This window comes from Providencia sp. PROV209 (assembly GCF_028479485.1).
In the GTDB taxonomy this organism is placed as follows: domain Bacteria; phylum Pseudomonadota; class Gammaproteobacteria; order Enterobacterales; family Enterobacteriaceae; genus Providencia; species Providencia alcalifaciens.
The window spans coordinates 1-46,217 of record NZ_JAMPNR010000019.1; the positions used below are offsets into that span (position 1 = coordinate 1).

A 46,217-nucleotide genomic window follows, 5' to 3' on the forward strand; every position below is an offset into this window, starting at 1 on the left:
AAAATTAGCGCTCTTCGTGCTTGAGCCCCCCACTGAGGACACACAGGACACCCATCAGATCCGCATGCTTGATCCCAACCTTTGCCCTTGCATAGACTTTTGGCTTCGCATGATATGCAATGCCTAACCCTGCTTTTCTGAGCATTTTCAGGTCGTTTGCACCATCGCCGATAGCAACTGTTTGTTCTATAGGAATGTTTAGCTTTTCCGCTAATTTGACGAGGGTTTGCGCTTTATATTTTGCATCAACAATTGCCCCTTTCACTTTACCTGTCAGTTTGCCATTTTTGACTTCGAGTTGGTTGGCAACCGCAGCAACTAGCTTTAATCGCTGACGCAGGTTATCGGCAAAGAAAGTAAATCCACCGGAGGCAATTGCAATATGCCAGTCCATCGCTTGCAACTTGCGCACTAAGCTAGTGAGACCCGGCATTAGCGGTAAATTTTCGAGGACTTGGTCAAGAATGGCTGCATCGGCACCTTCTAGCAGTGCCACACGAGCCCGCAGACTTTCGGTGAAATCGAGCTCCCCTTGCATGGCGCGCTCGGTCACATCTGCAACTTGATCGCCAACACCGGCAAGACGGGCAATTTCATCGATACATTCGATTTGAATCGCAGTTGAGTCCATGTCCATGAGTAAGATCCCTGGGGAACGTAGACGCGGAATTTTCCCTAATGGCACAACATCAAGCTGGCTTTCATCTGCCAATTTTTTGATCCGCGGCGTGATGCTACCGGCAATGCGTACAACTTGGTAATCATCGATGCGCCAAGAGGAAACGATCACTATCGCAATCCCTAAACGCTGTTGGAAATCACTAATTCGCGCTTTATCTAAACCGCGACCATATAACAGCCACCCAGTGTCCCCTGCACGATAATCTAATGGCATCACTTCTTCACCACTTAATGACAGTGGTAAACCCGGCCATTTTTGAATTTCATCAGGCAGATAACAATAGGTCAAACTCGTTGGCATGAAAATTAGCTCCTGTAGTGGACACAACTTTTTTTTATAATGTATACCCTGTATAAAATTACTATACTTAAATTTTCCAGCAAGTTAACGCTTCATGACTGGGCTTATTGCTATAAAACAGACAAAGAGCACGATGATTTCTATGAAACTCCCTTTTAGACTGCACAAAACCGTTATTGTCATTGTTTGTATTGCATTAATCACCTTCTTAATGCATGGGGTTTCATATTTAGGTTATAGCCAAAGCCAAAGCCGGTTAGAACAATTTAAGCAATTAACTCAAGTACTCGCTGAGCAAGTGGCTTTCAGCTTATCTGATTATATGGTTCCCGGCAGCAAAGATTTTAATTTAGAGCGAATTAATGCCAATTTAAATCATCTCGCGAAAGACCAATATATTTTGGATGCCAGTTTATATACTGCGGCAGGGACGTTAGTCACACAAGTTGGAGAAAGCACCACCGTCAAAGAACGACTTTCCCTTGAAGGCAACACGGGACTACAGAATTTTCACTACCAATTAGTGATCCCAGTCCAAGGCGCTAAAGAACCTAATGGTTATTTACGTCTTACCATTGATACCGAATCGCTCACTACAGACCTTCAACAAGCGGATAACACCACCAATATTATGCGGGTGTTCATTCTATTATCTTTATGTATTGGGTTTATTTTGGCGAATACCCTGATGCGCTTGAAGAAAAAGAAAGGTCAGCAACAGCCGTTAATCGTTGAACCCGTGGAAAGTGAAGAAGAAAGTGAATTACTGCTCCAAAGCAGCAAAGGGGCAACGGATTCTCGAAGCCCCTCCATCAAACCACCACGTGCAAAAAGGCGTAAAGTGCCTAGCCCCCATCGACCAAGAAGGGTCGCACGTAAATTTTCAGCAAAATAGTAAATTCTATCTAGATCGACGTAGTATCAAACACGATCGGCGCAATAAGCTCCACTTTACCATTTGCAAGCAAGGATTCAGGTGGCATTGGAAACGGTGCCGCACGTTGGATAGTTGCGAGTGCTTCTTTATCCAGGATCTTCGTACCCGATGAATTAACCAAGCTCGCGCTGACTAACTGCCCTTGATTATCCACGATAATTTTGACCTGTGAAACACCCGTTGAACGAAAGCGCAATGCAGCACGAGGATAGCGCTTTGCCTTAGCTAAACGTTGATGAACCTCGCTTTCCCATCCATGGTGACCACTGACAGGAGCAGCAGCACTGCTGGAAAAATTGGCGCTGCTATTGGAAGCGCTACCTGAGGTTGGAACTGAAGTAACTTCAGATTCTTGGGTAGAAGCTGGGGCTTCTTCAACCATTTTTTTCTCTTGAACAGGCTTTTTCTTCGGTGGGCGTTTTTTCTCCGTTACACGGGTTAACGTTCCATTATCAACAAGGGGTGTCTGAGGTAGTTTTTCTATTTTTTCAACCACTTCAGGCTCAACTTCTTCACGCGTTGCCATCTGTTGCTTGGGCGCATTATTCACTTCAGGCTCATTCTGCTGTTCCAGCTGATAAAGCCCTAATTGCAAAGAGATTGCAGGTGGCAAAACCCCCGTTTTTGGTAGGTTTGACGTAAACCATCCAATAAAAATCATTGCCAAGATCCCATGGAAAACAAGACTCACAAATAAACCACCCACAGGGCGAAAAATTGGGCTTCCCAGCTGCCCCACACTGCTGTTCATATTTTGCCTCACATCTTTATTTTTCGCAGATTATAGGCATAATACAAATCAAAATGATATTCATTATTATTAATAAAATAACAATAATAACTACAAGGTATTGATTTAATTTATAAAGTCAATTTGAGCTCATTATTAAACCATTTTTACTTTTGACACCAGATAATGACTATCGATAAATCCCTTGCCCGCAAGATCAGTGGGGCATATCAATCAACCTATGGTCAACTTGTGCGATTTTTCCGCAGTCGACTAGGTAATAGTAACGATGCGGATGATTTATCACAGGATGTGTTTACACTATGGCTAAACCGTAAAGCACAGGATCCTGTGAAGGAGAACCGTGCTTACTTGTTCAAAATTGCCAGCAATGTGCTGATTGACCATTGGCGACGCAATCATCAACAGAGCCAGTCCCATACCTCGATTGATGAAGTATCCCATGAGCAAAATTTTGAACAAACCACGGCAGATCCGAGTGAAATTTTAGAGCACCAGCAGCGAATTGCTCGGCTAAGTGAGGCCATTGATCTTTTGCCCCCACGTCGCAGAGAAGCTTTTTTGCTGTATCGCTTTGATGGGTTATCTCAAAGTGAGATTGCTGAGCGTATGGAAATCTCCATCAGTATGGTGGAAAAGCATATTGCCGCAGCATTAGTGCATTGTAAGAAACATCTTGACGACCAGAGCAAGCATCCCTAATGGCAGAGAATCAAACCCAGCAGCCTGATAATACCCCGTTAGTCGAGCAACAACGCATCGACGAAGAGGCGGCACTGTGGTTTACGCGCATGCACAGTCAGCAACTTAGTGATCAACAATCTCAAGCATTTAAAGTTTGGCTACGAGCGTCAAAAGCACATGCAGATGCCTATGAGGCAATGGCGAGCATTTGGCAAGATATTGAAAAAGTTCCACGCCCGGCACCGACCAAAACCACGACATCAACGTTCAGATTATCATCATTTTGGAAACCACTCGGTCATGTTGTTGCCGCCTGTTTTATTGCGGTAGTTTTGTTCTTACCTTATAGCCAGCTGCCATCCATGCTATTGAACAATATGACATTAGTTTCGACGGATTCAACCAAAGAAGTGACGTTATCTGATGGCTCTGTGCTATTTCTCAATCGTAATACCCGCATCCGAGTGGCGTATGAAACCCCCATCCGCCAGCTTTATCTAGACCATGGCTCCGCTTACTTTAAAGTCAAATCGAACCCTTATCGCCCATTTGTCATCAATGTGGATCAGCGACGTATTCAGGTTGTAGGAACGGAATTTGAAGTGAATAAAAAAGGCGAGCGAGTCGCGGTCAATGTCAGTCAAGGGATTGTTAGCTTTCAGAGCCTCAAAGACCAAAAACCCGTGTTATTGCTCGCAGGGCAAGGTGCATTGAGCTCAAGTATCAACAGCAAAATCGCCCTTAACTCAGTGACGCCTCAAGATGTCGCAAGATGGCGTTTCGGGGAATTAACCTTTGTGGATAAACCCCTTTCCGAGGTGCTATCCGAGCTAAAAACCTATTCCAACTTTCAGGTTGAGCTCTCTCCAAGTAGCTTAGCAAATCAAAAAATCTCTGGGCGCATCAATCTCCAGCAGCCAGATGCCTTTTTTCAGGCACTTCCAGCCCTCCTTCCTGTGCAAGTGGTGTATCAGGATAAAAATAACCTTTTGATTATCCAAAACAAAAAAAATAAATGAAAAATATTTTCATTTACAGGTGAGGATAATTCTCATTTCACCCTCTTCTTAAGTAGCTTCATTTTTATTGACTACTTTTTAGCACGCTTTTTGTGCAGCTTAAGAATAAGGGATATCCATGGCAATTCAATTCACACTCGGTCGATTCAAGCCGATTGCGCTGTCACTGGCGGTCACCAGTGCCTTAGTCAGCCAATCTGCTATCGCCCAAGAAATCAGCTTTTCACTACCAGAGCAAGGGCTAGCGAGCACAATTGAGCAAATTAGCCGTCAAGGTCAAGTGTCACTCCTGTATGACAAAAGCCAACTGAACGGTCTGCGCGCCCCCGCCCTTTCTGGCAGCTATACCCCACAAACCGCATTACAAAAAATTCTTATTGGTAGCGGGTTAGAGCTGGTTAACGAAAACGGTATGCTGGTTATTCGCCCTCAGAATTTAAATCAAGGTACGTTAGTTCTACCTGAAACCCAAGTATCCGGCGTGGTTCAAAATCATCCTGCGATGGATGTTATGTCCGCACCGCAATACGTCACCTCAGAAGAGATCAGCCAAAAAAATACAGGTGACGGCAATATCACAGATTTAATGAAAACGAACCCCGCAGTGCAGTTTGCGAATAATGATAGCAACTCAATGAACCAAGGAGAGATCAAGCCTTCGCGTATTTCGATCCATGGTTCCAGCAGCTATCAAAACGCCTATCGGCTTGATGGGATCAGCTTCAATAATGACTTTGACCCTGCTGACAGTGGCTTAGGGGAAACCGCAACGCGATTAAGCAGTAGCGATCAAGGGATTTACATCGATAGCCGTTTAATTGATAGCATGGCGGTTTACGATAACAATATTCCCGTGGAATTTGGTGGCTTTACGGGAGGCACCGTTGAAGTGAATAGCCGCCGCTGGCAAGGTGAGAATAGCGCCCATGCCTATTACCGCTTAACCCGTTCTGGTTGGAATAACCTGTTCCACGATTCAACCCAAGCTATTGATACCACCAAAAACGATACCGCCAATCCTGCTCGTTTCCAAAATCGCTACGATAAAAATGATTTTGGTGGCTGGTTTGAACTCGGAGTAACGGAAAATTCAGGCGTGGTGTTCTCGGCGTCTCGTCGTAGCTCAACCATTCCGATGACGGTGACGGGGGGTGAAGCCTATGTTTTAGAAAATAATAAAATTGAGCCTATCTACTCTGACTCGGGTAAAAAAAATCAGCGTCGTACCTCCGATAACTACTTTTTGAAGTATTCGATGAATTTATCAGAGAAGAGCTCATTAGATTTATCAGCCAATTACGCCTCTTATGATAGCCGCTTATTTTCTTCATCAATCAGCAATTCTGGCTATGATTCCACCCATGATGGGCTAGGTTTGACCGCTGTCTTCAAACATCAATTCGATTTAGGTCAATTTGAAGCAACCGCCAATACACAGAGTTTGAAAGATGACCGCAAGAATGACCAAAAATATTCGTTAATGGTTCGCGCATTTGAATTTGATGATGACTTTAACTACAAAGGTACCACGGAACGTAATAGTGGAGGACTCGGGGATTTAGAGTCGAAACAAAATACCCATAGCCTAAAAACCGTCATGCGTTTTAATCCGCAAGAAGATAACTTAGGGTTAACTCACCAGCCAACCGCAGGGGCTGAAATCAATTACACCAAAGGAACTTATGTCCGTGACCATGATTATTTCCAATATACCTATTCTGGAAATCTTATGGGTGATGACTACTCTGGGAGCTTAACGAATATCAGCCGCTTTAAAAAAGGCAGCTACTCCGCGGATTACACCAATTACGCCATCTTCCTTGATGACAATATTCAATTTGGAAAATTAACCTTACGCCCCGGCGTTCGTCTCGATCGCGATGACTTTGTTAATCGCACCAACGTTGCCCCTCGCCTTTCAGGTACCTATGACTTATTTGGCGATAAGAAAACGCTGTTAATTGCTGGCGCGAACCGTTATTACGGTCGTTCAATGCTAACTTACGCTCTGTATGGGGCTCAAAATGGTGGCATGCAAACATGTGCAGGATATTTCGAGCCATGTTCCCTGATCCCTGAAAATAATGAGTGGGACAACAAAAAAGACTACGAAGGGATCGACTCCCTTAAAACTCCTTATAACGATGAGCTAACCCTCGCGCTGCAACAAGAAATCTTATCGACGACTTGGCGCTTACAGTATGTTCACCGTGAAGGCTATGATGAAGTTCGCACCCGCACCAAATACAATAGCCGCGATGAAGATAAACGCAGCATCCGTATGTACGATAATGGCGGACGCAGTTCTCACGATACCGTCACACTGTCCGTTAAAAATAGCCAACCATGGGAATGGGCTGAAGCCTCTCACGTCATGAATGCCTCATTCACTTGGCAACAAAGTGAAAGCAATACGCCAAAAGATGCTGGCTATAACGCTTTCGACCCCGGCAACAAAGTCAATCTCAATAAAGTGTGGTATGACGGAAAAGTCATTGATGCCTCAAAATTACCCTCTACCAGCTTTAACTCCCCGATTAAGCTTAACCTTGAACTCACCAGTGTATGGGATGAGTATGACGTCACATGGTACAACCGCCTGCAATGGTGGGGTTCTCGTGACCAAGCAGTTCGTTATGACAACGCTTACTATTCCGATCCAGAAAACGGTCAATTACGCAAATACACCAAGCAAAACTTCGCGAGCAAATACACATGGGATACCCGCCTAGGCTGGAAACCTGACTTTGCTTACGGCTTTGGTTTCTCTGTTGAAGTCAATAACGTATTGAATAACAAAAATATTGCAGATCGCTTTATGTTCAATGACCGAGCCATTAAATCTTATGATCCAGGTCGTCAATTCTGGCTACAAGTGAATTATGACCTCTAAGTGATTACTGTGAGCAATGTTAAACACCATAACCAAGAAATCGAGTCATGAAGACCATTAAACAATTTCTTTATTTAGTAAAACCTTTTTGGGGGCAGCGAGCTGCCCTTTTGTGCTGGGTGCTGCTATTTGCCTCATTAGGGCTTACCCTCTCTTCCGTGTGGTTCAATGTCAAAATGAACATGTGGAATGGCGACTTTTATAACGCGCTGCAAAAGCTGGATGGGCAAGCACTTTATGGACTACTGCAATATTTTGTGATTCTAGTCAGTGGACTGATCTTTGTGGTCGTCATGGGAAATTACCTCAAGCAAATGCTGATTATTCGCTGGCGTAAAGGCATGACTGAGCAAGTGCTCGGTCGCTGGTTATCCCAAAATAGTAAGCATTACATGCTGCGATTAACGTCCCAAGAGCCGGATAACCCAGACCAACGAATTGCGGAAGATATTCGCTTGCTGATCGAGTCGACATTGAATCTGCTTGTGACGTTTTTGCACTCTATGCTGACGTTAATCTCTTTTGCTGCCATTTTATGGACCCTCTCAGGGAGCCTCTCTTTCAGCTTTGCAGGCAGTGATTGGACCGTTCCCGGCTATATGTTTTGGGCATGTATTATTTACACCATCATCGGTATCGCACTAACCCAATTGATTGGTTACCCATTACGCCGCCTCCATATGGATAAACAGCGCCGTGAAGCGGACTACCGTAGCTCGCTGATTAACTGCCGCCAGCATGGCGATGCCATTGCAGGGCAGCGCGGTGAATTACAAGATCGTAAAGAGCTGATGACTCGCTTTAGCGAAATCATCCGTAACTGGAACCAGTTGATCCGCTGTGAACGAAACTTATCATTCTATACCGTGGGCTATCAGCAAGTGACTGCCCTCGCCCCAGTGTTGTTAGCTTTACCTAAATTTTTAGCGGGCGAAATTATGTTGGGTGGATTAATGCAGCTACGCCAAGCCTTCACCAGCGTAGCGACGTCTCTGGGCTGGTTTATTTTTGCCTATAAAGAAATTGCAGCGTGGCAAGCGACCGTCGCTCGTCTGTATAACTTCGTCGTGTTACTCGAAAACGATAAAACTCCAGAGGCGACACTTGAAGAAAACAATGCGCCATTAACCGCTGAATTACATGTATTTACGGCAGATCACCGCTCACTGCTGAATCACGTTAATTTGCAGGTGAACTCAGGAGAATTGCTGCTGATTTCCGGTCGTTCGGGGATTGGTAAATCCACCTTATTACGTACTTTAAGCGGTCACTGGCCATTCTTTGATGGCAAAATCAGTCGCACGGAGCATCTGATGTGGGTTCCACAGCGTCTCTATTTGCCAATTAGCCGTTTAGATAACTTATTGAGTTATCCGCAAGATGCCAGCAAATTTACCCCTACGGAGCTAAAACACGCCCTCACTCTCGTTGGGCTAGAGAAACTCCATCGACAACTCGCACTAGAAACTGATTGGAATAACCGGCTTTCTGGCGGTGAACAGCAGCGAATTATGTTTGCACGACTGCTGCTTAACCAACCTAAATTAATGCTATTGGATGAAATGACATCCGCCCTTGATGAACCAAGTGCCCTAGCATTACTGCAAATGCTGAAAGCTCAACTCCCGACAAGCAGCATTGTGTTAGTCAGCCATCAAAGCTTTGTTGACCAATTAGCGGATAAGCATCTGCGTCTATCTGAAACCACGCGGAATACGCCATTCATGACAGGAACCCCTGAATATGCTTCGTAAAATCACATTAGCAGCCTTCGTGGCAGCCCTTTTAGGCGGCTGTGTTAGCAGTGCGTCTCTACAATCTGATGAACAGAAATTACTGCCAGTGCGTCAAGATTTACAGCATTACCAGCTCGATAATGGGCTACAAGTTTACCTGCTACAGCGTAATCAACCGGGTGTTGAGCTGCGTTTGTTAGTCAATGCGGGTTCATTACAAGAAACAGAACAGCAATTAGGTTTAGCCCACTTTACGGAGCACATGGCATTTAAAGGAACGCAACATTTTCCGGGCACGACAGGGTTTAAGCAACTTGAACAACAAGGGCTAAAACTGGGTAGCCATGTCAATGCCATAACGAGCCTGAATAGCACGCTGTATAAGCTTTCCCTCCCTAACGCAACGCCAGCTCAAACCCGTACAGGGTTGCAAGTCATGGCGGATTGGGCAGCCAATATGACTTTCGATGCCGACGCATTTGAAAAAGAGCGCCCTGTCATTATTGAGGAATGGCGTTTACGCCAAGGCATGGGCTATCGTATTAATGACAGCCTCGAGAAACTACGCTATCACGGCAGCCGTTATGTGGAGCGCAATCCCATTGGCTCCCTTGATGTGGTTCGCCAAGCTCCCATTGAGCAAGCCAAAGCTTACTATAAAACGTGGTACCAACCTCAACGTATGAGTTTACTGGTTATTGGTGATTTCAACTCTTCAGCCGTGCGCGAGGATGTAAAAACCTTATTCGCATTACCTAAGCCAGACAAAATTTCCCAAGATGCGCCTGAATGGAAGCGCTTTGCTGATTCCAAGAATATGTTAGTTCAAGGGGTTTTCGATAAGGAACAGGGAGCACGATATGTACAGTTTGCATTACAAAAAAATGTCTCTGCACCGCTGAATACACGTCAAGGTCAAACGGACGATCTGATGGATAATTTATGGCTAGCCATCTTAAACCAACGTTTCTCAGTCATGGTTGATAATGGCATTCTGCCGTCCATTAGTATTAATGAGCAAGGCTCCATGCTGGATAACCAACGTCTTCAGCAGTTAATGATCATCCATCCAAAAGGAAATGATTATACCGGCGCAACCGAAGTGCTATTTACTGAATTACAGCGCCTTGCAACTGAACCAGTGACTGAGCAAGAATTAAATATCGCAAAACAAGCCATGTTGGCAAAACTGAGCCAACAAGCGGGTTCCGAGCAGCGTTACAGCAATGAGTATCTTGCAGGTCAACTCACCACGGCCCTTGAATATGAGATGCCTATGTGGAACAAACGCCAACAACTGGATAATAGCTACCAATTAACGAAAGGCATCAAACCGCAAGATCTGCAACGCCATGTGGCAAACTTATTACAAACCGCATCACCTCGCTTAGCGCTGATTGGTCCAGATACGGATGAAACTGCGGTCAATAAGCAGACCTTCAGTGAACAATGGCAGCGTATTCGCCAAACACAACCAGGCCCGTTCACGCTGCGCTCTCAAGCGATTAGCCTGAAATTACCTGTTGTAGCAAAAGGGTCTATCACTGAACAATCTTCATTGCCTATCCCTAAAACTGAACAATGGATACTCAGCAACGGCATTAAGGTGATTGTTAAAACGGATAAAAACCTGAAAGATGATATTCAATTTAACTTGCAACTGCCCGGTGGACGTTCACTTGAAACGCCACAAACCGCAGGGTTAACTGATTGGGCGATGAAGCTACCAGAAAGCAGTGGTTATGGAAATTACAGTGCTCGAGATTTAGCGTTATTGGCAAAACAAAATCAGATTAGCGTGCGCCCATATAGCGAGCTACTTAGCCATGGTTATCGTGGTAAAACTCCCGTAGATAACCTCGAAACCGCATTACAATTACTGAATTTAAAACTCACCGCGCCGCAATTTAGTGGTGAAAAGCTGGAACAACACAAACAAGCTTTTGCGCTGAACTTGTCGAAAATGCCCGTTGAGCGCACTTTCCTTGACCATATTAATCAACAAAGTTACCAACATGGTGAGCTATTGGTTATCTCCCCTGAAGGTGCTTGGAAAACCTTTACTGTCCAGCAACTTCAGCAGGCTAACCGTCAGTTACTCACTTCGACATCAGACATGACATTAGTGATCACTGGCGCGATGAATGCGCGTGAATTAAAACCCATATTGGAGCAATGGGTGGCGTCTTTACCTGCTCACGATGGCAAATTAGTTTGGCGTAACCAAGGGATTATGCCGAAGATGACCAGTTTCGAACAACAGTATCCAATCAGTAGTAGCGATAAGAGTATGGTGAGTATTCAATTTGCAGCCCCAGCACAATGGTTCCAGCAAGATCAACTCGCTTTGCAGCTGATTGATACCATTGTTAGCCAGCGTCTGCGGACCGAGCTACGAGAAAAAGCCAGTGGTATCTATGCGCTGAGTTTTTCACAAATGTTAGCGAAAAAACCACAGCCCTACTATTCTGGGCGATTGAATTTTACTACCGCGCCTGAGCGCGCGTCTGAGATGATTACACTTGCACGGAATACCGTTGCACAGCTCCGCCAATCAGGTGTAACAGAAAAAGAATTAGCCGAAGCCAAAAATATTTGGCTGACCGAAAATGCCCAAGTCACGGATAGCTCCAGTTATTGGACTGAAGCTTTAGCTCAAGTCGCAGCGGATGATGGACAATTCCAAAAAATTGCCCAAGAGCAGAAGATCATTAATAAGCTCAATATTCAAGACATCAACCGCCTGACTCAACAATATTTAGGTCAGAATCAGAAAGTGTTTATGATGACGCCTTAGTGATATAAAAACCACAGACCCGATAGCATTGGGTCTGTGGAATACCTTTTTTATTCCTAGTTTACAGCTGATACACTAAAGCTTGTTTTTGTATTAATAAATATTTTGCTCTTTCTTCAGTAAACACCTTAAACAACGCTTTAAGATTCTCAACGGAAAAGGAGAGTCGTTCTTTTAGATAATGAACCATTGTTTTTTTATCAAAAAATTCCTCATCTAATCCTATCAACTTTTCTATATAAAATAATTTATCCTTAATTATTTCTCTAGGTTCTACAATTTCTAACACCTTCAGATGACTTGTTATTTTTTTAATTATCCCTTCAGTAACATTGACATTCTTAAAATGCTCTTTAACCGCATTTTTCAAATCATTAAACTCAGGCGAGCACTCTATCAATTCATTTGAATCAAAAATTAATTCATTATTTTTCATTCTATTCGATATTTCCGCCTGTAATAAATGTGAGGGTTCATCCTCTCTAATTTCTGGCGATTGAATTACAGTAGTATCATTTCCTTTCAAACTTATTTCTTCTTTCAATTTATTCATTGATTTCATTAATTTAAAATGATTTTTAGGCTTAATATTTTTTTCTATTAATTTATCTTGTAGATTCTCTATTTCTTTTATTGCTTCATGCTGTGGTTTATCTTCAATCAGCATACCTATTTTTTCATTCATTCTTCTTAGTGTTTTTTTAGAGACATAATGACATTTCAGATCAAAAATATCTTCAACATTACGCCTTGGAAGAATAACTCGATTGTCTCTCCCCCCAGAGAGATTATCCCAGAAATTTTTTAAATTTTGTTTAACCAATAATATTTGATTATTTTTTAATATCGTATTTCTTGTTGATGATACCACTTTAGCATCGGGTAAATTGGATACATTAGAAACTTCATCAAGGATTTTTATGATTTTTTCTTCATTCTTAGGGGCATCAATTAACTGACTCTTAGCCGCCGTGATTTGAATTTTAAAATTTATTGGTGAACTCGTATTTTTCACTTTATTGGTGTATTTTTGTATTTTACTTAAGGTTTTATCTGTAATTTTTTGATTATGTTTATGTCTAATTATTGCTTTCATTAATTTATTACTATGATATTGACTACTGTCTATAGAACTAAACATAGCTCTCCCTTTTATTCATAATTTATCAGAATCTAAATAATAGAAAATCAGCAATAAATAAAAATATCATTTACCGTTGCTCATATATTATTTTTTTTAATAAAGGAATATCCACTATTGACAGGCTATTTCATTAATGTGATTACTATGGGGTATAAAAATGAGGAGCTATATATGAGTGACGTAACCATCCGCAGAGCCACATTAGACGATGTTCCTGCAATCACGCAAATGCATGCGGATTACTCCGCCTATGCCAATACTTTGCAACTCCCTTATCCAACGACAAAAACATGGGAAGCACGGCTAGGTGCGAATGACCCCCTCGTCACCCAGTTTGTGGCTACAATCAATGAAACCGTAGTAGGGTTACTGGTTGTGCATCAACCCTCACAAGTGCGACGTCGGCATGTAGCAAGCTTTGGTATTACGGTCAGTGAAGCCTATCAAGGCAAAGGAATTGGCTCACAATTAATGCAAGTGATGGTGGACTACTGTGATAACTGGTTGAATGTCCATCGTATTGAATTGGAAGTCTTTGCTGCGAATGGAAGTGGCTTGGGTCTGTATGAAAAGTTTGGTTTCAAGCAAGAAGGCGTGATGCGTGATTATGCTTTTCGTGATGGTGAATATGTGGATGCCATTATGATGAGCCGAATAAAGTAAGTCTATTCCTTCCTTATATCAATTACCTATTCAGTATCTCTAAACCATGAACTGAATAGGTAGATTCACAATAAAAATATCCAGCCTATATAATGATAGATGAACCCGACCATGCTATCGACCTATTAGGATAATGCAGTGCTGGTATAGCCTCATCACCATTTTTATCATTAACTGTAGTATTTTTATTTAGTGAATAAATAATAAAGTGAGCTTTTAAGCTAAAAATTAGATAAAAAAATGCCACTCGAAAGTGGCATTTTTGTCTTCAGATTGGCGTTCTAATCAGCGATTACTTATCGCCTAACAGAACTGAATCTAATGCGATTTCAATCATTTCATTGAACGTAGTTTGACGCTCTTCAGAGGTAGTTTGCTCGCCCGTTTTGATATGGTCAGAAACGGTGCAGATTGTCAGTGCACGAGCACCAAACTCAGCAGCAACACCATAAATACCCGCGGCTTCCATTTCTACACCCAGAATGCCGTATTTTTCCATCACTTTAAACATGTCTGGATCTGGAGAATAGAACAAATCCGCAGAGAACAGGTTACCTACACGCACATTCACGTTACGCGCTTTTGCAGCTTCAACTGCGTTATGAACTAAGTCATAGTCTGCAATTGCAGCAAAGTCATGGTCTTTAAAACGCTGGCGGTTGACTTTAGAGTCTGTGCATGCGCCCATACCGATAACCACATCACGCAGTTTCACGTCATCCATCACCGCACCACATGAACCTACACGGATCAGTGTTTTAACACCAAAATCAGTGATCAGCTCTTTCGCATAGATAGAGCATGAAGGAATACCCATACCATGACCCATAACTGAGATCTTACGACCTTTATAAGTCCCTGTGAAACCTAACATACCACGTACGTTATTAACCTGACGAACGTCTTGAAGGAAAGTTTCTGCAATGTACTTCGCGCGCAGTGGGTCACCCGGCATCAGTACGACGTCAGCGAAATCACCCATTTCTGCATTAATATGTGGAGTAGCCATTCGTATTCCCTTTTAATCATTAAAATTGTTCACAATAAATAAGGCAGTTGCCTGCCTTATTTTTAAATCACCTTACGGTCGTTTCAGTAAAGAAACTGACCTTAGAACATAGGCTTACCGTAATCCATTGGTGATAAATCAAAATATTTTGCGACTGTCTGACCAATATCCGAGAACGTTTCACGGTGACCTAAAGAACCCGGTTTAACTTTCGGTCCATACACCAGAACAGGGATATGCTCACGAGTATGGTCAGTACCTGGCCATGTTGGGTCACAACCATGGTCTGCAGTTAAGATCAGAATGTCGTCTTCTTTAACCAGTTTCAGCATTTCAGGCAGACGGCTGTCAAATAATTCCAACGCTGCGGCATAACCTGCAACATCACGACGGTGACCATAAGCTGAGTCAAAATCAACGAAGTTAGTGAAAACAATCGTGTCATCACCCGCAATTTTCATCTCTTCTAAAGTGGCATCAAATAACGCGTTAATACCCGTTGCTTTGATTTTCTTAGTAATACCGACGTGTGCATAAATATCTGCAATTTTACCGATAGAAACGACTTCACCTTGTTTCTCTTCGACTAATTTTTGCAGAACAGTTGGCGCTGGTGGCTCAACCGCTAAATCATGACGGTTACCTGTACGCTCAAAATGACCCGCTTTGTCACCGACAAATGGACGCGCAATAACACGACCGATGTTGTAACCACCTTTGGTTAACTCTTCACGGGCAATTTCGCACAGTTCATACAGCTTATCTAAACCATAAGTCTCTTCATGGCACGCGATTTGGAATACAGAGTCCGCAGAGGTGTAGAAAATCGGTTTACCGGTTTTCATGTGCTCTTCACCCAGTTCATCAAGGATCACCGTACCCGAAGAGTGACAGTTACCTAAATAACCCGGTAAATTGGCTTTTTCGACCAGTGTATCCAACAGCTCCTGAGGGAAGCTGTTTTCATGTTTTTCGAAATAGCCCCAGTCAAACAGAACAGGAACACCTGCGATTTCCCAGTGACCTGATGGCGTATCTTTACCTGAAGAAAGCTCGCTTGCATAACCATAAGCGCCGATGATTTCCGCATTAGGATCCAGACCCACAGGGAATTTTCCGCTCGATTCTTCTCCTGCTTTACCTAAACCTAATTTTGTTAAGTTAGGCAGGTGTAATGGACCTTTACGACCTTTATCAGCTTCACCGCGAGCACAAGCTTCTGCGATATGACCAAGTGTGTTTGAACCTTCGTCACCGAATTTGTGGGCATCACCCGCAGCACCGATCCCAAAGGAATCCAATACCATAATAAATGTGCGTTTCATATTTATTCTCCTGCGATACAGCTTATCTGTTCATCGCTTCAATCTAACCCGCACCTTTCGATGAAAAATGCGGATATCGGTTTATTCACTAATTTGACGATAGACCATAGGCGTCGCTTCAGGGGCTTTATCCCCAATAATCATAGCAGCACGAACTTCTTTCGCCGCATCTTCCCATGATTTTTCGCTATTGGCATGAATAATCGCAAGTGGAGTTTGGGTATCAACTTTGCTACCTAATGCTGCGATTTCACTTAAACCAACGCTATAATCGATTGGGTCAGTTGCTTTACGACGACCACCACCTAACGTTACCACAGACATACCCAGTGCTCGTGTGTCCATTTGTGTGATAATGCCGGCTTGTGGTGCATAAACAGCTTTGCTAAGCACTGCTGTTGGCAGATATTTGTTGTAGTTCTCAACAAAATCTTTCGGACCTTTTTGTGCCGCAACCATACGACCAAATACTTCAGCAGCTTGACCGTTGTCCAGCACCGCTTGTAATTTCTGGCGGGCATCTTCACGATTAGCTGCCAATTTACCCGATACCAACATTTCAACACATAACGCCATCGTAACTTCAAATAAACGTGGGTTACGGTATTCACCCGTCAGGAACTGGACGGCTTCACGGACTTCGACAGCGTTACCTGCGCTAGATGCGAGAACTTCGTTCATATCGGTTAGTAGTGCCGTGGTATTACAGCCCGCGCCATTCGCCACTTGAACAATGGATTCAGCCAGTTGCTCTGATTTTTCATACGTTGGCATAAATGCGCCAGAACCCACCTTAACGTCCATCACTAAGGCGTCTAAACCTTCGGCTAACTTCTTACCTAAAATAGAGGCAGTGATCAGTGGGATAGAGTCAACAGTAGCTGTGATATCACGGGTCGCATAAAAGCGTTTATCCGCAGGTGCTAACGAATTAGTTTGTCCAATAATCGCCACACCAACATGCTTAATAATATCCCGGAAACGTTCATCGTCAGGGAAAATATCAAATCCTGGAATGGCTTCAAGCTTATCTAATGTTCCACCCGTATGACCCAAACCACGACCAGAAATCATTGGTACATAACCACCGCAAGCCGCGACCATTGGACCTAACATCAATGAAGTGACATCACCAACGCCACCCGTGGAGTGTTTATCCACTAATGGACCATTCAGATTCAGTGATTTCCAATTTAATACGGAACCTGAGTCACGCATTGCGAGTGTCAGTGCGACACGTTCAGGCGTTGTCATGTCATTGAAATAGATAGTCATTGCTAAGGCAGCAATTTGACCTTCAGAAACTGTGTTATCGCGCACACCATTGATGAAGAAACGAATTTCCTCTTCACTTAATGATTTGCCATCACGTTTTTTACGAATAATTTCTTGAGCGAGAAACACAATAGGCTCCTTAATTTACATCGAATTCTTCGGCTAAACAGTCACTGCTATTGCCCAAAATCGATTGGGCAATAGTCTGATGTCACTGATGACTGCGATTATTAATAGCTGCTAGTGGACTTTTTAACGTCAAATCCTAGCGTATTTAATAAGTTCGCTAATAAGCTAGATGCCCCAAAACGGAAATGGCGAGCATCCGCCCAATTGTCGCCTAAGATTTTGCTTGCTAAGGCTAAATATTGTGCTGCTTCTTCAGCGGTACGAACACCGCCAGCAGGTTTGAAACCAACACTTTTCGCGACGCCCATATCATGGATGACTTGCATCATGATTTCAGCGCTTTCTAAAGTGGCATTCACAGGTACTTTACCTGTCGATGTCTTAATAAAATCAGCACCTGCATTGATTGAAATTTCAGATGCCTTACGAATTAAATCTGCGTCTTTTAATTCGCCTGTTTCAATGATTACTTTCAGTAATACATTTGCTTCTGCACATGCATCTTTACATGCTTTCACTAAATCGAAACCAATTTTTTCATTCCCTGCCATCAATGCACGATAAGGGAAAACAACATCAACTTCATCAGCACCGTAAGCGATAGCCGCTTTCGTTTCTGCTAATGCAATTTCAATATCATCATTACCATGTGGGAAGTTGGTGACAGTTGCAATACGGATATCGGGTGTTCCTTGTTCACGTAATGTTTTACGTGCAATAGGAATAAAACGAGGATAAATACAGATAGCAGCGGTATGGCCTGCAGGGCTTTTTGCCTGATGACATAGTGCGATAACTTTCGCATCAGTGTCGTCATCATTCAATGTGGTTAAGTCCATCAGGGTCAGTGCGCGTTGCGCTGCTGCTTTTAAATCAGTCATATAACTCTCCAACGATGTTAATTCTTTCAGAACGATACGTTCTTTGTTGGCGAGCGGGCTTGTTCCATAAAGATGCTAGTTAGGTTTTCCAAACTCAGCAGCTGAGATCCATCTCACCGCACGGTGCCCTAGAGTCAGTTGACTCTAAGAACTATCAGTTCCGTGGCAACTTACTAATACCTATTTGACCACGTAACTGGGATATTTTATGCGCTACAAATCACATTTATCGACTGAACGTTACATTATTAAATATATATCCGTGAACAATATCACAGTATAGCAGGTAATCACTCACTGTTTCACCGTCATTATACTGACTGCCGCCGCTTCGTCATAAATTGATTACGTTAAGGATAGTTGAAAAAGTAAAAGTTACGATACAAAACAGAAAAAGAATATCTCAGAAGAAAATGACAGCGGAAAGACAAATTGCCCTTCCGCTGCAAAATAGAGGGATTACATTGCGGTCATTGCTGCCAAGGTTAAGAAGAAGCCTGCGATGGTTGCGCTCATTAAGTTAGAGAGCGTACCGGCCATAACGGCTTTCATACCTAAACGAGCTACATCACTACGGCGATTTGGAGCCATTCCACCTAAGCCACCCAGCAAAATTGCCACAGAAGACAAGTTTGCAAAACCACACAGTGCGAAAGAAATAATCGCTTTAGAGTGATCAGACAGAACTTGTTTACCCGCTGCAATCACATCCGCATCTGCTTTCATATATTCACCGAAGTTCATGAAAGCCACGAATTCGTTTACAACGACTTTTTGACCAATAAATGAGCCTGCAATGGTCGCTTCGCTCCATGGCACACCAATAAGGTATGCGATTGGCGCAAATACCCAGCCCAATAATAATTCTAGGGATAATTGTGGATAGTTAAACCAACCACCGACGCCACCTAAAATACCGTTGATCAGAGCGATTAATGCGATAAACGCGAGTAACATAGCCCCCACGTTCAGAGCCAGCTGCATACCGGATGCTGCACCAGATGCTGCGGCATCAATGATATTCGTTGGGCGATCTTCCTCAGCGACTAAATCTTTGGCATCCACGTTATCTCTAGCCACTTCTGTTTCTGGCACCATTAATTTAGCAAATAGCAAACCACCCGGTGCCGCCATGAAGGATGCTGCAATCAGGTACTCCATTGGGACGCCCATTTGCGCATAACCGGCTAAGACAGAGCCCGCTACAGAGGCTAAACCACCACACATGATGGCAAATAGTTCAGAGGTCGTCATGGTCGAAATATAAGGACGAACAACCAGAGGGGCTTCTGTTTGACCAACGAAAATATTCGCCGTTGCAGATAAAGACTCGGTTCTTGAGGTTCCCAGAACTTTTTGCAGACCACCACCTAGAATTTTGATGACCAGTTGCATGATGCCAAGATAATACAGGACTGCAATCAATGATGAGAAGAACACGATGATAGGCAATACACGGAAAGCAAAGATAAAACCGCCACCGCCAAATAACTCAAACATTTTGTCAGAAACCAGTCCGCCAAAGATAAAGCTCATCCCATCTTGGCCATAACCGATAACTTTAGATACGCCGTTAGACATACCTTCTAAAACACTGCGCCCCGCAGGGACATAAAGAACAAATGCACCAATGGCGACTTGGATTAAAAAAGCACCGCCGACTGTACGAAGTCTAATGGCTCGACGATTGCTGGAGAAAAGAACGGCTATCGCAATAAGCACCGCCATCCCAACAATACTCAAAATGAGTTGCATGGAAGTATCCCTGTTCACTTAATTCTAGGTTAATGTATAAATAAACTCGCAAGACTCCGCGAGTCTTAGTTCGATGATTATAACCAGTCATCATTAATAACCCGCAATATTCATCACAAATCCAAAGTGCAATAAGCAACATAAATTCAAATATTGTGATAAGCATCACAATAGGCGGTCAGTTTAGTCTGGAAAGGCACGAATACGATAGTCTATTAGGTAAAAAGCTGAATGGTTTTACTTGAGTAACTCATGGAAATACATAAGAAATAATTATCAATTAGCGCATTTCGGTCTGATTTAGATTAAATAACGTCCGACTATTGTTGTAAAGTTGTTGTGCTATCTCATCGGCAGATTCGTGTCGCAGCTCACATAAAGACTGAAATACCCACTGAATACGCTCAGGTCGATTAGGTTCACCTTGAAAACCGGATACAGGCATATCCGGCGCATCAGTCTCAAACACTAAACAACTTAGCGGAAGTTGTGCCATCACTTGGCGTGTTTTATTGGCCCGCTCATAAGTGATTGTTCCTCCAACACCGATGTAATATCCCAATTTCACAAAGTTTTCAGCCTGAGAGAGACTACCCGCAAAACCATGCACCACACCACGAGCAGGAACATCATGGCGACGTAACATGGCAGCTAGTTGATCATGGGATTTTCTCGAATGCAGGATAATCGGTAAGTCAAACTGTTTAGCTAACTTCAGTTGACGCTGAAGCAGTATTTGTTGGCGCTCAAATTGTGGGTCTTGCATATAGAGGTCGAGTCCAATCTCCCCAATAGCGATACATTTTTTACTTTTACGCGCCAAAAAATCTACCAGCATTTCAAAATGCACTTCTTGAAACTGACTTAAATACAAGGGATGAAACCCCATTGCGGCATACAACTGGGGATAATCAAGAGAGAGACTCCAAACTCGCTGAAAATTATCTGCACTCACCGTTGGGATAATGATATCTGTTATCCCTCCTTCTGCGGCTTTCTCTAAGCTGTCTGACAATGCATCGCTAAATGGAGGAAAATCAAAATGACAGTGGGTATCGATAAAATGAGGATTATCCATCATGCACTTGGCTACCTTGCAAAACGTTAGCGCCAACAACATCAGCCACCTTTTCGACTAGTAAGGATTCTTCCTGATCTTCTATATGGGCCAATTCTAACGAATGTCTACGCTTAGAAAATCGATTAAAACTCGTATCATTACTGGCAAATTGTTGAGCCAATGCAGCAATAAAATAGCGTCCACAACGACGACCTACATGATAGTCTTGGTTTAAGGCACTAATTTTACTACCCAACGCACTACTTTTCAGCGGTGTGGGCGGGTAAATTTCAAAAATTTGTACGCCATCAGGTGGGTTTTCAATAAATTCTTGGGTTTTACGGTAGCTTTTTAAGTGAACTTTTAACATCGCAGCCATTCGCTGTAACGCCGAATTATCCCCTTCTAACCAACGCGTCATACGCTTAACCCACTCAGGTGTAAAATACATCTGAGAAGGCACTGTACGAACTACAACAATGGTGTCAGCACCACGCCGATAAGCTTCTTCAACAGGGATAGCTGCGCTGATTCCACCATCATGATATCGCACACCACTAAATTCAACGCCTGTCCGATAAAACCCAGGAATTGCACTGGAAGCGCGAATGATGTCTAACCACGAATCCGCATCCGGTTGTAAAAATTCAGCAGAAAAATCATCACTACGGCTTGCTCCCATATAGAATTCACGCCCAGACTTTAACAATTCAAGCCCTGCATCCATATTAAGAGGGAACTCTTTCGCCGTGGTTTCAATCAACCAATCAAGGTCGATTAAATTCCCGCCACGAATGAATCGCAGTGGGTTAAAAAAATCAAGGTTGGTGGTATAGCGCGTAATGACTCGGCGAGCATAACCTGCTTGCCCACAGATATAAGCCGATAGATTTTGAGCGCCTGCAGAGGTTCCAATCATCAAATCAAAAGGGTTAAAGTTTTCTATCAAAAACTCATCCAATACACCCGCAGTGAAAATACCACGCTGACCGCCTCCTTCACAAATAAGTGCGGTTTTTCCTCCGTTAATTTCGTCAGAAAATGCGAGTGGCTCAATCGTGCCTAAAGTGACTGGAACATGCTTTCCCATAGTAACCCTTTATCTATATTGACATTGACGACTCGTTCATCAATCCCACTATCAATCAAATGACATTGGTTTTCATTAAACCGCTTTTCTCTGGGAGAGCAAATAACAAAATGAGCTTTCAATTGAAAGCCCATTTAAAAGAAATTACTTATCTGCCAGAACTAAACCATTTTGTACTGATTTTACACCTTTTGCTGTCGAGGCGATTTGTACAACTTGATTTATTTGTTCGCTAGATTTAAGGAAACCTGAGAGGTAAACCACACCTTGAATCGTTTTCACTGAGACGCTATTGCTTGGGATTCCACTCGTACTTAAGAGCTTACTTTTAATATCCGCAGTAATAGATGAATCATCCATATAAGTGTCGGTGCTTTTCACGCCACTAGAAATGGCATTTCCTGTATCTTTTCCTGCCATTTCAACAGTTTTAGCTGCGCTGTCCCAAGTTTCCGAAGCTTGTTTTTTCAAGGCGCTATCCGATGATGAGCTACAAGCAAAAAGTGCCCAGCTCAACCCAATGACACCTAAAGAACGTAAAACGGCGATCTTTTTCATTGGAACCTTCCTCTTGGTATGATTAATAAACTAACAATGTCATAGCCTAAGTAAAAAATAGGTAAAAATAAAGTCAAATAACTCATCTATCAGAGGATTACTAAAGGAAAAATTTTATTCCCAGAAAAACATTCTTAATTCGATTATTCAAATCAGAAAGCGACAAATCATTCTCTAGCTGTAGTAAGAATAGAAAAATAGGGTGCTGGTACCACCAACGAACAACAGAAGAGAAATGTGGGGGATAACTCCCCCACCAGACTACTCAATACATAACAGAGTAGCTTGAACCTTTGTATTTCCACTCACTACATTGATAGTACATAACCTATCTCGTAGTTGCAGTGAAAGACACAAGACCGTGATACACACGGTCATTAGCCCTAATAAAGCAAGCTTGGTCATTCCTCTTGACTCCTGTACAAAAAGGAGACAGAATCCAATTGTTGGGTTGGAGACTGCCTCGAGTTACTGTTAAATAGAACTCGGGGCTTTCGTCTTTTGGGTCCTCACAACGTGTTGTCTGCTTGAACCAAAATGATCCAAGCACCCACGGTCATCATAGCAGCATGCCCTTCACGAAAAAATACTCGTTCCAGTAGCTACTTAATTGAATAAACTGATAATTAATTAGATATACAACAAAAATGACCAACTAAGTTGGCCATTTCAAAATTATCACGTGAAGAATAAAGAATGATTAATGTTCGCGTGTCTTACGGAATTTCACTTCAGGATAACGTTCGCTGGTTAAGTTCAAGTTAACCATTGTTGGTGCAATATAAGATAAATTGTCACCACCATCTAACGCTAAATTTTGCTCATTTTTGCGCTTAAATTCTTCGAATTTTTTCACATCATCGCACTCAACCCAACGTGCGGTAGACACGTTAACGGCTTCATAAATCGCTTCAACGTTATATTCACTTTTTAAGCGAGAAACGACGACGTCAAATTGCAGTACCCCGACCGCACCCACAATCAGGTCATTATTCGTTAATGGGCGGAATACCTGCACGGCACCCTCTTCTGATAACTGAACCAAGCCTTTCAGTAACTGCTTCTGCTTCAGAGGATCACGCAGACGAATACGACGGAATAATTCAGGTGCAAAGTTCGGGATCCCTGTAAATTTCAGCTCTTCGCCTTGCGTGAAAGTATCACCAATCTGGATAGTTCCATGGTTATGCAAGCCAATAATATCCCCTGCATACGCATTCTCGACTTGAGAACGATCGCCCGCCATAAAGGTTAGAGCATCTGAAATCACTACGTCTTTCTTAGTACGAACTTGACGCAGTTTCATGCCTTTTTCATAGGTTCCCGAGACGATACGCATAAAGGCAACACGGTCACGGTGTTTTGGATCCATATTCGCCTGAATTTTGAAAACGAAACCTGTAAATTTCTCTTCAGTGGCTTCCACTTCACGCACATCCGTTTTACGTGCTTGCGGTGCCGGTGCCCATTCAACAAGGCCATCAAGCATATGGTCGACGCCAAAGTTACCTAATGCAGTCCCAAAGAAGACGGGGGTTAACTCACCCGCGATAAAGGCATCGTGGTCAAATTCATGGGAAGCCCCTTGAACTAGCTCCAGCTCTTCACGTAATTGAGACGCTAACTCATCGCCCACTTCCGCATCTAACTCAGGGTTATTTAACCCTTTAACGATGCGGACTTCTTGAATTGTATGACCTTGACCTGTTTGATACAAAATGGTTTCGTCACGCAGTAAGTGGTAAACACCTTTGAATAACTTACCGCAGCCAATTGGCCATGTGATTGGGCAACAAGCAATTTTCAGCTCATTTTCCACTTCATCTAACAGCTCCATTGGGTCGCGAATATCACGGTCCAATTTGTTCATAAAGGTCAGAATTGGCGTATCGCGCAGGCGGGTAACTTCCATCAGCTTACGAGTACGATCCTCAACCCCTTTACCGGAGTCGATAACCATTAAGCAGCAGTCAACGGCAGTTAATGTACGATAAGTATCTTCCGAGAAGTCTTCGTGTCCTGGGGTGTCTAACAGGTTCACTAAGCAATCATTATAGGGAAATTGCATCACAGAGGTGGTGATTGAGATACCACGCTGCTTTTCCATTTCCATCCAGTCTGATTTGGCATGCTGGTTAGAACCGCGACCTTTTACCGTTCCCGCACGTTGAATTGCGTGTCCAAAAAGTAATACTTTTTCAGTGATCGTGGTTTTACCGGCATCGGGGTGAGAAATGATAGCAAACGTTCTACGGGTGCTAACTTCATGGAGAAAATTCTGATCTGTCATTTAACCGTTCTTTTCGTCTATATCCAGATTTGTATGGGCATCAGGAAGAGGCTCGAGGTGGCTCTAGCGCAGCAAATCCGTATTGTTAATCGTAATTGGCGGTTATTTTCGCAGATCTTGGGGTTATAAACAATCAGAGCCTGAAATGTTAGGCGCTCCACCCACAGGATGGAGCCCAATAAACTTACACCGACACAGCCACTAACTGAGCAATTTCCAGCCCTAATTCTTGTGTGCTGGCATTTCCGCCCATATCGCGAGTCAAATGACGGCGCTCACGAATAGCCGTTTCAACCGCTGACATAATCGTATCGTGCATTTCTTGGCAACCAAGATGCTGCATCATCATCGCTGCCGCCCAGATAGTGCCAATTGGGTTAGCAATATTTTTCCCAGCAATATCCGGTGCAGAACCATGCACAGGTTCAAACATCGATGGGAACTGTTTTTCAGGATTGATATTCGCGGACGGTGCAATCGCAATCGTCCCCGTACAGGCGGGTCCAAGATCTGACAAAATATCTCCAAATAAGTTTGATCCCACAATCACATCATAAAATTCCGGCATTCTCACTAAGTTAGCCGCAAAAATATCAATGTGGAATTGGTCAACTTTTACATCAGGGTACTGCTTCGCCATTTCAGCCACACGGCTATCCCAATACGGCATTGAGTGAAATAATCCATTGGATTTCGTGGCTGAACTTAAATGTTTTTTATCGCGAGAACGGGCAAGTTCGAAAGCATATTTTAAAATTCGGTCAGTCCCTTTGCGGGTAAAAATACTTTGCTGGGACACCATTTCATCTTCCGTCCCTTCATACTGAATTCCGCCAATGGCAGAATATTCGCCCTCTACGTTTTCGCGCACGACATAAAAATCAATATCACCCGGTTTTTTATCCGCCAGCGGGCATTTAATCCCTTCAAATAAACGTACCGGACGCAAATTCACATATTGATTAAACGCACGGCGAATTGGCAGCAACAAACCCCATAAGGAAATATGGTCAGGAACCCCTGGGAACCCAACGGCACCTAAGAAAATGGCATCAAATTTCTTCAGTTGTTCTAGACCATCTTCCGGCATCATACGACCAGTACGGTGATAGGTTTCACACGACCAATCAAAGTGTGCAAAGTTAAGCTTTACACCGTGCTTTTGTGCTGCTGCCTCTAAAACACGTAATCCTTCAGGGATCACTTCCGTTCCAATTCCATCACCCGGAATGACTGCTATATTAAATTGTGCCATTTTCAATGCCCTTATTATTATCTACGCATGTCCTCCAGTTTATGGCTTGCTGTGATAAAGTATAGGCATGAACTGTAATCCCTAGGTTTACAAACTATGAACAAGCTACCGTTGCTTGAAGATATCCGTGTATTTGTCACCGTCGCCCGATTGATGAGCTTCTCCCAAGCGGCTGAGCTCCTATTGGTATCTCCAGCCTATATATCGAAACGCATTAAATTACTGGAAGAAAACTTAGGGCAAACGCTGTTTTTCCGTAATGCTCGCGCCATTCAATTGACGCCAGAAGGGAAAATTGTTCTGCGTAGCAGCGAGTTGTTACTGGAAGAATTAGAGCGAATGCAGGGAGAATTACAAGCTTGTCGCGAGGAGATCCGCGGAGAACTGCGCATCAGTTGCAGTACAGGCTTTGGTAGCACCTACCTGAATCCCTTTATTCTGGCATTACGTGCCGATTACCCGATTTTAGGTATTGATCTGACGCTAACGGATCGATCAATCGATATCATCAGTGAGAATATCGATCTTGATATCTGCATTGGCGGTACCATTTCAGATCAATTCATTGCACGTCGGTTAGCCCGCAATAACCGAGTACTTTGTGCCTCTCCCGCCTATATCCAAAAATATGGGCAACCATCTTTACCTCAAGAACTTGAACAAAAACACTCGTGTATTGCCATCAAAGAGCGCAATCAAGCTCCCGCAATCTGGAAATTAGAGCACCAACAAGAAAGCATGACCATCACACCGAATAGTAAATTAATGGTCAATAACGGAGAAGTCGCCAAACAATGGTGCCTCAGTGGTGAAGGGATTTTATTACGTTCACTTTGGAGTGTTCTCCCTGAACTTCAGTCAGGAAAATTAGTGCGCGTTCTACCACAATGGCATCAAGGCGCTGACGTTTTTGCTGTCTATTCACGTAGTTTACGTAATAGTGCTAGTCTTAGGGTTTTCATTGAAAATCTTGAAAAGTACCTCACTACCCATTTACCGAATATTTTTTACGATGAATATCATTATGTTGGAAGCGATTAAATACAAAAAACCACGATAACACGCAAGTCTTACCGTGGTTTTTCTTTAGAAAAATGTATTACGCTTTTTGACTAAACATATCCTCACTGAACAAGGTTAATGCTAGTACTAACGCATCTTCCCGCCCATTTTTCGTCGGATAATAATCTTTACGCACTGTCGCTTGCTGAAAGCCCAGTTTGTCATACAGATGAATCGCAGACGCGTTCGATTCTCTCACTTCCAACCACAGCGTCGAAATCCCTCGACTAACAAGGTCGTTAATTAATCTTTCTAATAACAAACGACCGTAGCCATGGCCTTGAAAATCAGGATGGATGGCAATATTGAACAGCGTAGCTTCATCTAATACATATTGTGTTATTGCATACCCAACAATTTGATTATTAACTGATATTTTTAGATTATGGTACTTTTCACCTTGATTCCCATAAAAAACTCGCTCAGTCCATGGAAAATCATGACTTAACTTTTCAATTAAGAAGGCGGTAGCGAGATCAGATTGTTTGAGTGTTGAAATTTTCATCATATTGATAAATTTGTTTCCATAGTGCCTGTTTAGCATTACTGCTTGCTATCAGCTCAGACAAAACAGGAGAAATAAATGTAACTTTTGAACCTTCGGGATGAATACCATCCCCTATCACCCAACAAGGTATAGTTATTGGTGTTGGAATGAGTTTTAGCTGCTGAGAATTAATACAGACAATATCAACATCGTTGATCTTCATTGCGAGAAAAATATCTTTTAACAGCTGACTGTTTAAATCAAGGTTCTCATCAGTAATAATAATAAGCTTAGTCGACTCAGGAATGCGAACACCACGTTCACCACGTAACACAGTCGGATTTCTCACCATCCATTGAGTGATCCCCATTTGTTCTAAAAGTCTGTCACGTCGTGTCATTGCTTTATCCAGTCGTTAGTTAACAACCACATCTTATCAAAGGGGATTAATAGCGCCAACAGAGCAATGCTATTTATCTTTTTTCTGGTAAGGTAGTCCGCGTGGTTATATTCATTTTAGGAGATAGACAGAATATGTCATTACTGACACCCGCCAGCGAAGTTATTCAACGCCATTTAGAGCACTTTATCGATCGTCATGTTCTTTTGGCAGGCGATATTCAGGATGAACTGGGCACAATTTTAGAAGCCGCCAGCGTGCGCGTTCTCACTAACCAGTACCATCGCTGGAAAAACTTACAGCCGGCATTGGGTGAAAATGTTCTGTTTGCTTCAACAGCAACCGCGGAATTCGTTAAACCTTGCGACACCTTAATTTACTTTTGGTCCAAGAACAAACAAGAAGCCGCCTTCCAACTCGATGATTTATGCACACATTTAGCTGTAGGTAGCCAAATTTTTATCGTCGGTGAAAATCGTAGCGGCGTCAAAAGTGCCGAAGCGATTATGGAAGGGATTGCGACACTGCAAAAAATTGACTCCGCACGTCGCTGTGGTCTCTATTATGGCGAATTAGAACAGCCAACTGAATTTGATATCAAGCGTTGGTGGCGCAATTACCAAGTTGATAACGTGAAAATTCATGCGCTTCCAGGTGTATTCAGCCATAACGAGTTAGATATCGGCAGTGATTTGCTGCTTTCCACATTGACCGAGCCAATGAGCGGTAATGTGCTTGATCTGGCTTGTGGTAACGGCGTACTTGCTGCGGTGGTTGGTACTCAAAACCCAGCGGTCACCTTAACCTTAAGTGATGTCAGTGCATCAGCCATTGATTCTGCAACGGCAACTCTAGCGGCTAACAACCTTACCGGAAAAATAATCCCAAGTGATGTCTATTCCGACCTTGATGATAAATTTGATTGGATCATTTCTAATCCACCGTTCCATGATGGGATCAACACCAGCTATAACGCGGTAGAGACATTGATTTTCCAAGCACCTAAGTACCTGAAAAAAGGTGGTCGTTTACGCATCGTCGCCAATGCATTTTTACCTTACCCTGATCTACTCGATAAAGCATTCGGTGGTCATGTTGTACTGGCTAAAACAGGGAAATTTAAAGTTTACGAAGCAATTAAGCGCTAAAGCGACCAGCACGTTATCCGTGTGAATTTTCTTTTCTAACGGTCAACATATCAAGTTGACCGTTTTTTCATCAAACAATATACCGCTGATAAAAATTTATTGACGTCTGTCGAAATTAGCCTAAAATCCGCACCGTACTATTGATGCATGAGCAATTATGCAAAAGAGTTAGTATTGCGAGGGTGGCGGAATTGGTAGACGCGCTAGCTTCAGGTGTTAGTGTCCTATGGACGTGGGGGTTCAAGTCCCCCCTTTCGCACCACTTACTCTTTATAATTTCAATTATCTATGCGTTGACTGCTCTTCGCTATCCGTATCAGGTAGTTATCTATGTGTCGAGCATGATATAGGCAAGTATCAATAGAAAGAATTTTGACAGTATTTGCGAGGGTGGCGGAATTGGTAGACGCGCTAGCTTCAGGTGTTAGTGTCCTATGGACGTGGGGGTTCAAGTCCCCCCTTTCGCACCACTGTTAATGATTCGTAACCTTAATCTTCAAGAATTCAACCTTCAGATATTCAATCCTCGATGGACATTCACGCAATATTCCTAACCTAGATATCGCTTAGATAATCTTAGCTTCGCATAATAAAAATCAGCAAGAAACAACCTAAAGACATTACTGCTGGAATAATGAGTAAACGCCGTGAACCCCGATTAAACAGCATGCCTGCCGTCGCAATCATCAAGGTGATCATTGCCACTTTCAGTGGATCAAACCCCATATTGCTCAGCAAATACATAATACTCAGTAACACCACCGCGAAGACGCCCCACAAACCAGCGCCAATACGCCGCAACCCTGTTGCTTTTGATACGCTAGTTCCCATAACGCCTCCCATTTATAGCTAACGAGTCTTTAGCTAACTCATAGTTAGTCTATAATTTCGTTAAAGATGATAATGATTATCAATCATATCTGCGTTTCTATAAAAATCAATCAAATTTTTGTGAGGAAAATATTTCCCCTACGGTAAAAACATCACTCAAAAATACAAACAAAGTGAATATCTTCAGGCTCTAGCGCAAACAGTTCAGGATCTGGCTTTTCGAGCAGTTCACAGCCCATATATTGATAAAAATGCACTGTATTTTCTGACGGAGTCGCCGAAACATATAGTCCAGCAGCGCCTTTTTCTAATGCTCGTTGTTGGCAAAGTTTAAAAAGCTTTCCACCCAGTCCTTCGCCACGATAGCGATGGCTAACATGGAGGAAAGAGAGTTGTAGCAAATCTAGCTTTTCCCCGCGCCATACGTTATCTAAACTGGCTGCGGCGATCAGGCTATCCTCATCAAACACCCCAAAGAAAACAGCCCCGTTATCATAGCTAGCAAGTAAATGCGGTGTATAAGCATCCGTTTCACCTTCAGGCCAACCTTTCATATCAAATCGCTGGGCAGATAACACTAATTTACCCTGCTGGTGAAGATAAAGATGTTCAATCAATTCAGTTCGATCAATCGACCACAGATTTGGGATTTCATCCCGCGTGAGTTCACGTACTTTTCTCATTATTATTGTTCTCTTAGTTCTTATATAAATTCGATATAAATCGAATAGATAGAGAGCATACAAGCTGTGTAATAAAAAAGAAATACAGATATGAAGGAGAAATTGAGTCGAGGTTTATGGGGCTTTATAAACAAAAAAAATTCTCTGTAGCATCCTGCCGCAGAGAATTTTTAACTACAAGGGTTGGTTTATTGCTTCAATCCCATTGCATCACGCATGGTAAAGAACAAATCGGTTTGGTCAGTCAGACCCATCACGTTCGCAGCATGTGGACCATAAGCTGCAACACGTAGTTGAGCACCTGTATGCTCCTGTGAATCGTCTTCTTCAGAGTTACCGTAGTTCACGGTCATCACGGTACCGTCTTTTGTGATCAGCGCTTGAGTTAAACCGGATGATTTCGTGCCATCAGGAATAATCTGGCTTGAATGTGCGTGGTCAGCCGTCACGATAATAAGCGTATCGCCATGTTTCTTAGCAAAATCTAAACCCACTTGAACAGCTTGGTCTAAAGCAACTGTTTCGCCAATTTGACCACATGGATTTGCTTTATGATCCTGCTTATCAATAGAAGCACTTTCAACTTGCAGGAAGAAACCATTCGGGTTTGTTTCCAGTAAATTAATTGCTTTTTCTGTCATTTGAGCCAATGTCGGCGCATTCGGATCTAACTTAGCGTTTGGTTTACACTCCAGTGCGGCATTATTTAAGTTACCGTGATATGTCGCTTTTGGACCTTCCCACGCAACCGTCATATTGCCATCATGGAACAGACCTAATACAGGTTTATCTTGGTTCGCTTCTTTGATTGCATCGAGTGATTTAGCATCACGGACGATAGTGAATCCTCGCTCTGCCGCTTGTTGCTCCAAGGTTTTCCCTTTGTAATCACCCGCTTTAGCTTCCTGCTTAAAGCTTTTCGCACCACCACCTAATGTGACATCGGCGCGGGTAATCATTAACTGTTCAGAGATAGAACCACGGCCGCCATTTTCTAATGCATTCGTTGCACATTTTTCGCTGGTTTCTTCTGGGCCGTAACATTTACGCCCCGTTACGTGGGCAAACTGAGCCGCTGGCGTCGCATCTTGAATTTCAGACGTTGTCACGTTCCCTGTTGCTTTGCCATTACGTTTAGCGATTTCAATTAATGTGTCATGGTCATTACCAAACACATCAATCCCTAAAGCACCGTTATAGGTTTTCACACCGGAAGACCATGCCGTTGCAGAGGCAGCAGAATCAGTGACATAGTCTGGCTTTTGTGTTTTCTTATCTAATGCATAGTGGGTGTATTGCCCTGTAATTGGCAACGCATCAATACCTTTAAAAAAACCACCCGCCCCTTCCGCATAGTTACGCGCAACGGTAATTTCAGAATCACCCATACCATCGCCGATAAATAAAATGACGTTCTTTGCTTGACCATTATGCAGTGCAGCTTTCATGATATCCGTCTGTTCAGTTGATAAACGACGAGCTCCACCAAATTTCGTGATATCCCCTTTTGCAGCGCGGCTTTCTGAAACTGCCTCATTTTTATCTGCTGCATGGGCAGGAATTGCAGTCCCTAAAATTAACGTACTTACGGCGACGGCTAACATAGATTTCATAAAATGACCTGTCATAAGTTTTATCCTTGCCAATCAATAAGAAGAGTAAATAAGTATGCTTCGAATAGTTGACCAGCATGCTAGAGCAGCTAGATGACAGTTGAATGACGGTTTTATGTCGATATCAAGATGTTTGTCATAAATGCGAAACGCCCAATTTGGGCGTTATCGATGTGAAACGTGTTGAGTGATGAGTTGGGAAATCAGCTGTAATGCGCTTAATAAGCGATGGCGCTGCTGGTTAGTCAAACGTAAATAACGCCGAGCTGCGGGGATCCGACTGACCATTTCAGACGCAGTATAAGGCTCAATTTCACACCGCCAAACCCCATTTTTGACAGCAATATGACAATGAGTGAAGTCTAGCTCTTCGAAAGTTTGGCGGATCACTGGGTACTGCTCCAAACTTTCAATAAAGGGCTGCCCATCGGCTTGCTGGCTGGTAAAACGCACCTGTTTTTTTCGTGCAGACCCTGCGGTTTTCACATCAATCTGTGCCACCAGCGCACTATCACATTTACCTGAAACTGCAAAACGGCTATGCACAATAAACGCCATAAACAAGGTTTTTACACGCTCAGTCACTTCCACTTTAATGCCTTGAGGCAATTGGATGAGGAGCACTCCAGGTGCCCCCCATTCACAAACATAAGGGGCGATATCTTTCTCTATCCTATTTAACGTTAACCCCGCTTGATACCCTGTCGGGAGGCGTTTTTGGGTTAACTTTTTCCACCACGATAATTTAGGCAAGGTTACGTAAAGGCTCAAGTTCCACCTCCTCTGAATTGTCATCTTCAAATGAGTTAGACAATACCTGTTCAACCGGAACGGGTTTAAATGGATTTACTTTCTGCACTAACACGGTCCAACCTAATGCATAACTCGCTGTTAATCCCAACATAATGGCAAATGGAATATACACATCTGCTTTATTCATACCCGGAGGCGTGATGTAAACAATCGCTAGGATTATCCCCACACTCGAAATAATTTGAGGGATTGGAAAGAATGGCGAGCGATAAGCACGGTGTAAATCAGGGCGACGAATACGCAATAGCACCACAGAAATCGTCACTAATAAGTACGCCGTTCCCCACGAACACACAGCCGCCAGCACCAACGGGATGATTCTGTCTAAATCCCCCTGAATAGCAAATGCGTGTAAGCAAGGGATCATCACCGCCACTAAAATACCGAACACTGGCGTTTTAAAGCGAGGGTGTAAATAAGCGAATGCCTTTGGTAATGCACCATCTAACGCCATGCCATACAGAATACGGGGAACGGCCGCCATTAATGTATTGATAGTCGCACCACCCGCCAGCAATAACGCAATACCAATCCAATATTTACCGAAGTCACCCATGATTTGCCCAGCAAATGCAGGAATGGCCATCGGCGTTTCTAATAGACTCACACCATTTTGTGGATCGACAATCACGTTTTCGACTTGATTCGTCAGTGCCGCGCCAAAGAGGAACATACAAAATGCAACACCGCATAAACCAATCGTCATTGCACGAGGAATAACCTTGGCAGAATTTTTAATTTCTGGCGCCATTGGTGTCACTAGCTCGCAACCAACAAACATAAACATCGCCATACCAATGAAACTGAGCACAACGGTAGGGTCAGAAATATTCAGACCTTGACCAAACCAGCCCTCCGCGGATACATGGAATGGCATCATCAAGCCGCAAATACTGAAAATCACCAATGTACTCCACATCGCGAAAGTCAGTACCACTTCAACCTTACCAAAAGCTTCGATACCAAATGCATTCAGTAAGCCGAATGCAACGACTAGCCCTACTCCTACCATCCAAGACGAGTTATTGGTTTCTAACACGGTGTTGAGGCTTTCAAAGTTCACCAATGCCATGATGCCAGACAGAATCGTTTCCGCGGTCCCCGCAAAAACGTGGACAATCAGATAAGCTGACAGCGCACCGGTAATCGCCCAAAAGCGCCCCATGCCACAAGAGATATAATCGTAGACTGAACCCGAAGTGGGTAAAATTGCCGCGGCTTCAGAGAATGTGGTTAATTGAGCCTGCATCATGATAAAGCTCAATAAAACCGCTAAGGCAAAGGTATCGCCCCCGATTCCAAATCCACTGGTTACCGTGAGGATCACTGGGCTTGCCATAATCACGCCGACCGAACTGGCGAGCGTAGTTGGAAAGCCAACCTTACCTTTCTCAATATGTGATGTTAATTTTGAGAATAAATTCATTTTTGCTTCCCTCTCTCTGCTCACAGTCAAGATTGTGAATTTTTTGTAAAAATAAAGTGACTGCTTACTCACTATAGAAATAAGCATAAACATGTCGCCATCGTCCTTTAGAACGATACCCAGAGAGAGGGGAACAACAATCAACTGAAACGAAAAGTACCGTTTTACAATATAAATAATATAATAATCATTTAAATATCAATGATTAGACAAAAAGCACCTCATTAATATATTAATAAATAAGTCGCAAAAGATACCCAAGGGCAGAAAATCCCCTTTGAGCAGTTAAAAACAAGTTTTGAATAGTGTAATCAAGCTCACGTTATTAACATGTTTGTTTTATGTTAATCCAATTAAATTGCATGATAGTCAGTAGAGAATTTGAATGAGGAGCGATGATGGAACAACCGTTATTTAGTGAGAGTCAACAGAGCTTAATCGACTGCTGTCTCAATACTATTGCCCATATCATCCCAATTTCTGCGGCAGTATATTATTTAGTCAATGAACAGTGGCAACCAGAAAGTCATGTGTTATACGGCATTTCTACGCGTATGCATGAACAGTACCTCTCTGCATTTTCCCAACATGACCCCTTGCACCCCGACCATTTTCGCGGTGAAGATCTGCGCTTAGTCAAAATGCCCGTAGAGATGCGTCAGCAAGATAAAACTTTCTTCCATGATTTTATGCAGCCGAACCACATTGCAGACATGGCGGAAATCTTTATTCGTCGAAAAAATAAAATTGTGGCGGGTATTTCTGTATTGAGGGATACCCCATTTACGCCACAGGAAGTGGTCAGGCTCAATGCTATATTGCCCATCGCAGAATTAATGACGTTTGATGTGAAACCGGACTCTCTGGTCTCCTACACCCCAAAAGAGCAAGAAATTATTCACTTAGTACGTGAAGGAGCAAGTAATAAAAGAATTGCGCTACTATTAGGTGTTTCCCTTTCCACCGTGAAAACCCACCTTCGCAACATTTTTACCAAAGCCAATGTGAATAACCGAACTGAGTTAGTCTCATCCGGGTTTATCATCCGCCAAGATAAAATTCTATAAAAAATCCCGGTACAGAGACCGGGAAAACTGTTGCTTTACAGAAAAAACCACTAACGCTCTAATAACGCACCATGACGGACTTTAATTCTGTGTAATGCTCAATAAAGGCACTTCCAAATTCACGACCGATACCTGAAGATTTAATCCCACCAAAAGGTACAGCAGGATCGAGGAAAGTATGCATATTCACCCAAACAGTCCCCGCTTCAATTTGCGAAATCATACGCATTGCTTTACAGAGATCATTCGTCCACACACTTGCTGCTAAGCCAAACGGCGTGCTATTCATCATTTTAATCAGCTCTTCTTCATCATCATAAGCTAAGAAAGTACCGATAGGACCGAATGTCTCTTCCTTCATTAAGACATCATCAGGACTCTTTGCACGAATAATTGTTGGAGGGACAAAGTACCCTGCACCTGCAATTGGCTGCCCACCATAGATAATTTCACTGCCATCTTGGCGCGCCTTTTCAAACAGGCTTAAAATTTTATTGTAGTGAGCTTTATTGGCTAACGGTCCCATTTGGGTGTCTTCATCTAATGGAGAACCAATCTTCATAGCTGATAAACGGGCTTTTAGCTCTTCCAGTACAGCATCCATCAATGTCGATGGAACATAAAAACGTTCTGCCGCTGCACAGATTTGCCCTTGATTTAAATAACCCGCTTCGATAATGCCACTAACAATTTTATCAACGGATAAATCTGCTAAGAATGCGGCGCCATTTTTACCGCCGAGCTCTAATGTCACTCGTGTTAACTTACCTTCCATCGCTGAGCGTCCAACCGCTAACCCTGTTGGTACTGAACCGGTGAAAGTCACTTTTGAGCACAACTCATGGCTAATTAAAGCGGGTCCTACTTCGCGCCCACCGCCGTTCACTATATTAATAACCCCATCAGGGATCCCAGCCTCTTTCGCTAACTCCACTACTCGTAACATCGTCAAAGGCGTAAATTCACTTGGCTTCAGCACAATCGTGCAGCCACATGTCAATGCCGCCGCTAATTTCCAAATGGAAATCATAATGGAAAAGTTCCATGGGATAATCCCCGCAACGACCCCGACAGGCTCACGCTGGGTAAATGCCGAATATTTTTCACCATTAAAAGACGGTAATGAGACATTCAGAGTTTCACCACTGATCTTCGTCGCCCATCCCGCAAAGTAACGTAAGAACTGTGCCGCTGAACCCACTTCCAGAAAACGCGATAACTGAATCGTTTTGCCGGAACTTAAGGTTTCTAATTGTGCTAATTCTTCTAAGTGTTTTTCGAGCAAATCCGCTAAACGATTCAAACAATTGCCTCGTTCCATCGGTGTAGTATTTGCCCATGAGTCTTTGAATGCGGCATAGGCCGCATTCATGGCAATATCAACTTCTTCGCGCGTCCCTTCTTTAACTTTGGCAATCACTTGCTCGGTAGCTGGATTCACGACATCGAAATAAGCCTCTCCCTTGCCAGAAACAGGCAATCCATTGATAAAATGACCATGCTGACGTTTCAAGAATTCTCTAACTTCTGGTAATAGGGTTAACTCACTCATCGTTTTCTCCACCTCGTGAATTGATTCAATTATGCATTTACGCAGGCTAAATAGTGTTTTACAAAACGTGGTGCACTGATTTCCCAAAGTACTTCGGTTCCTTTTGCAGCAAACCAAGAATCCCCTTTATGGTATTCCACTGTTACACCCGTTTTCACATCTGTTAATTTCACAGAACCTTCATGGACAGTTGCCATCTCATCAAATGGGTAAACCATTTTAAATTTCCCAGTTGTGCAAGCAAAAATTCCACAAGTCAGATTATCAGTTGGCTCACCGTGGATCATTGACACGCTAGCTTGTGGATCGCCTTCAACAACCACAGAACCTAAATTGCTCACGCTACCAATGTTCAGTAATTCAGGAAGTGCTTTATTTAACAGTAATGGGCTGATCATCTCTCTTACCTTCTCTTATATAATGAAATCAAAAATGGAAATTAAATTTAAGAAACCTAGCGGCGACCTTGCCAGTATCCAGATACCTGATGCCAACATTTAGCAAGAGAAACGATGGCGTTACGCATACTGTCCTTGCCCATAATGTCAGCATGAGGAATAGAGCTCATCAGGTCATAACGGCTTGAGCCTTCTACCATGCCTTCAGCCAGAACCTTACACACGATCTGGCTCGGCGTAACACCAAAGCCTGAATAACCTTGTACATAGAACACGTTTTTATGCCCTGGAATAGTCCCAATCTGTGGAAAGAGATTAGCACTACATGCCATTGGTCCACCCCATGCCAGTTCAATTTTCACATCTTTCAAGTATGGGAAAACGTTCAACATCAGCTTACGGTTCCACGCTTTCAAGTCGGATGGAATGTATTCTAAAAAGTACGTTGAGCTACCAAATAACAGGCGATTCTCGTTAGTCACACGGTAGTAATCGATAACCGGGCGAATATCACTGTATGCCCCACGAATTGGGCTAATACGTTCAATCAGCTCATCAGATAATTCTTCAGTCATTAACTGATACGCATAGGTATTAATGGTTTTTGGGTATAGCGTCGGCTCGAGACCATTCAAAAAACCATCACATGCCCACAGCATTTTTTTTGCTTTCACGGAGCCCATCGCGGTACGAACCGTTACCGTATCGCCGTACTCAACATTCAAAACTTGGCTGTTTTCAAAAATTTTTGCGCCATATTCGCTCACCGCTTTCGCTTCACCCAATAACAGGTTAAGTGAATGAACATGACCGCCTCCCATGTGTTTGATTCCACATGTGTAAGCATCAGAACCGATGATCTGCTTTAAATCAGATCCTGTATAAAATTCAATTTCTTCATCGGGTGCGACAGCTTTAAAATCAGCCAGCCAGCTGCGCAGCGTTTTCTCTTGGCGCTTATTGCTACCTAAATAGGCATAGCCATGACAAAAATCCGCATCGATATTGTATTTAGCAATACGGTCGCGCATGATCCCTGCCCCCATGTTGCTTAGCTTAAAAATCGTTTCTAAGCCTTCAGAGCCAACATGTTTTTTAATTGCATCAAGGTCATGACCAATTCCTGCCATGACTTGCCCACCATTGCGCCCTGTACCGCCATAACCAAGATGGCGTCCTTCCAAGATAGCAATGTTAGTTATGCCTTTTTCACACAGCTCTAATGCCGTGTTAATACCAGAGAACCCACCACCGATGATCACCACATCAACATCAATGTCTTCTTTCAATGTCGGAAAACGTAGGTCATATTTTTTGGTTGCTGAGTAATAAGTTAATGATTCTACTTGGTTATTCATAATTGATACCCTATCTAGTATCTGGGAATAACCTTGATTATCTTAACCTGACATTAACATTTACATAGCCCTTTAGGGACATTTGAAACATAAAACCAACATTTGTGACGTAGATACAATATTTACTTATAAACAAGATTAAATCAATTAAAAACTTTTCTATTTAAATTCAAAAGGATATATATTTATTATTATATTAATAAAAAATATAATACTTTATGATAAAAATAGAATTTCACGTGTTTTTAAAGTGAATAATTATTTTTAATTCATTGAAAAATAATACATATTTTCATTATTCAGTCTAAATACTAAACAGGTAACGAAAATCATTTTAAGCCACGGAATTTACTGTTTTATTGGGGTCATTAACAAATTAAATAATTCAACCTGCGAGTTGATGTCTAATTTTTGATAGATATTTTTGCGGTGATTTTTGACAGTGCCTAAGCTGATAAACAGCGATTCAGCGATTTGAGGGGAGCCTTTACCTTCCAAAATTAACGCCACAACTTCACACTCTCTCGGCGTCAAACCAAAGCAAGTCTGTAAGTCCGTATTACGATAATGACTGGATACTGAATTGGGCACAACTTCCTTATGTAATCGAGCAATACTTCTAATAATATCAAAGGCTTCCTTTAATGAACCTTGTTTCTTCTCATCAGCAAGAAACGGTTGGTCTTCATTCCCAAAGAAAATGCCTAATTGCTTATCAGCGGATAATTCCAACAGTAAACCTGCCTCATCACACCAACCCGTCTTACGATAAAAATTAAGATAATAATCCGTATGATAAAAACCTTTAGGGGCAACATCTTTCAATGTTAACACCTTCGAACTGCCGCCTTTTTGTAGTTCTTGATAGAAAGGATCCATCAAATAAGCCCCACGCTGATAAATGCGATTAACGCTATCACTATTACGCTTTTCAACTTTCGATAGAAAACGTGGAGCACCATCTTTTTCAAAGGCATAGATAATTGCATTATCAAAAACCACAAACGAAGACAACCATGATAATAAGTTTGGATAAAATTGATTGGTGGCAACTGAGTCAATAAGGTCAGGTAATTTATGCAGATAATGATCCATTCAGCCCTCACTCATTAACTTATTAATAATTTATCACCCTGTATATTTGGCGAACTATGACCCTATAAAGACCATATTCTGAGAGGAAGCTCAATTTTTTTGTTATTAATATGTTAATTAAATCACAATATATACTATAGATATTAATAGTATTTTATCAATTATTTAATAAGTTGAAGGATCGAGGAAAGTACAAGAGAAATAAAAGAGAGCAGCCCCGAAAGGCTGCTAGAGAACTATTTATTGATAATGGCCTTCAATTTGCTGTAACGACGGATCAAACGCCATTTTAATTTCAGTGTTGTGGCATGCTTCCAAACAATATCCCAGTAACCTTTATCAAAAAACAGTTGAACCATCTGCTTCTGCGTTTCAGGTGATTTAATCGCTAATAGCGCTAAAACAACGCCTAAACCTTCTTTCCCCACCTGCCATAAACAAGCAGGTGCTTGCTTCACTTCCTCAGGATGACGTTTATAGATATCCATCAGCATATCCAAGATCTTCAGGTAGGTATTGATCTTACGTACGGAGCGCTCATCTCCGGTTAAAGAGTGAGAAACGGATTGGTTATGAATCAGATATTCATAATATTGTTCATTGATAAACTGCACTCGTTTAGCAACGAGCAGCATCTCGGTAGTCCAAGGAATATCTTGATGGTGCAATCTAGGTTCAAAGGTAAAATTGTGTTCTCGAATTAATGACAAGCGATACAGATTCAACCAAGTTACATGGAGAAATTTACGGGAACTCAAACCAATTTGTAACCATTGAGGGCCCGTGATCACACCAGTAGAAGGAACTTTATTTGGTGGAAAAATAGCCTTTGGCGCATCCCCATTGGTGTACACGTAAGTACCATTGCAGGTCGCAACGTCTAAGTCACCGGCAAGTGCAATCTCCAGTAGGCGACCATACATCCTCGCATCAATCTCATCATCAATATCTGGGAAAGTGATATATTGCCCTGTTGCTACTGCCATTCCTGTATTACGTGCGACTGAAACACCTTGATTTTCCTGAGCGAGCACCTTGATATTTTCAAACTTATCTTCGTATTGGCGAATCACTGACTCGCTATCATCTTTCGAACCATCATTCACAATGATCAATTCCCAATTCTCTAACTTTTGGGCAATTAAGCTGTCAAAAAAATGGGGTAAAAACTTTTCGCCGTTATAAACCGCGACAACAATACTTAATACTGGTTGAAAAGACATGGGTTAACCTTACACTCATTGGAAATGATGATAACAAAATATATTTTTGTGTTTCATGAGAAATTTCATAATTAAATCAATACTATTATGATAGAAATGACTTCACTTATCCTTATTATTACTCAAATTATCAAATAGCTGTGAACTAATTTTTACTTCCTTTACCTAAGGAACATTAATGATACCTCACAATAACAAAAGGATCCTCCTGTGGCTGGAAGTAGCTTACTTACCTTATTAGATGATATTGCCGCCGTTTTAGATGATGTGTCAGTAATGACAAAAATGGCAGCGAAAAAAACATCCGGTGTTTTAGGTGATGATCTCGCCTTAAATGCACAACAAGTCACCGGGGTTCGAGCTGACAGAGAACTTCCAGTCGTCTGGGCGGTCGCAAAAGGCTCTTTTATCAATAAACTCATATTGGTTCCACTCGCATTATTGATCAGCGCTTTTATACCGTGGGCAGTGACTCCATTATTAATGCTTGGAGGCGCTTATCTCTGTTTTGAAGGTGCTGAAAAACTTGCTCATAAGTTTCTTCAAAAACATGAGACTTCACCGGCAGAAACCGTACACAAAGCTCAGCTTTTAGAACATGAAATAGCGGCATTTGAAAAACAAAAAATTAAAGGGGCAATCCGTACAGACTTTGTTTTATCCGCAGAAATTATCGCAATTACCCTAGGTATTGTCTCTTCAACAACAATCCTGAACCAACTTGTCGTGTTATCGATTATTGCCATTGTCATGACTATCGGGGTTTATGGGTTAGTTGCTGGTATTGTTAAACTCGATGACTTGGGATTCTTTCTACAGAAAAAAACTGCCTTTCTGCTCCGTAAACTCGGTAACGGATTAATCTATGTAACACCCTATTTAATGAAAACATTATCTGTTGTCGGTACTGCTGCTATGTTTATGGTTGGCGGCGGCATACTCACGCACGGGATTACCTATTTACACTCATGGATAGAAAACATAGCAGGAAAGATAGGCGGTATTCACATCATCGGGAATACACTTCAATTTTTAGCACCCTCTATCCTCAATTTAATCTTTGGTCTAGTAATCGGTTTACTTATTGTTTTTGTTATAAACTTTGTTGCTCGTTTTAAACAAACAAATTAACGCTAAAAACTGACTAATATCCTTAAATACATTATGGTAATAGTCAGTCTATTTTGTTTCAGGAAAAAGAGAAAATGCCGACACTTTATCGACGATTTTCGATTATCAACCAAGTTATCGGGTTAATGCTGCTTATCGCGGTTTTAGGGATCATCGGTATGACGATTTCCAATCGCATGATCATCAGTGCACAAGGCAATGCCCATGCTATTAATACATCCGGTTCCTTGCGTATGCAAAGTTATCGCTTACTCTCTTTAACACCTATCAATGAACATAACCAAAATTATCTTGATGCCTTAGAAAAAGACTTACTCAGCCCTGAACTAACTCAAGTCGTTAAAATTGAAAACCTTACTCCTGAATTTGATAAAATCCATGCGTTTTGGCTCAATACGTTAAGACCCGCCCTCACTCGCGCGTCATCACCGGATGATGCACGCTATGAAGTCATTACTTTCGTTAATATGCTCAATGAATTGGTCCACAATATTGATGATATTACTGAGAAGAAAATCGCTTATGTTGCCATGACCCAACTTATTTTTATTAGTTTAGTTTTCCTGCTACTCATGGGGACAATCTGGCATTTAAGACGAAAAATTTACTACCCATGGATGAAGCTTCTCTCCATGGTTAATGCGATTGGGCGTAAAGACTTCACACAGCGTTTTCCCATGAAAAACAATAGACAAGATGAACTTAATGCCCTTGGTGAAACCCTTAATCATATGTCTGATGAATTAGCCCAAAGCTACCATCAACTTGAAGAACGTGTCGCAGAAAAAACTGCCGATCTTCTCGCTAAGAATCGTGTTTTGTCATATCTCTATCAATCAAATCAAATATTACATTCATCGGAAACACTCTATTTGAGGTTACAAAAAGTCCTCACTGAGCTAAAGAATATTACGCAGTTAGAAAATTTACGCCTCAAATTATATGAAGATAGCAACGAGCAGTATTTTCATGAAATTTCGTATGCTTCTGCCAATTTAGACATCAACGACGAAAAACTGGCTTCAACTAAATCGCATTTATCCAAGGATAATCTGGCGGAAGACTCCCAAACATTGCAGTGGGATCTGTCAGATAATATGCATCGATATGGTGTGATTATCGGTGAAATTAAACAAAATCAACTTTTTTCTGACGAAAAAAATAAACTAGTTCTAATGCTCGCTAAACAAATTTCTGGCATGCTCACCATGGAACAACAGATAGAGCAACAGCAACAATTGTTGATCATGGATGAACGAGCGGCTATTGCTAGAGAGCTTCATGACTCAATTGCACAATCCCTCTCATGCTTAAAAATGCAAATAAGCTATCTCCAAATGCAACCAGAGCCGCTACCTGAAACTACACTGCATTTACTCAATGAAATGCGCACAGAAATTAATACCGCATACAGTCAGCTGCGTGAATTGCTGACAACATTCCGCTTGAAGCTCACTGAATCGGGCTTATTACCTTCATTAAAAAGCACCTTAGGAGAATTCAGCGGGCGAATAGGATTCAACATTCAGCTTAACTATGAGATCCCAGCAAAAAGTATCTCACCCCATCAATCTATCCACATCATACAAATAATTCGAGAGGCCCTAAGTAATATTTTAAAGCATGCGAATGCAACGTGGGCTAAAGTTTCATTAAGCCAAAATAGAGGCACTGTCACCATTACGATCGATGATAATGGCAGTGGTATCGACGATAACCCAAATAAACTTAACCATTATGGCTTAATTATTATGAGAGAAAGGGCACTCAGCCTAAATGGCGAGTGTTACATTACTCAACGAGCCGAAGGGGGAACAGAAGTGAAAGTCACATTCCCTTTATCTGACATTTAAAACACCGGATCAAATCATTCATGGAGACTAAAAATATAATGACTGAAAAATCAACAATCCTTCTTATTGATGATCACCCAATGCTCAGAAATGGCGTAAAACAGCTGATTAGCTTAGAGCCTTCACTTCAAGTTATTGGAGAAGCTGGAGATGGCAAAACAGGAATTCAAATTGCAGAAGAGCAAGATCCTGACCTGATCCTGCTAGATCTCAATATGCCAGGTATGAATGGTTTTGAGACACTTGATGAATTGAGAAAGCGCGAACTTTCAGGTCGAATTATTCTTTTTACAGTCTCCAATTACAGCGATGACCTAATCAGTGCCCTAAAAAGAGGCGCTGATGGCTATTTACTGAAAGATATGGAACCAGAAGAGCTTATCATTGCCCTCAAAGAAGCCGCGAGTGGAAAAATGGTCGTTAGCCCAACACTGACTTCCGTTCTTGCTGAATCATTAAGAGAAAATCAGTCTCAAAACGAAAGTGATGCCATTGCATTAACACCAAGAGAATCCGATATTTTAGAACTTATTGCACAGGGACTCTCAAATAAAATGATCGCCCGTAATTTAGATATCGCAGAAAGTACTGTAAAAGTACATGTAAAACATTTACTTAAAAAGTTAAATCTAAAATCTAGAGTTGAAGCCGCTGTTTGGGTTCTTCAACAAAAATAATATATTTTTCAATATATTCACTTCATTCATAGCTAAATGAGCCATTCACTTAGCTATGAATGTCCTCTCTACTATTTATGGCTAATCCGCTCAAATCTCGATAGCTCTAATCTACAAGTCCTTTCTTTCCAGTTATAATACACTTGCTTATGCCCCTTACTTAGATAGATGAACCAAATGATAGAAGAACTGCTTATTTTAGTGAATCAACAAGATACGCCAATTGGGACAATGCCAAAATTGCTGGCTCATCAGCGTGGCTGCTTACACCGTGCATTCTCTATCTTTATTTTTAACCATAAGAACGAATTACTCATTCAACAACGCGCTCTCCATAAATACCATTCTGCAGGGCAATGGGCGAATTCCTGCTGTAGTCATCCAAGACCACAAGAAGAGACCCACGATGCGGCGTTGCGTCGCTTAAATGATGAACTCGGTTTCTCAACCGAATTAAAACATGTTGGTGAGTTTATTTATAAAGCAGATGTCTATGGCGGGTTAATTGAACATGAGTATGACCATTTATTTGTAGGTTACTATGATGCACTAGTCATACCAAATCCTGATGAGGTCAGCGCTATTCGATGGGTTAGCCTAGACGTTCTAGACAAAGAAATCCGTATTCATCCTGAAAAATTTACACCATGGTTTAAAAAAATTTGGGAAAAATACCCACTATTAAATTTCTATTCTTGATACTCATTAGCATCAAATCATCATAGATAAATTTTGGCGTTGAACAGTAATTTATTTATATCATATTGATTTTAAAGATACTTATCTTTGGTAAGTAGAGAAAGTCTAGAATTTTTCATCAGCATAAAATACTGTCATCTGCCTTCATTTTCCAACCTCCTTAAAACTCTCCCTCAATATTCTATACTCGCACTTCCGGGCTACGTGAAATATGGGAGCTATATGAACACTTAGGTTGTGATCGGATACTTTTTGTTGTGTGAAAGGAAAGCGGTGCTAATAGGCAGTGTTTCATTGTGATGCTGACTGTCCCAAACATCATTTCGAGCGAATCAATCAAGCCAATCTAGGCTGTGCCATCCAAATAAATCGGTATTAACGAAGCTTAGCATTTTTCATCTCCCCGTTCAGCACAAGCACCATATTCTAAATTTCTCTGGAGTGTCACACTAAATAGGGCGTCGTGGC

40 protein-coding genes and 2 tRNA genes are annotated in these 46,217 nt (G+C 42.2%); 16 read left to right on the forward strand and 26 right to left on the reverse strand.

Going from position 1 to position 46,217, the window contains the following annotated elements:
- Nucleotides 1–4 precede the first annotated feature (4 nt).
- The gene (gene serB / locus PR795_RS13595; protein ID WP_006662828.1) at nt 5–982 is read right to left on the reverse strand and encodes a phosphoserine phosphatase; all 978 of its coding nucleotides are present in this window, start codon (nt 980–982) and stop codon (nt 5–7) included.
- Nucleotides 983–1,115: 133 nt separating this feature from the next.
- Here serB and PR795_RS13600 point away from each other — a divergent pair, with 133 nt between their 5' ends.
- On the forward strand, nt 1,116–1,877 hold the full coding sequence (locus tag PR795_RS13600) for an AhpA/YtjB family protein (RefSeq protein WP_006662829.1): 762 nt from the start codon (nt 1,116–1,118) through the stop codon (nt 1,875–1,877).
- A 10-nt stretch (nt 1,878–1,887) separates the two neighbouring features.
- On the opposite strand, the gene PR795_RS13605 is transcribed toward PR795_RS13600, so the two are convergent.
- Nucleotides 1,888–2,670 carry an energy transducer TonB gene (locus PR795_RS13605; protein WP_006657115.1) on the reverse strand — a complete coding sequence of 261 codons (783 nt, stop codon included), beginning with the start codon at nt 2,668–2,670 and terminating at the stop codon, nt 1,888–1,890.
- 165 nt (nt 2,671–2,835) lie between these two features.
- Here PR795_RS13605 and PR795_RS13610 point away from each other — a divergent pair, with 165 nt between their 5' ends.
- The 5 genes from PR795_RS13610 (at nt 2,836) to PR795_RS13630 (ending at nt 11,799) form a co-directional block, all read left to right on the forward strand.
- Nucleotides 2,836–3,372 carry an RNA polymerase sigma factor gene (locus PR795_RS13610; RefSeq protein WP_006662830.1) on the forward strand — a complete coding sequence of 179 codons (537 nt, stop codon included), beginning with the start codon at nt 2,836–2,838 and terminating at the stop codon, nt 3,370–3,372.
- Nucleotides 3,372–4,373 carry a FecR family protein gene (locus tag PR795_RS13615; protein WP_181480577.1) on the forward strand — a complete coding sequence of 334 codons (1,002 nt, stop codon included), beginning with the start codon at nt 3,372–3,374 and terminating at the stop codon, nt 4,371–4,373. The genes PR795_RS13610 and PR795_RS13615 overlap by 1 nt, the downstream gene beginning before the upstream one ends.
- A gap of 118 nt (nt 4,374–4,491) precedes the next feature.
- Nucleotides 4,492–7,266: a secretin and TonB N-terminal domain-containing protein gene (locus tag PR795_RS13620; RefSeq protein ID WP_181480576.1), complete on the forward strand. Its 2,775-nt coding sequence runs from the start codon at nt 4,492–4,494 to the stop codon at nt 7,264–7,266.
- A gap of 47 nt (nt 7,267–7,313) precedes the next feature.
- A complete protein-coding gene (locus tag PR795_RS13625) occupies nt 7,314–9,020 on the forward strand; it encodes an ABC transporter ATP-binding protein/permease (RefSeq protein ID WP_006662833.1) in 1,707 nt (568 codons plus the stop codon).
- On the forward strand, nt 9,010–11,799 hold the full coding sequence (locus PR795_RS13630; protein WP_272516871.1) for a M16 family metallopeptidase: 2,790 nt from the start codon (nt 9,010–9,012) through the stop codon (nt 11,797–11,799). Before PR795_RS13625 ends, PR795_RS13630 begins: the two co-directional genes overlap by 11 nt.
- Before the next feature lie 61 nt (nt 11,800–11,860).
- Here PR795_RS13630 and PR795_RS13635 read toward each other — a convergent pair whose 3' ends face one another.
- Nucleotides 11,861–12,940: a hypothetical protein gene (locus tag PR795_RS13635; RefSeq protein WP_181480574.1), complete on the reverse strand. Its 1,080-nt coding sequence runs from the start codon at nt 12,938–12,940 to the stop codon at nt 11,861–11,863.
- A 174-nt stretch (nt 12,941–13,114) separates the two neighbouring features.
- On the opposite strand from PR795_RS13635, the gene PR795_RS13640 reads away from it, so the two are divergent.
- On the forward strand, nt 13,115–13,606 hold the full coding sequence (locus PR795_RS13640) for a GNAT family N-acetyltransferase (protein WP_006662836.1): 492 nt from the start codon (nt 13,115–13,117) through the stop codon (nt 13,604–13,606).
- Between the two features lie 292 nt (nt 13,607–13,898).
- On the opposite strand, the gene deoD is transcribed toward PR795_RS13640, so the two are convergent.
- The 11 genes from deoD to PR795_RS13695 form a co-directional block, all read right to left on the reverse strand.
- A complete protein-coding gene (deoD, locus tag PR795_RS13645) occupies nt 13,899–14,615 on the reverse strand; it encodes a purine-nucleoside phosphorylase (RefSeq protein ID WP_006657106.1) in 717 nt (238 codons plus the stop codon).
- A gap of 101 nt (nt 14,616–14,716) precedes the next feature.
- Entirely contained in the window at nt 14,717–15,940 is a 1,224-nt protein-coding gene (deoB, locus tag PR795_RS13650) for a phosphopentomutase (protein WP_006662837.1), read from the reverse strand.
- An 81-nt stretch (nt 15,941–16,021) separates the two neighbouring features.
- A complete protein-coding gene (deoA, locus tag PR795_RS13655) occupies nt 16,022–17,344 on the reverse strand; it encodes a thymidine phosphorylase (protein ID WP_006657104.1) in 1,323 nt (440 codons plus the stop codon).
- Between the two features lie 101 nt (nt 17,345–17,445).
- Nucleotides 17,446–18,225 (reverse strand): deoxyribose-phosphate aldolase, encoded by a 780-nt coding sequence (deoC, locus tag PR795_RS13660; protein WP_006657103.1) that lies wholly within the window; start codon nt 18,223–18,225, stop codon nt 17,446–17,448.
- A gap of 459 nt (nt 18,226–18,684) precedes the next feature.
- Nucleotides 18,685–19,980 carry a NupC/NupG family nucleoside CNT transporter gene (locus PR795_RS13665; protein WP_006657102.1) on the reverse strand — a complete coding sequence of 432 codons (1,296 nt, stop codon included), beginning with the start codon at nt 19,978–19,980 and terminating at the stop codon, nt 18,685–18,687.
- A gap of 280 nt (nt 19,981–20,260) precedes the next feature.
- Nucleotides 20,261–21,061, reverse strand: coding sequence for a TatD family hydrolase (locus PR795_RS13670; RefSeq protein WP_272516872.1), 801 nt, complete (start codon nt 21,059–21,061; stop codon nt 20,261–20,263).
- Nucleotides 21,051–22,130, reverse strand: coding sequence for a patatin-like phospholipase family protein (locus PR795_RS13675; RefSeq protein WP_006657100.1), 1,080 nt, complete (start codon nt 22,128–22,130; stop codon nt 21,051–21,053). The genes PR795_RS13670 and PR795_RS13675 overlap by 11 nt, the downstream gene beginning before the upstream one ends.
- Before the next feature lie 144 nt (nt 22,131–22,274).
- On the reverse strand, nt 22,275–22,688 hold the full coding sequence (locus tag PR795_RS13680; protein WP_006657098.1) for a BON domain-containing protein: 414 nt from the start codon (nt 22,686–22,688) through the stop codon (nt 22,275–22,277).
- Nucleotides 22,689–22,949: 261 nt separating this feature from the next.
- The gene (locus tag PR795_RS13685; protein WP_071992053.1) at nt 22,950–23,093 is read right to left on the reverse strand and encodes a Hok/Gef family protein; all 144 of its coding nucleotides are present in this window, start codon (nt 23,091–23,093) and stop codon (nt 22,950–22,952) included.
- 295 nt (nt 23,094–23,388) lie between these two features.
- Entirely contained in the window at nt 23,389–24,978 is a 1,590-nt protein-coding gene (gene prfC / locus PR795_RS13690) for a peptide chain release factor 3 (protein ID WP_006657097.1), read from the reverse strand.
- A gap of 184 nt (nt 24,979–25,162) precedes the next feature.
- Nucleotides 25,163–26,233, reverse strand: a complete 1,071-nt coding sequence (locus PR795_RS13695) for a tartrate dehydrogenase (protein ID WP_181480571.1) — start codon at nt 26,231–26,233, stop codon at nt 25,163–25,165.
- A gap of 96 nt (nt 26,234–26,329) precedes the next feature.
- On the opposite strand from PR795_RS13695, the gene PR795_RS13700 reads away from it, so the two are divergent.
- A complete protein-coding gene (locus PR795_RS13700; RefSeq protein ID WP_181480570.1) occupies nt 26,330–27,274 on the forward strand; it encodes a LysR substrate-binding domain-containing protein in 945 nt (314 codons plus the stop codon).
- Between the two features lie 58 nt (nt 27,275–27,332).
- On the opposite strand, the gene rimI is transcribed toward PR795_RS13700, so the two are convergent.
- Together rimI and PR795_RS13710 are read right to left on the reverse strand one after the other, a co-directional pair.
- On the reverse strand, nt 27,333–27,803 hold the full coding sequence (gene rimI / locus PR795_RS13705) for a ribosomal protein S18-alanine N-acetyltransferase (RefSeq protein ID WP_006657093.1): 471 nt from the start codon (nt 27,801–27,803) through the stop codon (nt 27,333–27,335).
- Nucleotides 27,772–28,182, reverse strand: a complete 411-nt coding sequence (locus PR795_RS13710) for a DNA polymerase III subunit psi (protein ID WP_006657092.1) — start codon at nt 28,180–28,182, stop codon at nt 27,772–27,774. Before PR795_RS13710 ends, rimI begins: the two co-directional genes overlap by 32 nt.
- Before the next feature lie 134 nt (nt 28,183–28,316).
- Between PR795_RS13710 and rsmC the strand changes: the two genes are divergently transcribed.
- The 3 genes from rsmC (at nt 28,317) to PR795_RS13725 (ending at nt 29,800) form a co-directional block, all read left to right on the forward strand.
- Nucleotides 28,317–29,330: a 16S rRNA (guanine(1207)-N(2))-methyltransferase RsmC gene (rsmC, locus tag PR795_RS13715; RefSeq protein ID WP_036960927.1), complete on the forward strand. Its 1,014-nt coding sequence runs from the start codon at nt 28,317–28,319 to the stop codon at nt 29,328–29,330.
- Between the two features lie 176 nt (nt 29,331–29,506).
- Nucleotides 29,507–29,592 (forward strand) — tRNA-Leu (locus PR795_RS13720).
- 122 nt (nt 29,593–29,714) lie between these two features.
- Nucleotides 29,715–29,800 (forward strand) — tRNA-Leu (locus tag PR795_RS13725).
- Between the two features lie 106 nt (nt 29,801–29,906).
- Here PR795_RS13725 and PR795_RS13730 read toward each other — a convergent pair.
- From PR795_RS13730 to PR795_RS13750, 5 genes are all read right to left on the reverse strand, one after another.
- Nucleotides 29,907–30,161 carry a DUF1435 family protein gene (locus PR795_RS13730; RefSeq protein ID WP_036950193.1) on the reverse strand — a complete coding sequence of 85 codons (255 nt, stop codon included), beginning with the start codon at nt 30,159–30,161 and terminating at the stop codon, nt 29,907–29,909.
- Between the two features lie 152 nt (nt 30,162–30,313).
- Nucleotides 30,314–30,844, reverse strand: coding sequence for a GNAT family N-acetyltransferase (locus PR795_RS13735; RefSeq protein WP_112860334.1), 531 nt, complete (start codon nt 30,842–30,844; stop codon nt 30,314–30,316).
- Between the two features lie 188 nt (nt 30,845–31,032).
- Complete coding sequence (gene phoA, locus PR795_RS13740) at nt 31,033–32,472, reverse strand: alkaline phosphatase (RefSeq protein ID WP_006657088.1); 1,440 nt, start codon at nt 32,470–32,472, stop codon at nt 31,033–31,035.
- A 150-nt stretch (nt 32,473–32,622) separates the two neighbouring features.
- The gene (locus tag PR795_RS13745) at nt 32,623–33,228 is read right to left on the reverse strand and encodes a DUF3156 family protein (protein WP_006662845.1); all 606 of its coding nucleotides are present in this window, start codon (nt 33,226–33,228) and stop codon (nt 32,623–32,625) included.
- On the reverse strand, nt 33,203–34,696 hold the full coding sequence (locus PR795_RS13750) for an APC family permease (protein ID WP_181480568.1): 1,494 nt from the start codon (nt 34,694–34,696) through the stop codon (nt 33,203–33,205). The genes PR795_RS13745 and PR795_RS13750 overlap by 26 nt, the downstream gene beginning before the upstream one ends.
- 398 nt (nt 34,697–35,094) lie before the next feature.
- Here PR795_RS13750 and PR795_RS13755 point away from each other — a divergent pair, with 398 nt between their 5' ends.
- A complete protein-coding gene (locus PR795_RS13755; protein WP_006662847.1) occupies nt 35,095–35,763 on the forward strand; it encodes a helix-turn-helix domain-containing protein in 669 nt (222 codons plus the stop codon).
- Nucleotides 35,764–35,821: 58 nt separating this feature from the next.
- On the opposite strand, the gene PR795_RS13760 is transcribed toward PR795_RS13755, so the two are convergent.
- The 5 genes from PR795_RS13760 to PR795_RS13780 all read right to left on the reverse strand — a co-directional run bounded on the left by PR795_RS13760 (nt 35,822) and on the right by PR795_RS13780 (nt 41,389).
- Nucleotides 35,822–37,315 carry an aldehyde dehydrogenase family protein gene (locus PR795_RS13760; protein WP_181480567.1) on the reverse strand — a complete coding sequence of 498 codons (1,494 nt, stop codon included), beginning with the start codon at nt 37,313–37,315 and terminating at the stop codon, nt 35,822–35,824.
- A gap of 29 nt (nt 37,316–37,344) precedes the next feature.
- Nucleotides 37,345–37,713: a cupin domain-containing protein gene (locus PR795_RS13765; RefSeq protein WP_006657083.1), complete on the reverse strand. Its 369-nt coding sequence runs from the start codon at nt 37,711–37,713 to the stop codon at nt 37,345–37,347.
- Nucleotides 37,714–37,769: 56 nt separating this feature from the next.
- Entirely contained in the window at nt 37,770–39,071 is a 1,302-nt protein-coding gene (locus PR795_RS13770; protein WP_006657082.1) for an NAD(P)/FAD-dependent oxidoreductase, read from the reverse strand.
- 348 nt (nt 39,072–39,419) lie between these two features.
- Nucleotides 39,420–40,166, reverse strand: coding sequence for a helix-turn-helix transcriptional regulator (locus PR795_RS13775; RefSeq protein WP_006657081.1), 747 nt, complete (start codon nt 40,164–40,166; stop codon nt 39,420–39,422).
- Between the two features lie 236 nt (nt 40,167–40,402).
- The gene (locus tag PR795_RS13780; protein ID WP_006657080.1) at nt 40,403–41,389 is read right to left on the reverse strand and encodes a glycosyltransferase; all 987 of its coding nucleotides are present in this window, start codon (nt 41,387–41,389) and stop codon (nt 40,403–40,405) included.
- 210 nt (nt 41,390–41,599) lie between these two features.
- Here PR795_RS13780 and PR795_RS13785 point away from each other — a divergent pair, with 210 nt between their 5' ends.
- The 4 genes from PR795_RS13785 (at nt 41,600) to idi (ending at nt 45,749) form a co-directional block, all read left to right on the forward strand.
- Complete coding sequence (locus tag PR795_RS13785; RefSeq protein WP_006662850.1) at nt 41,600–42,520, forward strand: DUF808 domain-containing protein; 921 nt, start codon at nt 41,600–41,602, stop codon at nt 42,518–42,520.
- Between the two features lie 74 nt (nt 42,521–42,594).
- On the forward strand, nt 42,595–44,373 hold the full coding sequence (gene narX / locus PR795_RS13790; RefSeq protein ID WP_006662851.1) for a nitrate/nitrite two-component system sensor histidine kinase NarX: 1,779 nt from the start codon (nt 42,595–42,597) through the stop codon (nt 44,371–44,373).
- A gap of 38 nt (nt 44,374–44,411) precedes the next feature.
- Nucleotides 44,412–45,050 (forward strand): two-component system response regulator NarL, encoded by a 639-nt coding sequence (narL, locus tag PR795_RS13795; protein WP_006662852.1) that lies wholly within the window; start codon nt 44,412–44,414, stop codon nt 45,048–45,050.
- A gap of 177 nt (nt 45,051–45,227) precedes the next feature.
- On the forward strand, nt 45,228–45,749 hold the full coding sequence (gene idi / locus PR795_RS13800; RefSeq protein ID WP_006662853.1) for an isopentenyl-diphosphate Delta-isomerase: 522 nt from the start codon (nt 45,228–45,230) through the stop codon (nt 45,747–45,749).
- Nucleotides 45,750–46,217: the final 468 nt, after the last annotated feature.

Bases quoted from the DNA above. Each gene is read 5' to 3' on its own strand.
- PR795_RS13625 (WP_006662833.1), top strand. From the start codon at position 7,314: ATGAAGACCATTAAACAATTTCTTTATTTAGTAAAACCTTTTTGGGGG.
- PR795_RS13635 (WP_181480574.1), bottom strand. From the start codon at position 12,940: ATGTTTAGTTCTATAGACAGTAGTCAATATCATAGTAATAAATTAATG.
- phoA (WP_006657088.1), bottom strand. From the start codon at position 32,472: ATGACAGGTCATTTTATGAAATCTATGTTAGCCGTCGCCGTAAGTACG.
- PR795_RS13630 (WP_272516871.1), top strand. From the start codon at position 9,010: ATGCTTCGTAAAATCACATTAGCAGCCTTCGTGGCAGCCCTTTTAGGC.
- PR795_RS13670 (WP_272516872.1), bottom strand. From the start codon at position 21,061: ATGATGGATAATCCTCATTTTATCGATACCCACTGTCATTTTGATTTT.
- PR795_RS13695 (WP_181480571.1), bottom strand. From the start codon at position 26,233: ATGGCACAATTTAATATAGCAGTCATTCCGGGTGATGGAATTGGAACG.
- PR795_RS13755 (WP_006662847.1), top strand. From the start codon at position 35,095: ATGGAACAACCGTTATTTAGTGAGAGTCAACAGAGCTTAATCGACTGC.
- PR795_RS13760 (WP_181480567.1), bottom strand. From the start codon at position 37,315: ATGAGTGAGTTAACCCTATTACCAGAAGTTAGAGAATTCTTGAAACGT.
- PR795_RS13665 (WP_006657102.1), bottom strand. From the start codon at position 19,980: ATGCAACTCATTTTGAGTATTGTTGGGATGGCGGTGCTTATTGCGATA.
- PR795_RS13710 (WP_006657092.1), bottom strand. From the start codon at position 28,182: ATGACACGACGTGACAGACTTTTAGAACAAATGGGGATCACTCAATGG.
- serB (WP_006662828.1), bottom strand. From the start codon at position 982: ATGCCAACGAGTTTGACCTATTGTTATCTGCCTGATGAAATTCAAAAA.
- deoC (WP_006657103.1), bottom strand. From the start codon at position 18,225: ATGACTGATTTAAAAGCAGCAGCGCAACGCGCACTGACCCTGATGGAC.
- deoD (WP_006657106.1), bottom strand. From the start codon at position 14,615: ATGGCTACTCCACATATTAATGCAGAAATGGGTGATTTCGCTGACGTC.
- deoB (WP_006662837.1), bottom strand. From the start codon at position 15,940: ATGAAACGCACATTTATTATGGTATTGGATTCCTTTGGGATCGGTGCT.
- PR795_RS13730 (WP_036950193.1), bottom strand. From the start codon at position 30,161: ATGGGAACTAGCGTATCAAAAGCAACAGGGTTGCGGCGTATTGGCGCT.
- PR795_RS13610 (WP_006662830.1), top strand. From the start codon at position 2,836: ATGACTATCGATAAATCCCTTGCCCGCAAGATCAGTGGGGCATATCAA.
- rimI (WP_006657093.1), bottom strand. From the start codon at position 27,803: ATGATGAAAATTTCAACACTCAAACAATCTGATCTCGCTACCGCCTTC.
- PR795_RS13700 (WP_181480570.1), top strand. From the start codon at position 26,330: ATGAACAAGCTACCGTTGCTTGAAGATATCCGTGTATTTGTCACCGTC.
- PR795_RS13605 (WP_006657115.1), bottom strand. From the start codon at position 2,670: ATGAACAGCAGTGTGGGGCAGCTGGGAAGCCCAATTTTTCGCCCTGTG.
- rsmC (WP_036960927.1), top strand. From the start codon at position 28,317: ATGTCATTACTGACACCCGCCAGCGAAGTTATTCAACGCCATTTAGAG.
- idi (WP_006662853.1), top strand. From the start codon at position 45,228: ATGATAGAAGAACTGCTTATTTTAGTGAATCAACAAGATACGCCAATT.
- PR795_RS13675 (WP_006657100.1), bottom strand. From the start codon at position 22,130: ATGGGAAAGCATGTTCCAGTCACTTTAGGCACGATTGAGCCACTCGCA.
- PR795_RS13620 (WP_181480576.1), top strand. From the start codon at position 4,492: ATGGCAATTCAATTCACACTCGGTCGATTCAAGCCGATTGCGCTGTCA.
- narX (WP_006662851.1), top strand. From the start codon at position 42,595: ATGCCGACACTTTATCGACGATTTTCGATTATCAACCAAGTTATCGGG.
- PR795_RS13685 (WP_071992053.1), bottom strand. From the start codon at position 23,093: ATGACCAAGCTTGCTTTATTAGGGCTAATGACCGTGTGTATCACGGTC.
- PR795_RS13750 (WP_181480568.1), bottom strand. From the start codon at position 34,696: ATGAATTTATTCTCAAAATTAACATCACATATTGAGAAAGGTAAGGTT.
- PR795_RS13640 (WP_006662836.1), top strand. From the start codon at position 13,115: ATGAGTGACGTAACCATCCGCAGAGCCACATTAGACGATGTTCCTGCA.
- PR795_RS13735 (WP_112860334.1), bottom strand. From the start codon at position 30,844: ATGAGAAAAGTACGTGAACTCACGCGGGATGAAATCCCAAATCTGTGG.
- PR795_RS13680 (WP_006657098.1), bottom strand. From the start codon at position 22,688: ATGAAAAAGATCGCCGTTTTACGTTCTTTAGGTGTCATTGGGTTGAGC.
- PR795_RS13775 (WP_006657081.1), bottom strand. From the start codon at position 40,166: ATGGATCATTATCTGCATAAATTACCTGACCTTATTGACTCAGTTGCC.
- prfC (WP_006657097.1), bottom strand. From the start codon at position 24,978: ATGACAGATCAGAATTTTCTCCATGAAGTTAGCACCCGTAGAACGTTT.
- narL (WP_006662852.1), top strand. From the start codon at position 44,412: ATGACTGAAAAATCAACAATCCTTCTTATTGATGATCACCCAATGCTC.
- PR795_RS13765 (WP_006657083.1), bottom strand. From the start codon at position 37,713: ATGATCAGCCCATTACTGTTAAATAAAGCACTTCCTGAATTACTGAAC.
- PR795_RS13770 (WP_006657082.1), bottom strand. From the start codon at position 39,071: ATGAATAACCAAGTAGAATCATTAACTTATTACTCAGCAACCAAAAAA.
- PR795_RS13615 (WP_181480577.1), top strand. From the start codon at position 3,372: ATGGCAGAGAATCAAACCCAGCAGCCTGATAATACCCCGTTAGTCGAG.
- PR795_RS13780 (WP_006657080.1), bottom strand. From the start codon at position 41,389: ATGTCTTTTCAACCAGTATTAAGTATTGTTGTCGCGGTTTATAACGGC.
- PR795_RS13600 (WP_006662829.1), top strand. From the start codon at position 1,116: ATGATTTCTATGAAACTCCCTTTTAGACTGCACAAAACCGTTATTGTC.